This is a genomic window from Enterobacter cloacae complex sp. P17RS (assembly GCF_014895885.1).
GTDB classification, from domain to species: domain Bacteria; phylum Pseudomonadota; class Gammaproteobacteria; order Enterobacterales; family Enterobacteriaceae; genus Enterobacter; species Enterobacter bugandensis.
On sequence record NZ_JADBQK010000006.1, the window covers coordinates 257,634 to 315,028 of the forward strand.

The window sequence follows — 57,395 nt, forward strand, 5'->3', positions numbered from 1 at the left end:
GGGAGAGGGAGAAAACACTAAAAACGACAACAGCGTTATCGTCAGACAGAAAAATTCGTTTTACTGCCGCTTTCTCAGCCAGGCATTAACCATAATAAGTATTTATGTTTTTATTAAGCATTATTTATTGAGTAGATAATGGTTAATATCAGGTCATTATCAATTACAAAACACCGTATATTATCGGCGTAATATTTCCTTATTGCTGCATTTCGTTAATAAGGATTATTTATGTCATGGAATAAGCATGAAGCTGTGTCGTATGCCCGCAGCCACGCACATCATAAAAGTACCGGTTACTGCGCCCGCGCCGTTGATGCAGCTATCCGCGCCGGAGGACTGAAGATTGATGGCGCTGATGCAAAAAACTTCTGGCGTTCTCTTGAGAAGGCGGGATTCAGTAAAGTGTATGGCACCCCTATTGAGGGTGATGTTGCAGTCATTGACGCATTACCTGGAGCGCATCAGAACGGGCATGCTTGTATCTACGACGGATCGGGTACCTGGTATTCAGACTTTAAACAGAATAGCCTTTATCCCGGCCAGACATATCGGAAGATACAGCCCAAAATCACCCTTTACAGGCACTATTGATATGAAAAATATCTTACTGCTTCTCTTCATTTTCTCTTTTTCTGCAATGGCTGGCCATTCTGATCCGATTGAGCGTGCTGTAAAATTTAACAGCTGGTACGTAAATCAAATCAACAAAGACGTATTTCCCATCACTGATGGAAACGAAATAGATAAATATGTCACAGCATCAACAATGAAAAAACTCCGACACGCGCAGGATCCTCGCTATGCAGACGAAGACTTTTACGAGGCTGATATTTTTTTAAAAGCGCAATACGTCGGCGATGACTGGCCGCAGAATGTAACAGCCATAGCCGGGGATACCGATCCAGTCTGTGTCAACGTATACATTGCATTCGGTAAAAAGCAGGACCACGTAGTCATAGACTGCATGGTTAAAGAAAACAACTTATGGAAGGTGCAGTCGGTTTCTGCTGTTGAATTTTCAAGAAACCTGACTATACCGAACTGAGCCAAACAACGTACTGACATGATATTAGATCGGTGCGATCTTCCTGCCGGGTGACACAGCGCTTACCCTGCCTACAAAACCCGTAGGCCCGTGCAAGCGAAGCGCCGCTGGGCAAACCGGCTCCCCTTCATTGATTTTTCACCCCGAAAAAGGTACGTTTTCGCCTTCATTCCAGCGTGGACACGCCAGCATTATGCCGATTATTCAGTCTGTTGAACGTGCGTTGCAGATCCTCGACCTGTTCAACGAGCAGGCCACCGAGCTTAAGATCACCGACATCAGCAAACTGATGGGGTTGAGCAAGAGCACCCTCCACTCGCTGCTGAAAACCCTGCAGCTTCACGGCTATATCGATCAGAACCCGGAGAACGGAAAATATCGCCTCGGCATGAAGCTGGTCGAGCGCGGCCATTTTGTCGTGGGCTCCATCGATATTCGGCAGAAGGCGAAAGGCTGGCTGACAGAGCTGTCACAGCGGACCGGACAGACCACCCATCTGGGGATCCTGGACGGGCGTGAAGGGGTCTATATCGAGAAGATTGAAGGCAAGCTCGCCGCCATCGCCTATTCGCGCATCGGCCGCCGCCTGCCGGTTCACGCCACCGCCATCGGCAAGGTGTTGATTGCCTGGCTGGGCGAGGCCGAGCTGAACGCCCTGCTGGAGGGCTATCACTACACCACCTTTACTCCCGCGACCCTCGCCTCCCGCGAAGCGTTAATGACCGCCCTGGCGCAGACCCGCGAGCAGGGCTATGCCCTGGACAGCGAAGAGAACGAGCAGGGCGTGCGCTGCGTGGCGGTGCCGGTGTGGAACCACGAATCCCGCGTGATTGCCGCCCTGAGCCTGTCGACGCTCACCTCCCGCGTGGACGACGCCGAGCTGGCCCGCTTCCGCGAGGAGCTTCAGCAGGCCGGGCTCGAGCTCTCACGCGCGCTGGGCTATACCGGCTCGTAGGTGAAGTAGTCGAAGTCCGCATGACAGCCGTCACCGCTGATGTCCTCGCAGTGCAGTCCCACAAACGCGCCGGTAAAGAAGCCGCGCCCTCCGATGTAATCGTCTGACAGCTTCCACGCCTCATACGTGACCGGCACGGCGTGCCACGTCTCGCCGTCGAAGGAGTAGCTGTAGCGGTAGACCAGCGTATCCACGTCCACCCGCAGCCAGACGCTCTCCGCATGTTCCGGCACCGAAATGGGCTGCTCGTGCAGCGGCCACGACGGCACGTTGTGGTCGAGCTGAATCACCTTGATGGTCCTCCCCTGCCCCTCCTCGAAATCCACAAAGCAGTAGCTCCAGTTTTTGCTGTTGTAGTAGCAGGTCAGCCCCGCGCTCTGCTGGAAGTGAACCGGCGAGAACTGCATCCGCGTCTCGGCCCGGAAGGTGAAGTGCTGCCAGCGGCGCGCCACGGTCGACTGGGTGAAGGTCGAGTTGAGCGAGTCGTTGCCGTAGAGCCGTAAGTAGCCCGGGCGCGCGGTGAGCGAGCCGAGGGTGTCATCGAACGGAATGCGCAGGGTCTGTAGCTGCGGGTCAAGCGTACTGCCATCGAAGTCATCCCGCCAGTTACTCTGAGCGGCTGCGGGCTGTTCCACCACCTGCGGGCCTTTCACCGTCAGCTGCGCGTGCTTGCCGCCTTCCACGTACGGCCAGCCGTCGCGCCACTCAATGCGGGCGATGCCGGTCTCGCGCCCCAGCGGGCAGTAGCCGCGCCCGCCGGAGGCCAGCAGCGGCACGCCGGGCAGACGCAGCGGGCGGCTGGTGAGGTAGGCCATGTACCACTCTCCGGTGTGGGTCTGCAGCAGCGAGCCGTGGCCGCTCTTTTGCAGCGGGTTCTCCGGCAGGTGCCAGCTGGTCATCATCGTCACGTCCGGGTGCAGCTCGTAGGGCCCGTCGATATTTTTGGAACGCAGCACCACGACGGCGTGCTCGTAGCTGGTGCCGCCCTCGGCAACCATCAGGTAGTAACAACCCGCGTGGTGATAAAGATGCGCCCCTTCGGTGTAGCAAAGTGGCGTGCCGGTAAACAGCGTTTTGCGCTCGGGCGAGAGCGTGCCGGTCTGCGGGTCAAACTCCTGCATCACAATGGTGTTGTGCGGGTTGCTGTGGTGGCGCGGCCCCCACGGACGGTAGAGGTAGTATTTGCGGCCATCGTCGTCGTGGAACAGGGACGGATCGAACCCACCGTTGCCCATCGGGATCGGCTCGCTCCACGGCCCCTCAATCGACGGCGCGGTGACGAGGAAGTTGCGGCCATTTTTCCACGGCGAGTCGACAATCTTCACGTCGGTATAGAGCAGCCAGAACTTGCCGTCGGCGTAGCTCAGGCAAGGCGCCCAGATGCCGCCGGAGTCCGGATTGCCCTTCATGTCCAGCATCGACACGCGGTCCAGCGGCGTGCTGACCAGCGACCAGTTTTTCAGGTCGCGGGAGTGGTAGATGCGCACGCCCGGGAACCACTCAAAGGTCGAGGTGGCGATGTAGTAGTCCTCGCCCTGACGGCAGAGAGACGGGTCCGGGTTGAAGCCGGTCAGGATCGGGTTAGTAATTTCCATGTTGCCTCCGGTTAATGGGATGCGGCTGTCGCGGCGTCGGGTACGGCCTCGCCCTGCGCCGCGCGGTGTTTGATCAGCTGCTGGCTGATGGCCTCCACGCGGTCGTCGGTGAGCTTGTAGAACGACAGCATGATGAACATGCCCGCGTAGAGCACCACCGGCACCACGCAGAACAGAATTTTGATGGTGGTGAGCACCTCAACCGGCTGCACGCTGCTGCTGGCGGAGTAGTTCACCCAGGCCAGGATCCAACCCACCACCGCCCCGCCAATCGCCAGGCCAATCTTCAGGCTGAACAGATAGGTGGAGAACACCAGCCCGTCGAGGCGACGCCCGCTGCGGCTCTCCTCGTAATCCACCACGTCGGAGGCCATCAGCCACTGTAGCGGCGTGGTGGTGTTAAAGACGAACAGGAACAGGATGTTGAGGGCGAAAATCAGGGCAATATGCTCTGCTGGCGTAAAGAAAATCAGCAGGCTGATGAGCGAGTAGGCGACGATGATCCACTTGAAGGCGGTGACGCGGTCGAAGCGGCCCAGCAGTCGGGACGAGCAGAGCGAGCCGAACATGGTGGCGAGGCTGCCGTAGAGTAAAAACTGGGTCGCCATCTCCGGGTGATCCATCACGTATTTCACGAAGTAGAGCGTCGCCCCGCCGCGCACCACGTTGGAGCAGGTCGCCATCATCTTGAACGCGCACATGATGCGCCACTGGCCGTTGCCGAGCAGCAGCCTGAGATCTTTCGCCACCGACGAGCCCGGCTGCACCTCAAAGGTGTAGCGCTCTTTGGTGGTAAAGAAGCAGACGTAGAGCAGCACCACGCCGGTCAGCCCGAGCACGCACATGGCGCCGAAATAGCCCACCTGCTCGTCCCCCTTGCCGATGATGCTGACCAGCGGCAGCGCGATGCCGCTGATGGCGAGCGAGCCCGCCGCGGCGAGGAAGAAGCGCCAGGACTGCAGGGCGTGACGCTCTTTGGGGTCGGCGGTGATGACGCCGGGCATGGCGCAGTAGGGCACGTTAACGAAGGTGTAGACCAGGGTCAGGAGAATGTAGGTCGCGCAGGCGTAGATGATTTTGCCCTGCGCGGAGAAGTCCGGCGTGTAGAAGGTCAGCATGCAGACGATGCCAAACGGGATGGCGCCCCACAGCAGGAACGGGCGGAACTGGCCGTGCCGCGTGCGGGTGCGGTCTACCAGCAGCCCCATCAGCGGGTCGGTCACGGCGTCGAGCACGCGGGAGACTAAAAACAGCGTGCCCATAATGCCCGCAGAGAGACCAAACACGTCGGTGTAGAAATAGGCCAGCAGGAACATCGTGGCCTGCCAGACAAAGCCGCAGGCGGTGTCACCCAGCCCGTAGCCAATTTTGTCTTTCATGGTTAATTGCGTCATCAGAATTACACCCTTTGGTAGTGTGCTGAATTACAACATCGTGTTAATGGAGTGTAATGAGCTGTTCAATTAACCAGCAATGGTCATATCTTATTTCTGAATTACGTTATTTTGCTTTTGTGACGCCAGCGATATATCGCAACGTATTGTTTAAATTAATAAATTACAGATGCGTAAAAGCCGCCCACGGAATATATTCCGTAGACGACAATCGCGTGAAAAATAATTAAATGCCGAGCGCTTTTTTACCGGCGTTAATTACCTCAATAATTTTATCGGTGTCATAAATACAGCCTTTCCAGGTGCCGCCGCTTACGGACTGCAATGCCGCCCACAGCCGGGTATCGTCCGGCAAAAAGTCGTGGGCGTGCAGGTCCGGGTGCGTCTGCCGCCGAGCCAGCTCGCGCGCGCCCTCCTCCGGCGTCAGCGGGTTGTCCGCCGTGCCGATAAAGTTCACGCTGCCCGTGAGGGTCAGTCGGTCCACGGCAATCTCGATGATGTCGTTGTCGCGCAGCTTGCCAATCGGTCCGCCCGCCAGCGCCTCCGGCGACACGTGCCCGAAGCAGGCGCCCGTCGACACGCCCGAGAAGCGCGCATCGGTGATTAACGACACCGTCTTGCCCCACGAGATATGCTTCAGCGCGGAGGTGAGCTGGTAGGTCTCTTCCATACCGGTGCCGGACGGCCCGCCGCCGATCACCACCATGATATCCCCCTGCGCAATCTCTTCCCGCTTGATGGCCTTGATCGCCTGCGCTTCCGAGACAAACACCCGCACCCGGCCAGTGTGGCGGTAAACGCCATCGTCATCCACCACCGACGGGTCGATCGCCGTGGCCTTGATCACCGAACCTTCCGGCGCGATGTTGCCCGTCGGGAAGCAGACCGTCGAGGTCAGCCCTTTCGCTTTGGCTTTCTCCGGCGGCAGGATCACGTCATCCGGCTCCACGCCGTCCTGCTCGCGCAGGCACTGGCGGAAGCGCTTACGGCGCTCGGACGTCTGCCACCAGTCGAGGTTCTCGCCTACCGTCTGGCCGGTGACGGTCATGGCGTCCAGGTGCAGCAGGCCGAGATCGCGCAGGTGGAGCATCACCTCCGGCACGCCGCCCGCGAGGAACGCGCGCACGGTCGGGTGATAGTCCGGGCCGTTGGGCAGCACGCTCACCAGGCGCGGCACCCTGCGGTTGACGCGCGTCCAGTGCTCTACGTCCGGAATAGTGCAGCCCGCCGCGTGGGCAATGGCCGGGATGTGCAGCAGTAAGTTCGTTGAACCGCCGAACGCCGCGTGGATCACCATGGCGTTTTCGATGGCTTTATCGGTGAGGATATCGCGCGTGGTGATGCCGCGGTTATCCAGCTCGCTCACCGCCCGCGCCGACTGGCGGGCAATCTCCAGCCACACCGCCTGCCCGGACGGCGCCAGCGCGGAGTGCGGCAGCGCCAGCCCCAGCGCTTCCGCCACCACCTGCGAGGTGCCCGCCGTGCCGAGGAACTGGCAGCCGCCGCCCGGCGACGCGCAGGCGCGACAGCCGAGCTCGGCGGCCTCCTGCAAGGAGAGCTCGTGGTTGGCAAAGCGCGCGCCGATGGTCTGCACCTTGCCCGCATCTTCCCCCACGGTCGGCGGCAGCGTCGCCCCGCCCGGCACCAGAATGGTCGGCAGGTCGTGCATGGAGGCCAGCGCGATCATGGTGGCGGGTAGCCCTTTATCGCAGGTGGCCACGCCGATCACCGCCCGGCGCGTGGGCAGAGAGCGGATCAGACGGCGAAACACGATCGCCGCGTCGTTACGATACGGCAGGGAGTCGAACATGCCGTGCGTGCCCTGCGAGCGCCCGTCGCACGGATCGCTGACGAAGGCCGCAAACGGGATCCCGCCGTTGCGGGTGATCTCCTTCGCCGCCGCCTGCATCTGCATGCCGATTTCCCAGTGCCCGGTGTGGTAGCCCAGCGCAACCGGGCGTCCATCTCCGGCGCGAATACCGCCCTGGGTGCCGATGATCAGCACCTCTTTGCCGGTCAGCTTGTTGGCGTCCCAGCCCATCCCGGCGTTCTGCGTCATGCCGAACAGGTTGCCGCTGGGGGATTCCATCAGCATCTGCGGGGTCAGCGGCAGCGCGCCCTGCGGCCCCGCCGCGTGGGTGATCACCGCATAAAACGCATCGTCCTGTGGGGTGAAAATTTTCTCAATGGTCATCGTTATCGTCCGGCTCAGCAGAGCTTGAGCTGTTGCAGCAGGGTTTTCAGCTGCGCCTTACGCGGCTCGTCCAGCGGCGTGGCGGGCGGCAGCACGTGCGTGGAGACAGGACGACCACAAAGCACGATCGCCTCTTTAATGACGTTCACAAACGGCGTATCCAGCTGATACATCTGCGGGATTTGCAGCAGGGTCTGATGATACTCAGCCGCTTTCGCCACGTCTTTATCCCGCCAGGCTTTCAGAAGATTCACCGACACCTGCGGGGCAAAGTTGCCGCTGGCCGAAATCGCCCCGTCGCCGCCGAGCAGCAGGGTATTAAACAGATGATCGTCGTAGCCGCACAGCACGGTGAAGTGCGGATGAGCGGCTTTAACGGTGAGGATCATGCTGCGCAGGTGGGCGACGGAGTCGATGGTGTCTTTGATGCCGATAATATTGCTGCGCGAATCGGCAAGGGTTTTCACCAGCGCCGGAGTCAGATCCTGCCCGGTCAGCGCCGGGAAGTTATAGAGCATCACCGGCAGGGTGACGCTGTCGGCTACCTGCTCGAAATAGCGGATCAGGTTTGCTTCCGACACCTTCCAGTAGTAGGGGTTGATCACCACGATGCCGTCCGCGCCCGCCTGCTGCGCGTGCTGGCTGAGTTCAATGGTTTCCCGGGCGTTGGTGCCGCCGGTGCCGATCAGGACCGGCACCCGACGATCGACATGATCGATAGCAAAGCGGGCAATGGTCTTACGCTCTTCGGCGCTGAGCTGGGAGAACTCGCCGCCGCTGCCCAGGAAGAACAGGCCGTCAACGCCTGCTTTGATGAGATCGTCGATCAGCGCGGCGGTGCCCTGCTCATCAAGCTGGCCGTCGGCGGTAAAAATGGTGGAGACAGGGGGAATGATTCCCGTGAACAACGCGGACTGCGGCATGAGATCTCCTTGTTGAATCATTTTGTTCTACATTATAGAACAGCGTTCATTAATTTAACGATCATACTATGACGCAGAAAAAGGGGAGGTAAATGGGAGATGAGGAGGGAGTGCGGGAAGTTTAAGCTGGATCACATTATGCGTGGGTGCAGTCTGGTGCCCTCTCCCACAGGGAGAGGGTTAGGGTGAGGGGAAATTACTCCACCAGCATTTTAACAACCACTTTTCTGACCTTAGCAGGCTCCCCCACCGCGCACAGCGGCTTATGCACTTCACTCGGCCAGAACACCACAAAATCCCCTTCGCTCAGCACCACGGTTTTCTCCTGCTCGCCTTCCGGCAGGAACGCGATGTCTTTATCCGCCAGCCAGTCGGTGTCCGGCGTGCCGTGCGGCAGGGTGCTGAACGTCATCCCTTCCTGGCCCTTCAGCACAATCTGGATATCCAGATAGCGCGCGTGGTACTCGGCGCGGCGCTCGGCGAACGGCTGGGTCATGTCTTCTGACACCAGATAAAACAGGCTGTTGCCGTTGATGTCATGCTTGCCGAGCGGCGTGGCGTCGGTGACGTGGGCTTTAACGTGCTCAATGGCCTGGCGCAGCGCGTCAGGCAGCCAGGACTGCAGATGGTGGATGTTGCCGATAATCATGGGAAACCTCTCGATGTAAAACAACGTTTCATTTTTGTCTTTTATACGAGAGTTAAGCCTGCCATACCAGCCCTTTTTCGACGAGGCTTGCGCGAGCGCATGTTTATTGGGAAAGGTGTTAACCCGCTGTTAATCCTGCCCAGGCAATTATGCAGCGGTTATGCATAACCTCATTTCGCGCACACTAAGGCTCTCAAATAACCCACTGAAATAAAGAGCTTAATAACAAAACCCGCTGCCGTATCACATTTTACGACTTTGATAATTTCCGTTATAAGCCCATAATTATTTATGGATTTTCCTTAAGTCAAAAATAGTTAATTGTCATTATTGCATAGCCATTCTTTCCATTTCATTTAATCGTTTAAAATCAAATTGATAACTAATAATTACAAAATGTGTAATTCTACAAAATAATAACAACCTCAAATAATGCCACCGGATCCTGCTTAGCTATTCAACTCCCAATAATATGAAATTAATCATTATCTGATGCGAATCATGCAAATGAAAACAAACTCGTTAATATCCATTTTCGCGTGAGCAATATCACATTACGGATTATTTAACTGCCTACTATAAATCACGAAATCAATTGAGCTTAGCCGCCATGTAATTAAACACACCACATGGCGCATGCCCTTTTTATTCTGAAAAACAGTTAAAGGAATAATTATGGAAAAGCATTACGTCGGTTCTGAAATTGGTCAATTGCGTAGCGTTATGCTGCACCGCCCTAATTTAAGTCTGAAGCGGTTAACGCCCTCAAACTGTCAGGAGCTGTTATTTGATGATGTACTGTCGGTTGAACGGGCGGGTGAGGAGCATGACATCTTTGCAAACACGTTGCGCGAGCAGGGTGTGGAAGTCCTGCTGTTGACCGACCTGCTCACGCAAACCCTTGATATCGCAGAAGCGAAAGCCTGGCTTCTTGAAACACAAATTTCCGACTATCGCCTCGGGCCAACCTTTGCCGGCGACGTGCGCGGCTGGCTGGCGGATATGCCGCACCGCGAACTGGCGCGGCGATTAAGCGGGGGATTAACCTACGGCGAAATTCCGGCAGCCATTAAAAATATGGTAGTGGATACCCACACGGCGAATGATTTTATTATGAAGCCGCTGCCGAACCATTTATTTACCCGCGATACCTCCTGCTGGATTTATAACGGCGTGTCCATTAACCCGATGGCGAAACCCGCCCGCCAGCGTGAAACCAATAATCTGCGCGCGATATATCGCTGGCATCCGGCATTTGCCGACGGCGATTTTATTAAGTATTTCGGCGACGAGAATATTAATTACGACCATGCCACCTTAGAAGGCGGCGACGTACTGGTGATTGGCCGCGGGGCGGTATTGATCGGCATGTCCGAGCGCACAACGCCGCAGGGCGTGGAGTTCCTCGCCAACAGCCTGTTTAAACACCGTCAGGCCGAACGCGTGATTGCCGTTGAGCTGCCCAAACATCGCTCCTGCATGCACCTCGACACGGTGATGACCCACATCGACGTGGACACTTTCTCCGTCTATCCGGAAGTGGTGCGCAAAGACGCCCAGTGCTGGACGCTCACGCCGGACGGACGCGGCGGCCTGCTGCGCACGCAGGAAACCGACCTGCTGCACGCCATTGAGAAAGCCCTCGGCATTAACCAGGTCCGCCTGATCACCACCGGCGGCGACGCCTTTGAAGCCGAACGCGAGCAGTGGAACGACGCCAACAACGTTCTGACCATCCGCCCGGGCGTAGTGATCGGCTACGAGCGCAACGTCTGGACCAACGAGAAGTACGACAAAGCGGGCATCACCGTGCTGCCGATCCCCGGCGACGAACTGGGACGCGGTCGCGGCGGCGCGCGCTGCATGAGCTGCCCACTGGAACGCGACGGAATTTAAGGAGCCATCATGGAACGAAAACCCACTCTGGTTGTGGCCTTGGGCGGCAACGCGCTGCTCAAGCGCGGCGAGCCGCTGGAAGCGGATATCCAGCGCCAGAACATCGAGCAGGCCGCCCGCATCATCGCCGGATTAACAGAACAGTGGCGCGTGGTGCTGGTGCACGGCAACGGGCCGCAGGTCGGGCTGCTGGCGCTGCAGAACAGCGCCTACGACAAAGTGACGCCCTACCCGCTGGACGTTCTCGGCGCGGAAAGCCAGGGGATGATCGGCTACATGCTCCAGCAGGCGCTGAAAAACAGCCTGCCACAGCGCGAGGTGAGCGTCCTGCTCACCCAGGTGGAAGTGGACGCCGCCGACCCGGCGTTCAGCAACCCGACCAAGTACATCGGTCCGGTGTACAGCGAAGCGCAGGCGAAAGCGCTGGCCGCAGAAAAAGGCTGGACGTTCAGGGCAGACGGCGCCTATTTCCGCCGCGTGGTGCCCTCTCCGCAGCCGAAGCGCATCGTGGAGAGCGATGCCATTACGGCGCTGATCCAGCGTGACCACCTGGTGATCTGCAACGGCGGCGGCGGCGTGCCGGTAGTGGAGAACGCCAACGGCTATCGCGGCGTTGAGGCGGTGATCGACAAAGACCTCTCCGCCGCCCTGCTGGCGCGCCAGATCGAGGCCGACGCCCTGCTGATCCTCACCGATGCCGACGCGGTGTACCTCGACTGGGGCAAGCCGACCCAGCGCCCGCTGGCGCAGGTGACGCCGGAATTGCTTAAAGACATGCCGTTCGACGCCGGATCGATGGGGCCGAAAGTGGCCGCCTGCCGCGAATTTGTTGAGGCCTGCAACGGCATTGCCGGGATCGGCGCGCTGGCCGACGGCGCGGAGATCCTGGCGGGCGAGAAAGGCACGCTGATTCGTAACTGAACTCTCATTTAAAAAGGATTTACCCATGACCATCAACCTGAAAAACCGCAACTTCCTCAAACTGCTGGACTACACCCCGGCGGAAATTCAGTACCTGATCGACCTCGCCATCGAGCTCAAGGCGGCCAAAAAGGCCGGGCGCGAAAAGCAGACCCTGGTCGGGAAAAACATCGCCCTGATCTTTGAAAAAACCTCCACCCGCACCCGCTGCGCCTTCGAAGTGGGCGCGTTTGACCAGGGCGCGCAGGTCACCTACCTCGGCCCAAGCGGGTCGCAGATCGGCCATAAAGAGTCGATGAAAGACACCGCCCGCGTGCTGGGCCGCATGTATGACGGCATCGAGTACCGTGGCTACGGCCAGGCCATCGTCGAGGAGCTGGGCGAGTACGCGGGTGTGCCGGTGTGGAACGGCCTGACCGACGAGTTCCACCCAACCCAAATCCTCGCCGACCTGATGACCATGCTGGAGCACTCCCCGGGCAAAACGCTGCCGGAGCTGAGCTTTGCCTACCTGGGCGATGCGCGTAACAACATGGGCAACTCCCTGATGGTCGGCGCGGCCAAGATGGGGATGGATATCCGCCTTGTGGCACCGAAATCCTTCTGGCCGGAAGCCGGGCTGGTTGAGCAGTGCCGCGCCATCGCCAAAGAAACGGGCGCGCGCATCACCCTCACCGACGATGTGGAAGAAGGTGTGCAGGGCACCGATTTCCTCTACACCGACGTGTGGGTCTCCATGGGCGAGCCGAAGGAGGCGTGGGCCGAGCGCGTCAGCCTGATGAAGCCGTATCAAATCAACGCGGACGTGATGAAGGCCACCGGCAACCCGAACGTCAAGTTCATGCACTGCCTGCCCGCGTTCCACAACGAGCACACTAAAGTGGGCCGCGAGATCGAGATGGCGTACGGCCTGAAGGGGCTGGAGGTGACGGAAGAGGTCTTTGAATCACCGAACTCCATCGTCTTTGACGAAGCAGAAAACCGCATGCACACCATTAAGGCGGTCATGGTGGCGACACTCGGCGACTAATCACCACCCGGCGCGCCGCGGGGTGCGCCGGGATTCAGGAGAACATCATGGGCAAGTTCAAGTTTCCCTCCGCTTACACCATTCTCTTTTTTCTGATTGCCGTGGTTGCCGTGCTGACGTGGATTGTTCCGGCCGGGCAGTACCATATGGCGATGAACGAGGCGCTCGGCAAAGAGGTGCCGGTTGCCGGCACCTATGCGCACGTGGCATCGCATCCGCAGGGGCTGGTGTCGGTGCTGATGGCCCCGATTGCCGGGCTGTACGATCCGGAGTCCGGCCAGGCCGGGGCGATCGACGTTGCGTTGTTTATCCTGATCATCGGGGGATTTCTCGGGATCGTCACCAAAACCGGAGCGATTGACGCCGGGATCGAGCGCGTCACCACTAAGCTGCGCGGGCGCGAAGAGTGGATGATCCCGATCCTGATGGCGCTGTTTGCCGCAGGCGGCACGATTTACGGCATGGCCGAAGAGTCGCTGCCCTTCTATACCTTACTGGTGCCGGTGATGCTGGCGGCGCGGTTCGATCCGGTGGTTGCCGCGTCCACCGTACTGCTCGGGGCGGGGATCGGCACGCTCGGGTCCACCATTAACCCGTTCGCGACGGTGATCGCCGCCAACGCCGCCGGGATCCCCTTCACCAATGGGATCATGCTACGCATCGCGCTGCTGGTCATCGGCTGGATCATCTGCGTGGCGTGGGTGATGCGCTATGCCCGTAAGGTGCGCAAAGATCCGTCGCTGTCGATCGTGGCGGATAAACAGGAGGAGAACCTCGCCCACTTCCTCGGCAACAAGGGCGAGCAGTCGCTGGAATTTACCCCGGTGCGCAAACTCATCCTGGTGATTTTCGCCCTCGCTTTCGCGGTGATGATCTACGGCGTGGCGGTGCTGGGCTGGTGGATGGCGGAGATCTCGGCGGTGTTCCTCGCCAGCGCCATTATCGTTGGGCTTATTGCCCGCATGAGCGAAGAGGAGCTGACGTCGACGTTTATCAACGGCGCGCGAGATTTGCTGGGCGTCGCGCTGATTATCGGCATCGCGCGCGGTATCGTAGTGATTATGGATAAGGGCATGATTACCCACACCATTTTGCACAGCGCCGAGGGGATGGTCACCGGATTGTCGACGGTGGCGTTCATTAACGTGATGTACTGGCTGGAGGTGGTGCTGTCGTTTCTTGTGCCTTCTTCGTCCGGCCTGGCCGTTCTGACGATGCCGATCATGGCGCCCCTTGCCGATTTCGCTAACGTCAACCGCGACCTGGTGGTTACGGCTTACCAGTCGGCGTCCGGCATCGTTAACCTTATCACCCCCACCTCTGCCGTCGTGATGGGCGGGCTGGCTATCGCCCGCGTGCCCTACGTGCGTTATCTGAAATGGGTCGCGCCGCTGCTGGGGATTTTGACGGTGGTGATTATGGTGGCGTTAAGCCTGGGCGCGTTGTTGTGATTTGCCGGATGGCGCTGCGCTCATCCGGCCTACGGATCGGTGCGGTGCCACCGGTTATTTCGGGAACTGATATGGGAACTATGATGGATTACGAAGAGTACTCTCCCAAAGAGCAACTACAGCTAACGGTCTGCCAGCGTCTGATCGCGGAAAAGAGCTATCTCTCTCAGGAAGAGATCCGCCGCGACTTGCAGGAGCGGGGTTTTGAGACCATCAGCCAGTCCACCGTTTCACGTCTGCTCAAGCTGCTTGGCGTCATAAAAATTCGCAATGCCAAAGGGTTAAAGATTTATTCGCTGAATCCCCAGCTGCGCCCTGCCCCCGACGCCGCGCGTACCGTCTCCGAAATGGTGGTGAGCGTGGAGCACAATAGCGAATTTATCCTTATTCATACCGTTGCCGGATATGGCCGCGCGGTGGCGCGTATTCTGGATTATCACCAGTTACCGGAAATTTTAGGCGTGGTGGCGGGAAGCAGTATTGTCTGGGTCGCGCCCCGGGTGGTGAAGCGTACCGCGCTGGTGCATAAGCAAATTAATTATTTACTCAGAATGCATTAATATTCATAAAGAACCGTTTGCATTGAGTAAAGCGTGCATTAAATCGCTTGATCCCAAAAACGAGCTGCGTATAATGCCCGACAATTTGCCGGGAGGAAGCATGGTCAAGCGTGTACGACATAACGTCTTACCGCGTCTGAAATCAGACGCTGGCCTGCCGTTTTTCTTCCCGTTGCTAAACCTATTCCCAGAGCCCCTCATTTGAGGGGCTTTTTTTTGCCCGGCGTCAGGAGATAAACATGAATCCGCTTTATCAAAAACACATCATTTCCATAAACGACCTCAGCCGCGAAGAGCTGGAACTGGTTCTGGAAACCGCGGCAAAACTGAAGGCCAATCCGCAGCCGGAGCTGCTGAAGCACAAGGTGATCGCGAGCTGTTTCTTTGAAGCCTCGACGCGCACCCGCCTCTCCTTTGAAACCTCCATGCACCGCCTGGGCGCGAGCGTGGTGGGCTTCTCGGACAGCAGCAACACGTCGCTGGGCAAAAAAGGCGAAACCCTGGCGGATACCATTTCAGTGATCAGCACCTACGTGGACGCGATTGTGATGCGTCATCCGCAGGAGGGCGCGGCGCGTCTGGCGACCGAGTTTTCTGGCGGCATTCCGGTGCTGAACGCCGGTGACGGCGCCAACCAGCATCCGACGCAGACCCTGCTGGACCTGTTCACCATTCAGGAGACCCAGGGCACGCTTGAAAATCTGAACATCGCCATGGTCGGTGACCTGAAGTACGGCCGCACCGTCCACTCCCTGACCCAGGCGCTGGCGAAATTTAGCGGCAACCGCTTCTTCTTCATCGCCCCGGACGCGCTGGCGATGCCGCAGTACATCCTCGACATGCTGGACGAGAAAGGCATTACGTGGAGCCTGCACGCCAGCATCGAAGAGGTGGTGAGCAACGTGGATATTCTCTATATGACCCGCGTGCAGAAAGAGCGTCTGGATCCGTCCGAATACGCCAACGTGAAGGCGCAGTTCGTGCTGCGCGCCAGCGACCTCGACGGCGCGCGCGACAACATGAAGGTGCTGCACCCGCTGCCGCGCATCGATGAGATTGCCACCGACGTGGATAAAACGCCGCACGCCTGGTACTTCCAGCAGGCCGGGAACGGCATCTTCGCTCGCCAGGCGTTACTGGCACTGGTTCTGAATCGCGAATTAGCTCTGTAAGGGGAGACGACCATGACACACGATAACAAACTCCAGGTTGAAGCCATCAAGCGTGGCACCGTGATTGACCACATCCCTGCGCAGGTGGGCTTTAAGCTGCTGACGCTGTTCAAACTGACCGAAACCGACCAGCGCATCACCATCGGGCTGAACCTGCCGTCCGGCGAAATGGGCCGTAAAGATCTGATCAAGATCGAGAACACCTTCCTGACCGACGAGCAGGTCAACCAGCTGTCGCTGTACGCGCCGGACGCCACGGTTAACCGCATCGACGATTACGACGTGGTGGGCAAATCCCGCCCGAGCCTGCCGGAGCGCATCGAAAGCGTGCTGGTCTGCCCGAACAGCAACTGCATCAGCCACGCCGAGCCGGTTTCCTCCAGCTTTGCAGTGAAAAAGCGCGCCAATGACATCGCACTCAAATGCAAATACTGCGAAAAAGAGTTTTCCCATTATGTGGTGCTGGCCAACTAATTGAGGTTGGTAATGAAATCCCGGCTGTTATAATGGCCGGGAACATTCTTAACGCTGTAATTCTGGAGAAAAAATGAGCAAAGTACTCGCGACGGAAAATGCACCAGCGGCTATCGGCCCGTACGTTCAGGGCGTTGATCTGGGCAGCATGATCATCACCTCAGGCCAGATCCCGGTAAACCCGAAAACCGGTGAAGTACCGGCCGACGTGGCGGCTCAGGCGCGTCAGTCGCTGGAAAACGTGCAGGCTATCGTTGAATCTGCGGGCCTGAAAGTGGGTGATATCGTCAAAACGACGGTGTTCGTGAAAGATCTGAACGACTTCGCCACCGTTAACGCTACGTATGAAGCGTTCTTCACCGAGCACAACGCCACCTTCCCGGCGCGCTCCTGCGTGGAAGTGGCGCGTCTGCCAAAAGACGTGAAAATTGAAATTGAAGCGATCGCCGTACGTCGTTAATACATTTCAATAAACAGAAGGCAGCTCGGGCTGCCTTTTTTATTTCGGTTATTTTTACTCTCCGGGTAAAATGACACAGAGCCAGATCCATTATTAGACTCTCCCTCGCCTAGTAATATTCTCTAATAATGGATGAGTAATGAAACTTTCAAAAATTGCACTTGCCCTCGCAACAGTGACCGTTGCATCTTCGGCATTTGCTCACGGATATATTGAATCTCCTGCCAGCCGCGCCTATATGTGTAAGCTGGGTCAAAATATTGATTGCGGCTCCGTGCAGTATGAACCGCAGAGCGTAGAGAAAACCTCCGGCTTCCCGACCGGGGCAGAGCCAGCAGACGGACACCTCGCCAGCGCGGGTATCTCTCAATATTCACAGCTGGATAAGCAGAGCCTGAATGCGTGGACTAAAAACCCGATGACCGCGGGCCCGCATGAATTTGTCTGGCACCATACTGCGCCGCACAAAACCACCAACTGGCGTTATTACATTACCAAACAAAACTGGGACCCAAATAAGCCGCTAACTCGCGATCAGTTTGAATTAACCCCGTTCTGTACAATTAACGGAAATAGCCAGGCGCCAGCCGTAACTAAATCCATGACCTGTAATGTTCCTGAACGCACAGGCTATCAGGTAATTTACGGCGTATGGGAAATTGCAGATACCACAAACAGCTTCTATCAGGCTATCGACGTTGATTTCGGGAATGGCGGCAACGTTACCCCGGACGAAACGCCTGCGGTTGTGTCCGAGTGGAGCAAAACCCTGAGCGGCCAGATTGCCGGTAATAACCTGAACGTGGGCGATAAAGTTATCGCACGCTTCTTCGACGCCCACGGCGAAGTGACCGCCATGCGCACCGAGATGACCATCGGCTCTGCTGAACAAGGCGACGCTAACCAGTGGTCCTACGATCTGGCGCAGAAGATCAACACCGCGCAGCACGACGTGCGCGTCGGTGTGAAGGATGAAGCCGGTGACATCAGCCCGGTTCACGGCGCCAACAGCGTATTCGTGAAAGACGGCAGCACGCTGCAGTCCGTTGCTATCTCTTATGAAGAGCAGAAAGCGCAGGTGAGCGAAACCATCGCCGTTACCGATCTGCAATACAGCAAAATCGAACATGGCAACGCGACCGTGACCTTCCACGTGAATACGCAGGGTGACGTGAATTTTGAAGCACACGTGATGAACCACCACGGTGCGGAAAAAGGCTACCTGAAGCAGGACATGAACAACAGCAATCAGGACATCACCATGACCCTGACCGACGTGACCGCCGGCCACCACATGCTGAAATACTACGCGACCAATAAAGACGGCACCCTGTTCGCGCAGGACGTCCTGAACCTGATGCTGGAAGGCGATGCCGCTGCGGATAGCACCGGCCACCACGACTTTACCTTCCCGGACAATATCGCGTCGTACAAGGCAGGTACCGTGGTGCTTCAGCCTAAAGACGGTAAGACCTACGAATGTAAGCCTTTCCCGTACAGCGGCTTCTGCGTGCAGTACAGCCCAACCGCAAACCAGTATGAGCCAGGCGTTGGCGCACACTGGAAAGAGGCGTGGGTTCTGAAGAACTGAGTGGCCTTTATGCCCGGCGGCACTTCGTTTGCCGGGCCTACACCACGTAGGCCCGGTAAGCGCAGCGCCACCGGGCATGTGTGTTACTGATTTCGCGTGGCGCGTAGCAGCGTCTCCAGCGGATAGACCGCCGCAATCACCACCTCATCCTGCACCTTCGCCGCGCTGTCCAGCTCGCTCTGGATCGACGCGATCTCTTTGTCGTCCAGCGTCCCCTGACGCGCCACCAGATCCGTCAGCCTCAGGCCAATCGAGGCCAGCTTATCCACCTCCAGAATGACCGGCTTAATGGCCTTCAGCTGATAGCTGTTTTCGCTCAAGGCCAGCACGTCGCTGGTGTTGTTCTGCCAGCGGTTAAAGACGTGGCGCAGCGCCTCGGCGCTCTCCGTGTCTTCCGCGTCGCTCACCAGGCGGTCCGCCCACTTGTGCATCTGACGCACGGTGGCGCTTTCGGCGTTCAACGCATCTGCAAGTCTGTTAAGCGGCTCAAACTGATGGTAGTTTCCGGCCTGGAACTTCAGGTGCTGGCGGGTGTAATACTGGGCCGGCTCGAGCGCCTGAGCGAGGATTTGCAGCGGCAGGGTGTCGGCACTGTTAGCGAGGCGCGTGAACTGCACCTGCTGCTGGGTATGCTGCTGCAGCCCGACGGACACCGTCGACCAGCTGTCCATCGCCTGCAGGCGGGTATACATGTTATCGACGTCGTTGACGTCCTGCGCGGACCACAGCCGCTCCGCCACCGCAAAGGCGCGCGGCCACAGGCGGATGTCCAGCACCGGCGCGACCACGTTTTCCGCCCACAGCGCGGCTTCGCCGCCGAGCAGGTTGGCCTGATTCGCCACGTCCGGCACGACCGGAGGGGTACCTTTCGGCACGTCGTCCAGACGCGCGCCGCTAATCGGGTAGCGGGTGTTTCCCACCAGGAAATAGCCGGTGAGTTTGTCGTTATCAACGTTGACCACCGGGCGCGTTTCACCCATCCAGGTGTCGACGGTAAAGGTCACCTGGTTGTCGTCGCGCCACTGAATGTTATTCACCGCCCGACGCGATTTCCCGGCAAAATCAATAAAACCGCGCCAGCCGGCGTCGCCTTTCACCAGCGTAAAGCTGCCTTCCACCGGCTTGCCCTTCAGGCGCGGCATGGAGAAAGCCCAGCTCTGGACGCTGTCGGTGTCCGCTATCACGTCCACGCCATTCAGCCCCTGCGGCACGATTTCGTTGCGGTAGTGATAGGCGGTGGACTGGGGCTGGTCGAGGTAGAAGCCGGTTGAGAGAATGCCCTTATAGCCGTTCTGCGCCACCTGCCCCAGCGCGTCCTGTCCCTGCCAGGACTGGATCAGAATGCTTTTCGGCAGATCGGGATGGTAGATCTCATCCCAGCCGACCATCTGCCGGTGGTGCTTCTCAAGGATCGTCTCCAGCTTGCGGTTGAAATACGCCTGCAGCGCGTGGCTGTCCGCCAGTTTGTTGTCGCGCATAAATCTCTGGATCGCCGCGTTTGCCTTCCACTGGCTGTCGTCCACCTCATCGCCGCCGATATGCAGATACGGATCGGGGAAGATCGCCGCCAGTTCGCTGACCATCGCGTCGGCAAAGGTGTAAGTCGCCTCTTTGGTGGGATCCAGCACAGGCTTTAGTACGCCCCAGTGGCGCTCCATAGCGTACGGCCCCGGCGCGCTCATCAGTTCTGGATAGGCGACGGCAATCGCTGAGGCGTGGCCCGGCATATCGATTTCCGGCACCACGCGTATGCCGCGTTCGGCAGCGTAACGCACAATCTCGCGCATCTGCTCAGGGGTGTAGAACAGCCCGTCGCTGGCAAGCTGGGTTAATTTTGGATAACGCTTCGAGGTAAAGCGCCAGCCCTGATCGTCGGTCAGATGCCAGTGCAGGACGTTGAGCTTGGCCGCAGCCATGCCGTCGATCTGACGCTTGATATCGGGTAACGGGATGAAATGGCGCGCCGAATCGAGCAGCAGCCCGCGCCACGGGAAGCGCGGCGAATCTTCGATGGTAACCCACGGAATCGAAGTGTTTTCGGCACCGTTCTGCATCAGCTGGAGCAAGGTTTCCATTGCGCGCAATGCGCCAAAGCGGGTGTTAGCGGAGATGTTCACGCCGTTGGCATCCACAATGAGTTTGTAGCTCTCATCGCTGTCCGGCAGCGGCTGCGGCTTCACCTTTTTAGCGATGGCGATACGGATGGTCGGCTTGTCAGTTTTTTCGGCCTGTGGCTGTAGCGTCCAGCCGGTTTGCAGCGCAATGCGCTGGCGCAGGCGGTTGACCGCGTCCCCCAGATCGTCGCCGCTGACGCTCACGGAGAGTTGATTGTTAAGCACCAGCGCGCCCTGCGTCGTCGGGCGTTCAACCTTCACAGGCCAGGGCATCAGGGGAAGGTCGCCTGCCGGCGCGGCAAAAGCGGAGGCGCCGAGCATAAGCCCGGCGGTTAAGAGACTGTACCGTAACATGAATGTTCCTTATCTGACGGGCCAAATACAGGCAAAACATTCTGTTAACATGCGTACAAATTGTCGTCAAGCGAATGCGCCGACGGAGATCACAGGTTGTTGAATTTGGGAGGAAAGCCAGATGCCGGGTGGCGGCTTCGCCTTACCCGGCCTACGTTTGGATTATGGCAAAATGAGCTTACTGCCACCCATATCGACGCGCATAGAATCCTTTCACCATCTGCGTCAGCACCATATAGCCCGCGAGGATCGCCACCAGCCATGGGAAGTAGCTCAGCGGCAGCGCCTGCAGCTGCAGGTAACCTGCAAGAGGCGAGAACGGCAGCGCGATACCCAGCGCCATCACAATGCCCGTCATTACAATCAGCGGCCACGCGGCACGGCTCTGGATGAACGGAATGCGGCGCGTGCGGATCATATGCACAATCAGCGTCTGGGACAGCAGACCTACCACGAACCAGCCGGACTGGAACAGCGTCTGGTGTTCCGGGGTGTTGGCGTGGAACACAAACCACATCAGGCAGAAGGTCAGAATGTCGAAGATGGAGCTGATCGGCCCAAAGAACAGCATGAAGCGGCCCAGATCGGCGGGGTTCCAGCGCTGCGGCTTCTGGATCTGCTCGTCGTCAACGTTATCAAACGGGATCGCTACCTGAGAGACATCGTACATCAGGTTCTGGATCAGCAGGTGCAGCGGCAGCATCGGCAGGAACGGCAGAAACGCGCTCGCCACCAGCACGCTGAAGACGTTACCGAAGTTGGAGCTGGCGGTCATTTTGATGTACTTGAGCATGTTGGCGAAGGTGCGACGCCCTTCGATGACGCCCTCCTCCAGCACCATCAGGCTCTTTTCTAGCAGGATGATATCCGCCGCTTCACGGGCGATATCCACGGCGCCGTCCACGGAGATGCCAATGTCCGCCGCACGCAGCGCGGGCGCATCGTTGATGCCGTCGCCCATAAAGCCCACCACGTGCCCTTCACGACGCAGCAGCGTCACAATGCGCTCTTTGTGCATCGGCGTCAGGCGGGCAAACAGCGTCGTGCGCTGGGCAAGCTGCGCCAGTTCGTCGTCGGTGAGGTGCTCAATGTCGCTCCCCACCACCACGTCGCCCGCGTCCAGCCCCACTTCGTGGCACACTTTGGCCGCCACCAGCTCGCTGTCACCAGTGAGAATTTTGACGGTGATGCCGCTCGCCTTCAGCGCCTTCAGCGCCGGTGCGGTGGTCTCTTTCGGCGGATCGAGGAATGCGATGTAACCCTCGAGGATCAAATCGGATTCGTCGATACGCTGATAGTCCCCCTCCCGCGCGGGCAGGAATTTGCTCGCCACCGCCACCACGCGCAGCCCCTGACGGTTCAGGTTGTCGGTGACGCGCTTGATGCGGCGCAGCATGGTGTCGTCCAGCGGCACGATCTCCCCGTTGTGGCGCACCTGCGTGGAGACGTTCAGGATCTCCTGCAGCGCGCCTTTGCAGATCAGCTGGTGCACGTCCGGCTGCTCGCTCACCACCACCGACATGCGGCGGCGCTCGAAGTCGAACGGGATTTCGTCCACCTTCTGCCAGCGGCCGGAGAGCGTACGGGCGGCCTCCTCGTCCACGCCTTCCAGCACCGCCACGTCGAGCAGGTTTTTCAGCCCGGTCTGGTAGTGGCTGTTCAGCCACGCGCTGTGGAGCACGCGCTCGCTGGTTTTACCGGCGATGTCGGTGTGGTTCTCCAGCACGATTTTATCCTGCGTCAGGGTGCCGGTTTTATCGGTGCAGAGAATGTCCATCGCGCCAAAGTTCTGAATGGCGTCGAGGTGTTTGACGATCACCTTTTGTTTAGAGAGTTTGACCGCCCCGCGCGCCAGCGTGGAGGTAACGATCATCGGCAGCATTTCCGGCGTCAGGCCGACGGCCACGGAGAGCGCAAACAGCGCCGCCTCCCACCAGTCGCCTTTGGTGTAGCCGTTGATCAGCAGGACAATCGGCGTCATGACCATCATAAAGCGGATCAGCAGCATGCTGACGCGACCAATGCCTTTCTGGAAGGCGTTCGGCTCGCTCTCCTGCTCGCTGACGCGCCCGGCAAGCTGTCCAAACCAGGTATTGCCGCCGGTGGCGGTGACAATTGCCTGCGCCGTGCCGCTGACCACCGTGGTGCCCATAAAGCACAGGGTGTCGCACTCGAGCGGGTTCATCTGCTGCGGGTCGCGGCTGCGCGATACCTTCTCAACGGGCAGGGACTCCCCGGTCAGGGAGGCCTGCGCCACGAACAGATCCCGCGCCTGGATGATGCGTAAATCCGCCGGGATCATGTCTCCCGCCGCCAGCTTCACCAGATCGCCCGGCACCAGCTGGTCAATGGGCAGCTCAACCCAGGCGTTTTCGCCGAGGTCGTTAATCACGCGCGAGACGGTCGCGGTGTTGCTGACCATCGCCTTCAGGGCGTCCGCCGCTTTGGTGGAGCGGGCTTCCTGAATGAAGTTCAGCAGCGTGGAGATACCCACCATCAGGGCAATCACGCCCGCGGCAAAGAGATCTTCCGTCGCGTAAGAGATGATGCCGAGCACGGTCAGCAGCAGGTTGAACGGGTTGCGGTAGCAGAGCCACAGGTGCACCCACCACGGAGAGGGCTTCTGCGCCGGGATCTGGTTATCGCCGTGCACGGCGCGGATTTTTTCCACTTCAGACGCGTTCAGCCCTTCCGGATGGCCGCCAAAGGCGCGCCAGACTTCGTTTTCATCCATCGCCGCCACGTTCAGGCAGCGTTCGGTCAGGGACGCCGGGATCGCCGCTCCCGCCATGTTTTTGGCATTGGGCAGCGGATCGCGCTGAACAAGACGGTGTGGCAGATGGCGGCTCAGCAGCGCCTGCAGCTGCCGGGTGATATTTTTAAACATAGACATTCCTCCGCATCCGCCAGGCGGACGCAGCATTCCCTTCAGGCGTGGCAAAGCCGTACCTGTCAGGCACTCAATTATTCAAGCAGGAACGTTTGGGACGTTGCTGCCTCACATTACCGGTGAGACAGCAAAAGCTGGCTTACCGGAAAGAACAAATTCTCCCGTTCAGGAGAGGTGCGGGATCGGGATCCATAAAGCCTCCGGTAAGTAAAAAAACAGGGTGTCGCCGCGCAGTATAAAGATTTAAGCGTACCCTTTGTGACGATTCGGGCGGTATTATACGCGCCTGCAAATAAACAGTACGTAAACCAGACTTTGCCCATAGCGAAATCGCGCTATAGCATTAGGCTCAATTGACCATTTTGTCGTTGTTACAGGGAATACAGCATGCAGAACCGCCTTACGATTAAAGACATCGCGCGTTTAAGCGGCGTGGGGAAATCAACCGTCTCACGCGTGCTGAACAACGAAAGCGGCGTCAGCGAACGCACCCGCGAGCGCGTTGAGGCGGTCATGAATCAGCACGGTTTTTCCCCTTCCCGCTCCGCGCGCGCCATGCGCGGGCAGAGCGATAAAGTGGTTGCGATCATCGTTTCGCGTCTGGATTCCCTCTCCGAAAACCTCGCCGTTCAAACCATGCTGCCTGCCTTCTACGAGCAGGGCTATGATCCGATCATGATGGAGAGCCAGTTCTCGCCACAGCTGGTGGAAGAACATCTCGGCATGCTCCAGCGCCGTAACATTGACGGCGTGGTGCTGTTTGGTTTTACCGGCATTGACGAGGAGATGCTGAAACACTGGCAGCCGTCTCTGGTGCTGCTGGCGCGCGATGCCCACGGTTTTGCCTCCGTCTGTTATGACGATGAGGGGGCGATTATCACCCTGATGCAGCGCCTGTACGAAGAAGGGCACCGCCACATCAGCTATCTGGGCGTGCCGCACGCGGACGTTACCACCGGCAAGCGCCGCCACGAAGCCTATCTGGCCTTTTGCAAAAAGCACAATCTCCCTGCCGTGGCCTCCCTGCCGGGGCTGGGCATGAAGCAGGGCTACGAGCAGGTCGCCAGCGTCCTGACGCCGCAGACCACCGCGCTGGTGTGCGCCACGGACACCCTTGCGCTGGGTGCCAGCAAGTATCTGCAGGAGCAGCGCATTGATAACCTGCAGGTGGCGAGCGTCGGCAGCACGCCGCTGATGAAGTTCCTGCACCCTGAAATTATCACCGTCGATCCGGGCTACGCCGAGTCCGGCAGACAGGCCGCCGCACAGCTGATCGAGCAGATCAACGGGCGGAGCGAGCCGCGCCAGATCGTTATTCCTGCCCGTCTCTCATAACCCCCCTGAATCGTTTATTGTGATCTTCGCCCGATTTCGGGAACGTTCCCATTTTCGCCGTCACGCTGAAGGAGTAGGCTTGCGCTCAGGTCATTCCCCCCCTCAACATCTGTCATGAGGTTTCATGATGAGTAAAGTCAAACAAGCAGATATCGATCGGCTGATCGTCCTGGTCGGCGGCCGCGAAAACATCGCCACCGTCAGCCATTGCATTACCCGCCTGCGCTTCGTGCTGAACGATCCGGCCAAGGCCAACCCGAAGGCGATTGAAGAGCTTTCCATGGTGAAAGGCTGCTTCACCAACGCCGGACAGTTCCAGGTGGTGATTGGTACCGAAGTGGGCGATTACTATCAGGCTCTGCTGGCGACCACCGGACACTCTTCTGCCGATAAAGAGCAGGCGAAGAAGGCGGCGCGCCAGAATATGAAGTGGCACGAGCAGCTGATTTCCCACTTTGCAGAAATCTTCTTCCCGCTGCTGCCGGCGCTGATCAGCGGGGGCTTAATTTTGGGCTTCCGTAACGTCATCGGCGATGTGCCAATGAGCGACGGTAAAACCCTGGCGCAGATGTACCCGGCGCTGCAAAGCATCTATGACTTCCTGTGGCTGATTGGCGAAGCGATTTTCTTCTATCTGCCGGTCGGGATCTGCTGGTCCGCCGTGCGCAAGATGGGCGGTACGCCAATTCTCGGTATCGTACTGGGCGTCACGCTGGTCTCTCCGCAGTTAATGAACGCTTACTTACTTGGTCAGCAGGTGCCTGAGGTATGGAACTTCGGCCTGTTTACCATCGCCAAGGTGGGCTATCAGGCGCAGGTCATTCCGGCCCTGCTGGCGGGTCTGGCGCTGGGCTTTATTGAGACGCGTCTGAAGCGCATCGTGCCGGATTACCTCTACCTGGTGGTGGTGCCGGTCTGCTCGCTGATCCTGGCCGTCTTCCTGGCGCACGCTTTTATCGGTCCGTTTGGCCGCATGATCGGCGACGGCGTGGCCTTCGCGGTGCGTCATCTGATGACCGGCAGCTTCGCGCCAATCGGTGCCGCGCTGTTTGGCTTCCTGTATGCCCCGCTGGTGATCACCGGCGTGCACCAGACCACGCTGGCCATCGATATGCAGATGATTCAGAGCCTCGGCGGTACCCCGGTCTGGCCGATTATCGCCCTCTCTAACATCGCACAGGCCTCTGCGGTGACCGGCATCATTATCGTTAGCCGTAAGCACAACGAGCGTGAGATCTCCGTTCCGGCGGCCATCTCCGCCTATCTCGGCGTCACCGAACCGGCGATGTACGGCATCAACCTGAAGTACCGCTTCCCGATGCTCTGCGCGATGATCGGCTCTGGCCTGGCGGGCCTGCTGTGCGGCCTGAACGGCGTGATGGCGAACGGGATTGGCGTCGGCGGCCTGCCGGGGATCCTCTCCATCCAGCCTACTTTCTGGCAGGTGTTTGCCCTGGCAATGGCGGTGGCGATTATCGTCCCCATGGCGCTCACCACCGTGGTTTACCAGCGTAAGTTCCGTCAGGGCACGCTGCAGATTGTTTAACTTCATCTTTCGGGGCGCAGTTGCGCCCCTTCGCATTTGCAGGAACGCACTATGAATACCCTTCCTCACTGGTGGCAGAACGGCGTCATCTACCAGATTTACCCAAAGAGTTTTCAGGACACCACCGGCAGCGGCACCGGCGATCTGCGCGGCGTGACGCAGCGGCTGGATTACCTGAAAACCCTCGGCATCGACGCCATCTGGCTGACGCCGTTTTATATTTCCCCGCAGGTGGATAACGGCTACGACGTGGCGAATTACACCGCCATCGACCCGTCCTTTGGCACGCTGGATGACTTTGACGAGCTGGTTGCCGAAGCGCACGAACGCGGCATTCGCATCGTGCTGGATATGGTGTTTAACCATACCTCCACGCAGCACGCCTGGTTCCGCGAGTCGCTGAACAAAGAGAGCCCGTACCGCCAGTTCTACATCTGGCGCGACGGCACGCCGGAGCAGCTCCCCAACAACTGGCGCTCCAAGTTTGGCGGCAACGCCTGGCGCTGGCACGCCGAGAGCGAGCAGTATTATCTTCACCTTTTCGCGCCCGAGCAGGCAGATCTCAACTGGGAAAACCCGGCGGTGCGCGCCGAGCTGAAAAAGGTATGCGAGTTCTGGGCCGATCGCGGCGTGGACGGCTTGCGTCTGGACGTGATTAACCTCATCTCTAAAGATCAGGATTTCCCGGACGACACCATTGGCGACGGTCGCCGCTTCTACACTGACGGCCCGCGCATCCACGAATATCTCCAGGAGATGAGCCGCGACGTCTTCACCCCGCGCAACCTGATGACGGTGGGCGAGATGTCGTCAACCTCGCTGGAGAACTGCCAGCAGTACGCGTCGCTTGACGGGCGCGAGCTGTCGATGACCTTTAACTTCCACCACCTGAAGGTGGACTACCCCGGCGGCGAAAAGTGGACGAAGGCAAAGCCAGACTTCGTGGCGCTGAAAACCCTTTTCCGCCACTGGCAGCAGGGGATGCACAACAAAGCCTGGAACGCGCTGTTCTGGTGTAACCACGACCAGCCGCGCATCGTGTCGCGCTTTGGCGACGAAGGGGAACACCGCGTTCACGCTGCAAAGATGCTCGGTATGGTGCTGCACGGCATGCAGGGCACGCCGTATATCTACCAGGGTGAAGAGCTGGGCATGACCAACCCGCACTTCAGCCGCATCACCGACTACCGCGACGTGGAAAGCCTGAACATGTTCGCCGAATTGCGGGCCAATGGCCGTGAGCCGGATGAATTACTGGCGATTCTGGCGAGTAAATCCCGCGATAACGGCCGAACCCCAATGCAGTGGGACTCGTCGCACAATGCGGGCTTTACCGAGGGCGAGCCGTGGATTGGGGTCTGCGATAACTATGAAACCGTGAATGCCCGTACGGCGCTGGACGACCCGGATTCAGTGTTCTACACCTATCAGTCGCTGATTCGTCTGCGCAAAACCCTCCCGGTGCTGACGTGGGGGGATTACGACGATCTGCTGCCGGAACACCCTTCCCTGTGGTGCTATCGCCGCCAGTGGCAGGGCCAGACGCTGATGGTGGTGGCAAACCTGAGCCGAGAGCGCCAGCAGTGGCAGCCGGACCCGGTCCAGGGCGCATGGCAGGTCGCACTCAGCAACTATGAGGACGTCCCCTCTCGTCCCGATACGCTGCAACTGCGCCCGTTTGAAGCCATCTGGTGGGTGCAGGAATAAACGTCAGGAGATACAGCATGCTGTATCTCCTTTTTTATGTTTAGCGATACGCTAAATGTACGACGATAACTTTTACATCACGGCGTACCGAAAATAAAAATAGTCCTGCCAATTAAATAACCTCGGCAGGACATGATGAAAAAGACAATTATTAAAGTAACGTGTATTAGCGCATTATTATTGAGCACACAAGGATGGTGCGGAAATACGTCCGTCGACCTTCGCTTTGGCCATAATACGCGCTCTGACGTAAATGATTCTCGTATTAAGGTTATGCATCAGGCGGATAACGGTTTTTACTTCTCCGTTGAAGCCGCACAAAACCATAACGACACCTTTTTTGGTGATACCGACCGAAATAATCCCGATGACAAAGGATTAACGGAGGCGGCACAGGAGATTGAAACGCGCTGGCGCTTCAATCTGGGCAATGGCTTTGCCGTTGCGCCTGGCATGGTGACGGTTTTCACCCCCAGTAATACCCACTATCGCCCCTTCATTCAGGGCTGGAAAGCGTTTGATAACGGTCTGAACCTCTCTGCCCGTTACCGTTATAACACCATCAATGACGCGCACAGCGACAAAGAACTCGACGGCAGCGGCTATACCCGCCGTCAGTCACACCAGTTCGACATTTGGTTCGCGTACAACATTGGCAAATTCGGTATGTCCTACAACCCGCGCTTCCGCTGGCAGGATAATGTCGATCAGGGAACCGGGGATGATACCTACTGGGAGCATACCGTTGCGTTCAACTACCAGCTCGACGATGGCTGGACGCCTTACGTCGAGCTGGTGTCACTGGATAAAACCTATATCAACAATGACGGCAACCATGAAAATGATTATGCCGTACGTCTGGGGATAGTGAAGCAGCTCTGACGGCCTGACTACACCGTATCGTGCTGCAGCAGCCTGCAGCCGATACGGTCCACGGCGCTTAACAGTTCAAGCTGTCCCTCCCGCTGATACAGCGATACCGCGTTAATGTCGATCGATAACGGCCAGCATAGCGTTGAGATCGACGCCAGCGTCGCCCCCTGACGGGTAATTGCAATAATCTTTAAGCCCTTGCGCAGCGCGTTTCGCGCCATTTCTATCAGCGACTGTGTCTCCCCGGATTTGCTGATCAGCACCAGCGTCCCCTTCGATACCCGTGTCAGTTGGTGCATGTCATTCAAAATAAGATGCGGCAGGCTCGCCAGCGATAAAAAGCGCGACAGGTAGTTGAGGCTGGTAAGCGAGGCGCCGCGTGCGTACAGATAGATATGGCTGGAATGGATGAGCAGCCTGGACACCTCCGCCACAATGTCGTCCGCCTGCGGACCCGCGTCGGGCACTGCAGGCGCCGGGGTAAAATGATCGCGTAAAAAACGATACCGAAGCTCGGTATAGCTTTTATACCCCATTTTTTTACACACACGATTAACGGATGTTGTCGTTGTAAAGGTATCACGGGCAATCTCTTTTGCCGAAATATTAGAAATATTACACGCGTGATGCTGAATGTATTCAAATATCAAGCGTTCACTTCCCTGGAATGAATTCATATATTACACCCTGTTTAATCCCGGCATGATATTAACACAACAGAGAAATAGTCTCTGGAAGGCGCTTCACACATTGCATTTACGCGTATCGCGATACGTAATTAGTATTAGCAAACGTTAAAAACTGTTTTAGGTTCTCTTTATACTTTCCCTGTTTTCACATCCAGGGAATTATGACAATGACGAAACAGAAAGTTGTCGCGGTAACGGCCTGCCCAACGGGCATTGCACATACCTTTATGGCGGCGAATAAAATTATTGCATGGGCTAAAGAGCACAATATTGAGGTTAAGGTCGAAACGCAGGGCAGCGACGGCGTTAAAAACCGCTTAACGAAGCAGGATATCGCCTCCGCCACGGCCATTATTCTGGCAACCGACGTCCCCATTCAGGATGCCGAGCGCTTTGAAAACATTCCCCACCTTCAGACCCGCACGCAAGAGCTGATCAAGCATATCGATCGCTATCTGCGTCAGGCGCTTGCCATGGAAAAAAACGTCACAACTGTCGTACATGAAGACGAACTCCAGCCTTCGGCTTACCAGATTTTTATCGGCCATATCATGGCGGCCATCAGCTATATGCTGCCGGTGGTGGTCATGGGCGGGCTGATGATGGCAACGGCTAAAATTACCGGCCAGTTTATTAACATCGACCATTCGCCGTTCAGCGTGCTGGATAAAGTGGGCTTTATGACCATTAAGTTCATGTATCCGGTTTTCGCCATGTATCTGGCGTTTTCCATTGCCGGCAAACCGGCGCTGATCCCCGGACTTATCGGCGGCATCATGTCAGACGAGGTCTACAAGCGCTTCTTTGATATCGAAGGCTTTATGCCGTCCGGCTTTTTCGGCGCGATCGGCATTGGCTTTTTTGTGGGCTATCTGGTGCGCTGGCTGAATGATTCCATTCACGTCCGCCAACAGCTCACCACCATCAAGACCATGCTGGTCGTCCCGCTCATCACCGGCATTACGCTGGTGATGGTCATGGAATATTTGATTAACCCGATTTTTGGCTCGCTTAACCAGCTGATGGTGGTCTTTTTTACCTCGGCAGGTGACACCGGGCGCGGATTCTATTCCGCGATGATCGCCGCAGGCACCGCGTTCGACCTGGGCGGCCCGGTCAACAAGGCGGCAGGCTCAGTCGCGCTCGGCCTGAATGGCATGAGCGAAACGTTTGATCTCACCGCCCGCGAACTCTCCATCGTGATCCCCTCCATTGGCGTCGGCTTTGCCGCGTTCCTCAATGGCCGCTTTGGACTACCGGATGTCTTCAGCCGGGAAGAGAAAACCGTCGGGAGTACCTCGTTGCTGCTGGGCGTGATTGGGATCTCCGAAGGCGCGATCCCGTTCATCCTGAAAAACCCACGTCTGATCCCGGTGTTTATGACCGGTGCCGTCGCCGGCGCGCTGGTCGCCATTGCACTCGGCGTGAAGCAGACGCTGCCGCTGCCGGCCATCTGGGGCTGGCCGCTGGCAACCAACGTGGCGGGCTACCTGGCGAGCGTCTTTATTGGCGCACTGATTTGCGCCCTGGGCGTGCTTTACGTCAGCCCAAAGAACGCCAGCTAAGGGGAAGGTCATGAATCAGATCCACGTCATTGCCCATACGCACTGGGATCAGGAGTGGTATTTCACCCGTCAGGACAGCATGGTGCTGGCGTCATATAACTTTGCGGACGTCATCGACACGCTGGAGCAGGACCCGGCTTACAGCTGCTATCACCTTGACGGACAGATGGCGGTGGTAGAGGACTTTCTCGCCATCAATCCCGAGTATCGCACCAGGCTGGAGACGCTGGTCAGAGAGAAAAGGATTTTTGTGGGGCCGTGGTATACCCAGACGGACACCTACAACGTGCATGGCGAATCCATTATCCGCAACCTCAAATACGGCATCTTCTCTGCCCGTAAGCTGGGGCACGCCATGCAGGTTGGGTATCTTCCGGATACCTTCGGCCACAATGCGCAGATGCCCACGATTTTGCAGGGCTGCAATATCGACAACATCGTCTTCTGGCGCGGTATCGATCACGACAGACAGGCGAAAAGCAGCCAGTTCCTCTGGCGCGCGCCGTCAGGGGCGACCGTTATCGCCTGCGCGATGGCGCTCGGTTATGGCGCGGCTAAAAACATCTCTTCAGACGCGAGCCATTTGCAGGGAAAAATCTATCCGATGGTCAATCTCCTGCGCTCGCGGGCCGGAATAAATGACCTGCTGCTGCCCTGCGGTGGCGATCAGGTCAGCATCGACCCGGCGCTGCCGAAAATCCTGCAGGTCGCCAGCGCACGCTCCCCGGATGAGGACCGGTACGTCATCAGTTCGCTGGAGCGCTACGTCGACATTCTGCGCGCGCAGCGTGAGCAGTTTGAATTCTGGGAAGGAGAGCTGAAATCGCCGCGCTACACCCGCATCCATAAAACGATCGGCTCCGTGCGCTACGACATTAAAAAGAAAAATGATGCAGTTGAGCAGTTCATCCTGCGGCAGCTGGAGCCGACAATCGCCATGGCGCGTCACCAGGGGCTGCCGGTCAACCTCTCGGTGGTCGATACGCTCTGGAAGAAGCTGTTGCGAAGCCATGCTCATGACTCCATCGGCGGCTGTAACAGCGATGCCACCAACCGCGATATTTTGCATCGACTGGAGCAAACCGAACAGCTGTGCCATAGCCTGTGGAACCTGGTGGTGAAAACCCTGGCCGCCGCCTGCGCTCGGGAAGGCGATCTGCTGATTTTTAACCCGCTGGCCACGCAAACGCAGCGCGTGGTGAAAACCACTCTCTATAGCCGCGCTGAAAATATCGCCCTGATGTATCAGGGGCAGGCCATCCCCTTCGACGTCCTGGAAAGAGACGTGTTGCCCGGCGGAACGGCGATCTCCCTTAACGCCGAAGGCGAGTGTGAAACACCCCTTCCCCCTTATTACCGCTGGCACGTTGCTGTGAAAACACCGGTTCTGCCGCCGGTCGGCTATCTCAGCGTTAACGTTGAAGATGACCCGGCGCCTTTCCGGCAGCCTGAACAGACAACGGGCAGCGAGATAGAGAATGCACAGTATCGATTAACGCTGGACGACGGAACGCTAACCCTGCACGACAAACGCAGCGGCAGATGCATCCCCTCGTTCTTTACCCTTGAAGACTGTGCGGATGCCGGCGACAGCTACGATTTCTCACCGCTTGCGGGCGATACGCCGACGCGATGCGACCATTTCACGCTCGTCGGCTGCCTGAAAACGCCGCTTGTCGAAAAGCTGATCGTTGAAGCCACCCTGTTTCTTCCGCCAGATCTCGCCGGACGCCAGGATACTGCCCGAACGCCGTTATCCATTCGTCTGGAGTGCACATTACGCGAAGACGATCCGAACCTGTACGTCGAGGCTTCGCTGGAAAACAGCCACTGCGATCACCGGCTACGTTTACTGATCGGCAGCGATATTCGCACCCGTCACGCTATCGCCTCCCAGCCCTTCGCGATAATCCAGCGCGATACGGGGTGTGAGAGTGGAAACTGGCAGGAGCGCTATCGCGAGATGCCCGTGGATATCGAAACCACCGAAGGCATTATTGCTGTCGCGGAAGCGGGCAAAGCGCTGGTGGTGAATAGTCGCGGTATGAAGGAATTTCAGATTATCGGCAGCGAACCCGCGACGATTGCCCTGTCGTTATTTAAAGCGACGGGCGTGCTCGGGCGCAACGATCTCGACTGGCGACCGGGCCGGGCGTCCGGCATTAATAATACGGTGGTTGAGACCCCCGACGCCCAGTTACTGAAACCGCTGCACTTTTCATTTACCGTCGCGCTGGCCGACAGCGCCGATCATCTCACGCTTCGCCAGCTGGAAAACCAGGCTGCGGGACAGCCTTTCACCTACCAACGGCAATCGTTACACACGCTCGATCACCGCCTTGAGCGCTTTGCGTTGCGTCTGCCCGACCACAGGCTTCCGGCAGAATTCTCATTATTGAACCTGCCGGAGCCGCTTATTCTCTCTGCCTTGCCCCATGCACAGCAGTCCCACGGCACGGTCGTCCGCGTGTTTAACGCCGGTACGCAGCCGGTTCCCATCCCGGCTAGTCTGGCGGGGCTTCGTCAGATCAACTATCTGGAAGCCCCCGTGCAGCCGGTAGCGGCGATCCCCCCTTCCGCGACATGCGATTTTTTGATTGAGGCTTAATATGAACTTGCTTGCACTGACGAACCCCGATCGGGTTTTTATCAATCCGCCACACCGTACGCCTGAAGCACTGATCCGCTGGATGACCGAACCGCTCGCCAGGCAAAAAATCATCAGCGATGAAGCGGCGTTTATCCAGAGCGTTTTACAACGCGAAAGTGAAGGCCCTACCGCGCTGGGTGAGGCGCTCGCCGTTCCACACGGAAAATCCCAGGCGGTGCAGCAGGCGGCGTTTTGTCTGGCGCTCTTTGACGACCCGATACGTTGGCCGGGGCTGGAAGGTGATGAAGAGGTGAGAATGGTCTTCCTGCTCGCTATTCCGCCAGCGGAAGCAGGCAGTACGCACATGCAGCTGCTGACGACGCTGACCCGTTTATTGATGGAAGACCGGGTGCGAGAACAGCTTCTGGCGGCACGCACCCGCGAAGAGGCATTGTCGGCACTGAATACGGAAGAGCCGACGAACGAGAATGAAGCTTCCGAGAATACCTTTCTCATCCCGCTCATCCTGGGCAGCATCGCGACCGCAGCCTTTCTGCAGGCTGGATTGAGCTGGCTCTGCGGGGGGAGTTAAGCGAACAGCGCTCGGCACCCATCGTGCTGAGCGCTTGTTTTTGTTGAATAATTAATCAGATTTTTCCTTCCCGTATTTACAATCGCTGAAGCGCCCGCCGTTTGTACTCTCGTCTTTTTACTTTGTTCTGCATCAAATAAATCGCAAACATGTTTGATGCAAATCACTATATGTAGCACTTAAAATGCACGCCGACCCAACATCTTGTATTTATCGTCTACTATTCCAACAACAAGACGGCGCTTACGCTGGCCGGAATTGTGGATAACACGAGCTGGGAACGCGGGAAGTCTTTGCCCCGGCGGGAAATACGCCCGGTGAATACTTCTCCACCTCTGTGGATAACCTGTTTTTAAAAATGGAGTGATCATGACACCGCATGTGATGAAACGTGATGGCTGTAAAGTGCCGTTTAAATCAGAGCGCATCCAGGAAGCCATTCTGCGTGCAGCTAAAGCAGCGGGAGTCGATGACGCAGATTACTGCGCCACCGTCGCAGAAGTCGTTAGCAGCCAGATGAACGAACGCAGCCAGGTCGATATCAACGAGATCCAGACCGCGGTTGAGAACCAGCTGATGGCGGGGCCCTACAAGCAGCTGGCGCGCGCCTACATTGAGTACCGTCACGATCGCGACGTGCAGCGCGAGAAGCGCGGGCGTCTGAACCAGGAGATCCGTGGCCTGGTGGAGCAGACCAACTCTGCCCTGCTCAATGAAAACGCCAACAAAGACAGCAAAGTGATCCCGACCCAGCGCGATCTGCTGGCCGGTATCGTCGCCAAACACTATGCCCGCCAGCATCTGCTGCCGCGCGACGTGGTCTCGGCACACGAGCGCGGCGAGATCCACTATCACGACCTCGATTACTCGCCGTTCTTCCCGATGTTCAACTGCATGCTGATCGACCTTAAAGGCATGCTGACCCAGGGCTTTAAAATGGGTAACGCCGAGATTGAACCGCCTAAGTCGATCTCCACGGCGACAGCGGTAACGGCGCAGATCATCGCTCAGGTGGCGAGCCACATTTATGGCGGGACCACCATTAACCGCATTGACGAAGTGCTGGCCCCGTTCGTGACGGCGAGCTTCAACAAGCATCGGAAAACTGCCGAAGAGTGGCAGATCCCGGACGCGGACGGCTATGCGCACTCCCGTACCGAAAAAGAGTGCTACGACGCGTTCCAGTCGCTGGAATATGAAGTGAACACGCTGCACACCGCCAACGGACAGACGCCGTTTGTAACCTTCGGTTTTGGCCTGGGCACCAGCTGGGAATCACGCCTGATCCAGCAGTCCATTCTGCGCAACCGTATTTCCGGCCTCGGCAAGAACCGCAAAACCGCGGTGTTCCCGAAACTGGTGTTCGCCATCCGCGACGGCCTGAACCACAAGTTTGGCGATCCGAACTACGACATCAAACAGCTGGCGCTGGAGTGCGCGAGCAAGCGCATGTACCCGGACATCCTGAACTACGACCAGGTGGTAAAAGTCACCGGTTCGTTTAAAACGCCTATGGGCTGCCGCAGCTTCCTCGGGGTGTACGAGGATGAAAACGGCGAGCAGATCCACGACGGGCGTAACAACCTGGGCGTCATCAGCCTGAACCTGCCGCGCATCGCGCTGGAGGCCAAAGGCAATGAAGCTGAATTCTGGAAACTGCTGGATGAACGCCTGCAGCTGGCGCGTAAGGCGCTGATGACCCGTATCGCACGCCTTGAAGGGGTGAAAGCCCGCGTGGCGCCCATCCTCTATATGGAAGGGGCCTGCGGCGTGCGCCTGAAGGCGGACGATGACGTGTCCGAGATCTTCAAAAACGGCCGCGCGTCGATTTCGCTGGGCTATATCGGCATCCACGAAACCATCAACGCCCTGTCTGGCGACGCGCATATGTACGACAGCGTGGCCCTGCGCGAAAAAGGCATTGCGATTGTCCAGCGCCTGCGCGACGCGGTTGACCAGTGGAAAGAGGAAACTGGCTACGGGTTTAGCCTCTACAGTACGCCGAGCGAGAACCTGTGTGACCGCTTCTGCCGTCTGGACACCGCCGAGTTCGGGATTGTGGAAGGCGTGACCGACAAAGGGTACTACACCAACAGCTTCCACCTCGACGTGGAGAAAAAGGTAAACCCGTACGACAAGATCGACTTCGAAGCGGCCTATCCGCCCATCGCCAGCGGCGGGTTCATCTGCTACGGCGAGTACCCGAACATCCAGCACAACCTGAAGGCGCTGGAAGACGTGTGGGATTATAGCTATCAGCACGTGCCGTATTACGGGACCAATACGCCAATCGACGAGTGCTACGAGTGTGGCTTTACCGGTGAGTTCGAGTGTACGAGCAAAGGCTTTACCTGCCCGAAATGCGGCAACCACGATGCAGCCCGTGTCTCCGTGACCCGTCGCGTGTGCGGCTATCTCGGCAGCCCGGATGCCCGTCCGTTTAACGCCGGCAAGCAGGAAGAGGTGAAGCGCCGGGTGAAACATCTGGGGAATGGGCAGATCGGTTGAGCCACTGCCACATTTATGCCCGGTGGCGCTACGCTTACCGGGCCTACAATCCGCACTCACACTGTACCCGGCTTGGTTAACCGCTATGAACTACCATCAGTACTACCCCGTCGATATTGTCAACGGCCCCGGCACCCGCTGCACCCTGTTCGTTTCAGGTTGCGTTCACGAGTGCCCCGGCTGCTACAACAAAAGCACCTGGCGCCTGAACTCGGGTATGCCGTTTACCGCTGAAATGGAAGACCGCATCATCGACGACCTGAACGACACGCGCATCAAACGCCAGGGGATTTCGCTCTCCGGCGGCGATCCGCTCCATCCGCAAAACGTGCCGGAGATCCTGAAGCTGGTGAAACGCATTCGCCGCGAGTGCGCGGGAAAAGATATCTGGGTCTGGACGGGATATAAGCTGGATGAGCTGAATGCAGCTCAGAGGGAAGTCGTGGATTTGATTAACGTGCTGGTGGACGGCAAGTTCGTGCAGGATTTGAAAGACCCGGCCCTGATCTGGCGCGGCAGCAGCAACCAGGTGGTGCATCATTTGCGTTAAACGCTAAAGCCGTTTATTTGCTTCATGATAAACGGCTGATTTCTCTCTCTTTCCGATAGCGATAACAAATACCGTAACTACGTTATCCTGAACCTGATAAACCAAACGATAACCCAGAGATCTGAGTTTTATTTTGTAGCAATCCGGCAGGCCGTGCAGGCGGGCCGATTCAATTCTGGGGTTCACTAAGACGTCAGCAAGTTTCTTTTTAAACTGGCATTTCACCGTATCGCCCAGCTTATGCCACTCCTTTAAAGCCCTCGGGTCGAACTCCAGTTCATAAATCATCCAGACTAACCTTAATTCCCTTTTGTGGATTCGCCAGTCGCTCCCGGACTGTCTGTATCAGTTCATCTTCACTGTCACTGATGGTGACAGTTTTCACCGGCATACGCCCTGTTTCCGCAACGTACTGAAACAGTAACCGCACGGCTTCCGTTGGGGTAATATTGAGTTTTTCCAGCACGGCATACGCCTCATTTTTGAGTTTGTCATCCAGACGGACGTTAAGCGTGGCCATTATGCCTCCAGTAAAATCGAATGTGTAATGCAGTTTAGCATTACATTCGCATTACATCGAATTCTGGATAACGCCTCTCAAAACCGGCTCAAACTCTCCATCGCCTCAGCCTTAAACGCCGCAAAATCCTCGCACTGGCACAGGCGCGTCATCGCGCGTTCTCGCAGGAAAGTGACGAAGATGTCGTAAATCGCCATCGCCTCTTCGTACTCGCTTTTGCTGATGGCGAGCAGGAAGATGACGTGCGCCGTTTCATCCCCCCACTGAATACCCTGCGGAGCCAGCACCGTATAGACCACCGTTTTCTGTGCCAGCAGGCCGAGGGAGTGCGGCAGCGCGATGCCGTCGCCGAGCATGGTGCTGACGATAGCTTCACGCTCAACGACCGAATCCAGAAACTCCGCGCCAACAAAGCCTTCGCGTTCAAGCTGGTCACACAGCTCGCGGAACAGCGTTTGCTGGTCAACAGGCTTGTCGAGAATGCGAAAATGGGCCGCGTCGAAGTATTTCTCCAGCATCCACGGGCGGGTGCGGTCCACCAGCACCAGCTTGCCGATCTGTTCTAACTGATAATCGGTCGGGAACGGGGCGATCGTCACCACCGGTTTAGATTTTTCACTCACGCGGGCGGTGGAGATGACAAAGTCTTCACCGATGGCATCCGCAAGCTCGTACTCGCGCAGAGTGAGCGTGCGCGTCACCTCGATCTGCGGGTATTTGCGCTGGAGCACCGCCTCGATCATGCGCACCATCGCATTACCGGCGTCGCACACCAGCAGCACGCGCGGCTGGCGCTGGTAGCCGATGTTGTAGTGGCGCTCCAGCCCCACGCCGATGTGCAGCACCAGAAAACCAATCTCGTTCTCGCTGATCGCATACGGGGTGTATTTCCCCCAGCTCGACACCGCCGCGAGAGTCATATCCCACGCCATCGGATAGTGCTGCTTGATGTTGTCCAGCAGCGGATTGGGGATCATGATTTGATAGCGCACGCGGGTGATCATGGTTTTGATGTGCGTGAGCAGATCGGCGTGCAGCTGCGCGTCGCTGAGCAGGTTGTAGTTATAGTGGGTGTTGATGTAGCGCAGGATATAGTTGACCAGCGCTTCGTCGTCGTCGGCGTTAATCGCGCTGGGGGCAATCTCCTGAATCTGCCGCGCCGCGATGTGGACGCACAGCCAGCTCTCTTCCGATGGCGCAAGCGCCTTGCCCGCCAGCTCCTGAATGGCCACCGCGATATCCTTCGCCGCCTCGCGCACGTTCTCTTCCACGTCTTCCGCGTGGAATTCCGGCAGCGGATACCCCTCGCTGATGCGCCGCACCGACACCGCGCAGTACAGGCGCAGGAACAGTTCGCCTTCGTCGGTCAGACGAATGTGATGGCGGGTGAGCGCGTCGTGAAGCACGACCACCATCTGCTCCGGTACCCCGGCGTTGAGCGCGACCTCCGTCACCAGCGGGTTAAGGCTGTCCTGCTGCGCCAGCTCCCACAGAAGATCGGTCAGGCAGGCGCGGACCGACATCTCGCTGCCAAACAGCTTCATGCCGTGGCGCGGGCGGGTTTCCAGCGTCAGGTTATAGCGCTGGAACCACTCGCGCACTTCCACCATGTCGCTCTGCAAGGTGGCGCGGCTGACAAACCACTCGTCGGCCAGATCTTCAAGCTTAAGTGAAAACGCCGACGTCAGGAAACGCACCACCAGATAGTGCACGCGCTCCGGTCCCGTTCGGGGAATACGCAGCGCGCGCGGGTGCGATGCCTGCAGCTGCTGATAGCGCTCGGCATCGTCAATTTTAAGCTGGTAGCCGTTACCCCGGCTCAGAATAAACTGCGCGCCGTGGCTCGCCAGCAGCGCGTTCAGGGCGGTGATATCTGCGCGGACGGTTCGCGTGGAGACCGACAGCCGCTGCGCCAGCTCGTCCTGCGGCAGCGTCTCGTTTTGCAACAGATCGAAAAGTTGCGCTAAACGTTGGTTCGGAAATCTCACGTCGTTGTCCTCTTACTGCTCAGGGTGAAATGACCATCTGGGATGGGCTGCCGACCGGGGTATAGTCTGGCTCGAAGCTCAGCTTGCCGTCCTGCGCCACGCGGAAACGGGTAATGTTGTCGCTGCGCTGGTTCATGACGTACAGCCAGCGGCCCTGCTGATCGAGCGTCAGGGTGCGCGGGTAGTCGCCGCGCGTCCAGACATCCTCCTGATGCGTCAGCGTGCCCTCCGCTGTTACGGTAAAGTGCCCGATGCTGTTATGCAAACGGTTCGCCACATACAGCTGTTTACCATCGGCGCTTAGCGCCAGCCCGGCAGCAAAACTGGTGCCTTTGTAACCGTCCGGCAGGGCAGAGACCGTTTTGCCCTCTTTCAGCCTGCCGTTGCTGTCCAGCGCATAATGGGTGAGCGTAGAGGCCTCTTCGTTAATCAGCCACAGGGCATCGCCTTTCGGCGTAAAGACGAAGTGGCGCGGACCGGCACCTTTCGAAGAGGCGCTGATAAACGGCGGATCGTTCGGCGTTAGCTTTCCGGTTCGATCGTCAAAGCGGTACTGATAGATACGATCCAGCCCAAGATCGGTGGAAAAAACGTACTTCCCGCTCGGATCGGCGGCGATCATGTGCGCATGCGGGCCGTTGTGATCGCTGATGGCAAAGCTACCTTCGACAGCCGCTTCCGGCTTCGCCGCGCCCGGTTCGCCCTGGTCCTGATGTCTGTCCGTCGCGTCACCCAGGCTGCCGTCCGCGTTGACGGGCAAAACGGCAATCGATCCGCTGACGTAGTTCGCCACCAGCAGATGCTTGCCGTTTGGCGTTAGCGAAAGATACACCGGCCCGGCGCCGCCGGAGGCCACCTGATTCAGCTCGCTCAGCTCACCGTTATCGCCGACGCGCAGCGCCTGCACCACGCCCTGCTCTACTTCGCTTGCCAGATACAGCGTTTTACCGTCTTGCGAAAGGGTCAACTGCGCCGCGTTCGGCAGTTTGCTCACCAGCGTTTTATCGTCCAGCGCGCCGGTTTGCGGGTCGATGGTAAAACGGTACAGCCCTTCACCGTTCGGATTATAGGTGCCCACCCAGGCGTATTGCGTCTGGGCGACAGCGGCGGTGGCGAGCATTGAGAGTGAAGCGACAAGCAGGTTACGGGTGTGCATGGTGGCTCCTTTATATGTGTGAGTTCTACTTCACCAGCTTCTTCGTCATCGCCAGCAGCGTACGCACATCTTCGGGACGCGTATCGCCGCTGGCTTTGTCGATAATTGAACTGTAGATATGCGGGATGATTTTGCTCACGCCCGCGTCGAGGGCGATCTGCAGGATCGCCTCATAGTTTTCCAGATCGATACCCCCCGTCGGCTCCAGCCAGAAGTCGTGACGGGCGCAGGCTTCCGCCACCGCCTGGTATTCGTCACGGCACTTGAGGCCGCCCATCGGGAAGTACTTGATCGAGCTGCCGCCGAAGTCTTTCAGCAGGGCAATCGCCGTTTCAACCGGCACGATGCCGTCCGGCGCTTTGCTGCTCAGCGGGCCGGTGGAGATTTTCACCATGCCGACGGTACCGGTCGGAGAGACCAGGCCATTGACCACCGATTCATTCTGCCCCAGCAGCGCGCGGCTCGCGGCCACGCCGGTGAAGACCTGATTAACGTGCTGCGGCTGCACCTGGCGGGAGATCTCGCTCACCATCGCCGACTGGTTCGGATCGCCCGCGCCGAGGCCCACGGAGAGCGCGTTATCAATCAGCGCCGCGTATTCACGCATATCCGCGACCGCGCTCGCCACGTCCGGGTAATTTTTGGAGAGCACGCCCACCAGCACGTGACCTTCCGCCGCCTCGTAAATGGCGCTGGCGTTGGCCTTTGAGCCGGCCAGCACGTTCAGGCAGACGCGGTCACGGTAAAAATTGGGGGTCAGTTTCATGCGTTTTTCTCCTGTCCTAATACTTCGCTAATGCGGCGGTAGACGATGTTCAGCTGGTCAGCACTTACGCTGCGCACGTCCGCTTCGATAATCCCTTCGTTGGCCTTGTAGCCACGGAAATAGATGGCGTATTCGCCCTGCTTGAGCGCGTTCACCAGGTCACCCGTGCCGACGCCAGTGGTGGCTTCGTCGAACTTAATTTCGGTGCGGGCGATATCGCGACCCGCGCTGTCCCAGACCACGCGCGCGGTGACGCCGTTCAGGGTGTTGAGCGCGTCGATAAACGGTGTCATCTTCGCCACCATCTCGGCACCGCTCTCTTTGGTGGCCGTCAGGTAGTGTTCGATGGCGCAGGTCAGGCCGAGGATCCCCTCTTTACCCACCTTCATGGCGCGGCCAATGCCCGCCGTCTGGCGCTTCACCCACTCAACGTACTGGGTTTTGCCGATCACCAGGCCGCTGGTTGGCCCCTCGATCGCCTTCGCGCCGCTGTAAATCACCAGATCCGCGCCGGAGCGGTAGTACACGTGCAGATCTTCTTCCGCCGCGGCATCAACGATCAGCGGCAGGGAGTGTTTACGTGCGACGACTGCCGCCTGCTCGACGCTGAGCATGCTTTTCTGCACGCAGTGGTGCGATTTGATGTAGAGGATCGCCGCCGTGCGCGGGGTGATGGCCGCCGCCAGCTGATCGGCGGAACATTCGTTGGCGTAACCCGCTTCCACCAGCTTGCCGCCGCCCAGCGCCACCATGGTGCCGACCGGCGCGCCAAAGTTAACGTTGTGGCCTTTCGGCAGGACGATTTCATTGTTCTCGATAGGGGTGACGTGCAGGTTTTCCAGCAGCCAGTCGCTGTCTTTTACCAGCACCGCCGCCACGGACTGGGCGATGCCCGCCGACGCGCAGGAGACCACCGTCGCGCCTTCCACATCCAGCAGCTTCGCGATGTATTCCCCGGTTTTATTGACCAGATCCTTCATCTCGAAGTAATGATTCATGCCGTCCATCGCCGCCTGCACTACTTCCGGGCGCGGCGTGGAGACGCCCAGCGCCGTCATGCGGCCAGAGGTGTTGATAACCTGCTTTAAATTATACTTCTCATAAATCGAAGGCATGTTCCGTGCTCCCTTGTTCGGTCATGTAGCCCTTGCCCGCGCGGATCGCGGCAAGCGGCACCAGAATGTGTTCAGCCTGCAGGCTGTCGTTTTCAGCGTCCGTCAGCACCGTTGGCTGGCGTTTAATCGTGAACAGCGTCAGGTCGGCGTCGAGACCCGGCTGGATGCGGCCCTTGCGCGTCAGGCGCAGGCCGTCGGCGGCGTTCGAGGTCACGCAGTCAATCACCTGCGGCAATGACATGCCGATGGCGAGAAACTTCGACATCACGCTTGCCAGCGAGCCCACCGGGCCGTTGATGCGGTTGCGGCAGTAGATATCCGAGCTGATGGTGTGCGGCAGAATGCCCATCGCGATGGCGCGTTTCGCCACCTCAAAGCTGAAGCTCGCCGTGCCGTGGCCGACGTCCAGACGCACGCCGCGCTTAAGGGCGGAGGTGATGGAGGCGCGCAGCTCGCCGGACGGCGTCAGAATGCGGTTAGGCTTCCCGTTATAGCAGTGGGTAATGATGTCGCCGGAGCTTAACAGCTCGGCGATTTCGTCGAGGTTCGGCGGGTTGTTACCGATGTGCACCATCAGCGGCAAGTCGCCATTCTCTTTCTGGATCGCTTTGGCGCGCTCCAGCGGCGTGATGCCGTTTTCACCGACCACGCTGCTGCTCATGCGCGCCTTCAGGCCGACAATAAAATCAGGGTGGCGCTTCACCGCCTGCTTCACCGCATCGGCGTCAATGTTTGCCATGTTGGCCAATTCGTTCTGGGCAATCAGCCCCACGCGGGAGATATTCAGGAGGGCAAAGACGTCGGTGGAGGCTTTGCGGGTGATTTCATAAAAATCGTCCACGTCGTCGGCCCCGGTACTGCCCGCGTCCACCACGGTAGTGACGCCGGTGGCAATGCCCACGCTGTCCGGCTCGTCGTGGTAAATCGGTGAGTTCGGGTAGCAGTGAACGTGGGAGTCAATCCAGCCCGCGCTAACGTACACGTCACCGTTAAGCTCAACCGTTTTACGGGCCGGAGCGTCAATTTCGCCCGTCGCGGCGATCTTCCCGTCCTGAATGGCGATATCGGTCAGGGTATCGTCGGCGAGGCGCGCACGGCGCAGGAGTAAATCAAACATGAGGATCTCCTGATAGGGCGGGCGCAGATGCGCCCGCGGGTATTAAAGGGCGACCGGGAACAGCCAGCCCAAAATCATTGCGCCGAGGATGGCGCCACCGGTAATCGGCTTCTGCCAGATGTAGAACAGCAGCGCGCCTACCAGCGAACCGACGCCGATTGGAATGGAGGCGGTCATCGCGCTGAGGATAATCAGCGGCCCGAGGAAGCGGCCGGAGGCGTTACCCGCGCCCATCATCACGTCTGCGCCGTAGGTGGAGTTGCTCTGGTTGATGGTGAACTTACGCGCCAGGATGATGACGTAGCCAATCGCCAGACCAATCACCAGGCCGGTAATCAGCGAGGCAATGAAGTTGGTCACCGGGAACATGATCCCCGCGCCCAGCAGCAGCGCCGGTACGCCGAGGCCCACGCCGGTCTGGATCGCCCCACCGATGTCGAGAATACCCACCAGCGACCCTTCAATAATGCGGGCGAACAGGAAGCTCGCGCCGAACGCCGCCACCGCGCCGTAGACGCCGGTATCGATTCCCGCTTTCAGCATCGCCACGAAGGCCACTTCGTTAAACGCGCCGATGCCGTAGAGGTAGTACATGTGCGTCCCGGCGAAGACGCCGGAGGAGAGCAGGCCAACGAAGATCGGGAACGACCAGTCGGCATACCAAAAACCTTTATTCTGTTCCATTTAGAGGCTCCTGTTATTTACCGCTGAGCGAGTTGTGGATCATGTCGAGCCAGTTCGGCACGGTCAGATGGAAGGATTCGATCATCTTCATGTCGAAGCCGCGGAAGAAGCCGCTCAACACGAACAGCAGGACGATCGCCGCCATCATCACTTTGGTGACGTGGTTCCAGCCGCTCTCCTCAACGCCTTTACCGATCAGGATGCCGAGAACCAGACCCGGTACGGCGTTCCCCATGATCAGCTGCGCCGCGCCGCCAAAGATGGTGGCCCAGAAGCCCGATTTTTTACCCGCGTCGATGGCCGCCAGCCAGAAGATCACCGGCATCACGGTGTTAACCAGCAGGTTCGCGGCAGGCACCAGCACCTTCACGGCGGTGACCTGCAGCGCTGCCGGCACGGAGGAGGCGGTCAGGTTCAGGAAGGTGACGACGAGCATGCCAATCACGCCGCAGGCAATCGCCATTTTGCGGGGATCGTGCAGCGTTTCGCCGACGTTACGGTTTTTGATCATCAGTGCAGCAGCACCCCAGTTCGGGATGATGCGGTGGTCAACGTCCTGTGTGAAGGCACCTGCAGCCACGGAAGAGGCCCAGGCGTTAAAGAAGAAACCTAACCCAAAGGAGAAGTGGGACGCCGGATCCCCTTCACAGGAGTTCAGTTCCCCCAACGTACGAAACGCGCCCATACCCTGAGTGGTAGGCGCATGAAACATGCGTGCAGCCCCGGCTCCGACACCGACGCCAACCAGGCCGCCAATGATGAGCGATTTTATTAATATAATTAAGAACATCAGTCTGCCCTTTTATGAATAATCAGCGTTGCGTGACGAAATCCACCCGGTCAAGATTGATGGCGGTCACGTTGACGGTCACATCCAGCTCCACGCTGTAGGTGCGTCTTTCCCGGCGCAAAAAGAAGAACAGAAACGCTTCTTTACGCACCGCTTCTTGCGCCTGAACAACCTGCACATCCTGTGGCTCAATACGCAGTAAGATATGCGGTGAGGCTTTCATCACCGCGGCCTGAACGTGGTTGAGGGCATCGGCAAAGGCGCGCGCTTTGGCATCGCCCTTCCCCTTCACTCTCACCGTGGTTGTGAACTGTTCTTTCATGCTTATGCGCCGTATTTCTTCTGCCACGCCTGCACCAGACGCTCGCCCAGCTCTTCTTTATCCATAAAGCCAAAGCCCAGCACGTTGCAGCCTTCGTTGATGGCGGTCACGCCCTCTTCCACGGAACGCATGCCGTATTTGGCCTTGTAGCCATATTTGGTTTGGGCGGTGATGGCACCCGCGCCGCCGCTGCCGCAGAAGGAGATGCCGAAGGTGGCGTTTTCCGCTTTCATTACGTCCCCGAGCTTCATGTCCGCCGCCATGCCCGGCACAACCACTGCACGTCCACCTGCTTTTTCCACACCCGCAGCCACTTTCTGACCTTTACCCAGGCGATCGCCAATCACGACTGTAATCTGTTCCATGTGTTGCTCCTTAAAGGTTGTCTTTCGCGACTTCAAAGTGAACGGAGAGCAGCCAGGCCTCTTCATCAGGAAGGTTGCCAAACTGCGCCACCACTTCACGGGCAAGCTGCATTGAATCTGGTGAAATTTCGTCGAACAGCTCTGCTTCAACCTCCGGCAGCGGCTCGCCGGTCACGGACCGGTGCGCCATTGCGCGAACGTGGGAGGTGAGCATCTGCTCCTGTACCGCATTGGGGATGATGTTGTGCCGGGCCAGCAGGGCATAAACCTGCTGCAGCATGGTGTTCGCGAGCTGTTCTGTTTGCACCGCCTGTTCCCCAACGTCGTTCATTACCGCTCCGTTAATCACTCGTCTTACCCCGTTAATGGCTCTGGAATAAAACTAACGTTGGGCGTGAAGGGTTTGTAGCGAGTTGTTTTCCACTTCGAAGTGGAAAGGCGAGCCGCAGCAGTGATCTGTGCCACATAAATATGGTGAATCTGGATTAACGGCCGCATTTACGTGATGAATATCACGCTATTAAGCGGCACTAAACAGGTAAGCGGAGTGGAAAAGTTTACGAGCAGGCTCGTAGAAATGTGACGTGGATAAGGTTTTCTTATGGGGATTCGCTAGAGTGGCTGCGGGTGCTTGAGACTGACCGTCTCAGGCATGGGACGGAAAGTGGAAAGCCCCGCCTGATAGAAAATCAGGGCGGGGGCTCGAAACGACACGTCGGACCGTGGAGTTCGCTACCTCGCCCGCTTTAAAGCAAGGAGGCATCCATGAAACGCCAATCCCCAATTATCCGGGTTTCGATGATTGTTGCTTTGACAATAATCATCTTAACGCTGGTGACGAGGAAAACACTGTGCGAGATCCGTTTTCGAAACGGCTCGCTTGAAGTGACAGCGCGGATGGATTGTCGCTCCGGCCAGTAGGGAGCAAGGATGCGGGGGCGCTTAGTGCGCCTCCGCATACGGAGGAAGGACGTACAGCTCAGGCACCCAATTAACGGTATTTCTTGTGATACGTGTTGCGCGTCGCCACAAACTGGTCGGCCGCCGCCTGGGCTTCCTTCACTTTGCCTTCGTTAGCCAGCTTCAGCGCGCCGTCGATCTGACCGACCAGTACGTCAAAGCCGTGGCGATAGTCTTTCATCTCTGCGCTGTCTGCCGCTTTGCTTTCCAGCTTTGGCGGCGTCGCTTTTTGCGCGTCCAGCGCCGCTTCACGCATTTTGGTCAGTGCGCCTTTCATTTCCGCCGCATTGTCCGTTTTCTGCACTACCTTCAGGTTTTGACTGAGGATGTCCATGTTGTCTTCGAGATCGGCAGCAAACGCAGAAGAGCCAAGAACCAGCGTTGAAGCCGCGACGATCGCTAACAGGTGTTTACGCATTGCTCACTTCCTTTTTTATTATTAAAACGCCTTTACGGGTATTACTGGCCGGCGATTTTCATTTCCGGCAGTAACACAGAACCACACTGTATATTGCTACGTGTTTCAATATCGTTACCGACCGTAACGATATTGCGCCACATGTCCTTCAGGTTACCGGCGATGGTAATTTCGCTCACCGGATACTGAATTTCGCCGTTTTCGACCCAGAAGCCTGCCGCACCGCGAGAATAGTCGCCGGTGATGCCGCTTACGCCCTGGCCCATCAGTTCGGTGACCACCAGACCGGTGCCCATCTCTTTCAGCATCTGCTCGAAGTTCAGGCCCTGACCGGCAATGCGCCAGTTGTGGATCCCGCCCGCATGTCCGGTGCTTTTCAGCCCCAGCTTGCGCGCGGAGTAGTTGGTCAGCAGCCACTGGGTCAGAATGCCGTCTTTAACAATATCGCGGCGTTCCGTGCGCACGCCTTCGCTGTCGAATGGCGTGGAGGCCAGCCCTTTCAGCAGGTGCGGATGTTCTTCGATAGTCAGCCACTCCGGCAGGATCTGCTTGCCCAGCGAGTCGAGCAGGAAGGTCGATTTACGGTACACCGAGCCGCCCGCGATAGCGCCCACCAGATGACCAAACAGGCCGGTCGCCACTTCATTGGCAAAAATGACCGGGGCCTTCATGGTGGAGAGTTTACGCGGCGACAGGCGAGACAGCGTGCGTTCGGCACACTCTTTGCCCACCCACTCAGGAGACTGCAAATCCCCCAGCGCGCGGCCAATGGTGTAGGCGTAGTCACGCTCCATGTCGCCGTTCTCTTCGGCAATTACGCAGCTTGAAAGCGAGTGACGGGTGGAGCAGTAGCCCTGCAGCATGCCGTGGCTGTTGCCGAAAACTTTGATGCCGTAGTGGCTGTTGAAGCTGCCGCCTTCGGTATTTGTGATGCGCTTGTCAGCCTGCAAAGACGCCTGCTCGGCGCGCGCGGCCAGCTCAATGGCTTCGTCCGGGGTCACTTCCGCCGGATGGAACAGATCGAGATCCGGCGCGTCAAACGCCAGCAGATCTTTATCCGCCACGCCTGCGTAAGGATCCGGAGAGGTGTAACGGGCGATATCCAGCGCCGCCTGCACCGTGCGGGCGATGGCATCCGGGCTGAGATCGGTGGACGACGCGCTGCCTTTGCGGTTCTGGTGATACACCGTGATCCCAAGCGCGCCATCGCTGTTAAATTCTACATTCTCCACTTCGCCATAGCGGGTGCTCACGCTAATGCCGGTGGTTTTGCTGACCGCCACTTCGGCGCCATCTGATTTACCTGAAGCGAGCGTCAGCGCGGTGGAGACGGCTTCTTCCAGAATCTTACGCTGCGCTTCAACTTGTGAGGTTACTTTCATCGCAAATGCCATACTGTAAGAGAGAGTTAAGTGAAGTCTAACAGAGAACCGTTTTTCAGTGCGCGTCTTAACTGGTAACATTAGCCTCTTTTTTTAAGGAGCCTGACATGACTAAGCAGCCCGAAGACTGGCTCGACGACGTTCCCGGTGATGACATCGAAGACGAAGATGATGAGATCATCTGGGTCAGTAAAAGTGAAATTAAACGTGACGCCGAAGAGTTAAAACAGCTTGGCGCAGAAATGGTAGAACTGGGTAAAAACGCGCTGGATAAGATCCCGCTCGACCAGGATCTGCGTGATGCCATTGAACTGGCACAGAAAATCAAGAAAGAAGGCCGTCGTCGCCAGCTTCAGCTTATCGGTAAAATGCTGCGTCAGCGCGACGTGGATCCGATCCGTCAGGCGCTGGACAAGCTGAAAAACCGCCATAACCAGCAGGTTGCGCTGTTCCATAAGCTGGAGCAGATCCGCGATCGTCTGATTGAACAGGGTGATGATGCGGTACCGGAAGTGCTGAACCTGTGGCCGGATGCCGACCGCCAGCAGCTGCGTTCTTTGATCCGCAACGCGAAGAAAGAGAAAGAGGGGAATAAGCCGCCGAAATCCGCGCGTCTGATTTTCCAGTATCTGCGCGAGCTGTCTGAGAACGCAGAGTAAGCCCCTCACCCCAAAGGGAAGAGGGAGAAGAGATAATGTAAGCCCGGTAAGCGCTAGCGCCACCGGGCTTTTTTTTACTCTGCGGCCGCGGCTTTCTTCGCCAGACCGTCCAGCAGCTTCTGATGGATCCCACCGAACCCGCCGTTGCTCATCACCAGAATGTGGTCGCCAGGCTGTGCGGCTTTCACCACCATATCCGCTAAGACATCCACGTCCGCGCTCCAGTGCGCAGGCTGAATGCAGGCGTCGGCCACTTCAGCCACCTGCCACGGAATATGCTGCGGCTGCAGCAGGAAGACTTCGTCGGCACGTCCCAGGGACGGTGCGAGGTCGTCTTTGCAGATGCCCATTTTCATGGTGTTCGAGCGCGGTTCCAGCACCGCCAGAATGCGCGCGGTGCCGCCAACCTTGCCGCGTAACGCAGCAAGCGTCGCCAGAATGGCCGTTGGGTGGTGCGCGAAATCGTCATACACCGTCACGCCGTTCGCTTCGCCGCGCAGCTCCAGGCGGCGGCGGGCGTTGATAAACGTCCCCAGCGCATTGGCCGCATCCGCAGGCAGCACGCCCACATGGCGCGCCGCGGCGATCGCCATCAGGCCGTTGTGCATGTTGTGCTCGCCCACCAGGCCCCACTTCACCTCGCCCACTTTCTCACCGTCGAGCAGTACTTCCCACTCGGAGGCATCAGCGTTGAGTTTTTTCGCCTGCCAGTGGCCCTGCTCGCCCACCAGCTCCTGCTCGCTCCAGCAGCCCATCGCCAGGGTCTGCTTCAGGTTGATGTCGTTCTCCGGCAGGATAATGCGGCCCTGGCCCGGAACAATGCGCACCAGGTGGTGGAACTGTTTCTGAATGGCTTTCAGGTCGTCAAAGATATCCGCGTGGTCAAACTCAAGGTTGTTGAGGATCAGCGTGCGCGGGCAGTAGTGCACGAATTTGGAACGCTTGTCGAAGAATGCGCAGTCGTATTCATCCGCTTCAATCACAAAGAACGGGCTGTCGCCGAGACGCGCAGAGACGTCGAAGTTACCCGGCACGCCGCCGATCACGAAGCCCGGCTTGTAGCCGCAGGCTTCGAGGATCCAGGTCGCCATGCCGGCGGTGGTGGTTTTGCCGTGGGTACCGGCTACGGCAACCACCCAGCGGTCGCGCAGCACGAAATCATGCAGCCACTGCGGGCCGGACATGAACGGAATATTGCGTTCCAGCACCGCTTCAACGCACGGGTTACCGCGGGTCATGGCGTTGCCAATGATGACCAGATCCGGCTCGGGATCCAGCTGGCTGGCATCGTAGCCCTGAATTAAAGAGATGCCCTGTTTCTCCAGAAGCGTGCTCATCGGCGGATACACATTGGCGTCCGAACCTGTCACTTCATGGCCCAGCGAGCGCGCCAGCATTGCCAGTCCGCCCATGAAAGTGCCACAAATCCCCAATATATGAATGCGCATACGTCACTATCCTTCTTTAATGTGGCGCACATTTTACTCACATGTTAGCGGCTGTGAAACGCATTTCAGGTAAATCCGTATGTTGCTGGCGCGATTCACCTCTGCGCTACTATTTGAATATTTGTTAAGATTGTTGGGCTTTAGTCGTTTTAGTGAACATACAATCGCTCTACTCACAAAGATGCAGGGAAAGTGTTATGAAAACGTTAGGTGAATTTATTGTCGAAAAGCAGCACGAGTTCTCTCATGCTACGGGTGAACTCACTGCTTTGCTGTCGGCAATAAAGCTGGGCGCTAAGATCATCCACCGTGATATCAACAAGGCCGGTCTGGTCGATATCCTGGGTGCCAGCGGTGCCGAGAACGTTCAGGGCGAGGTTCAGCAGAAACTCGATCTGTTCGCAAATGAAAAACTGAAAGCTGCACTGCGCGCGCGCGACATCGTTGCGGGTATCGCCTCCGAAGAAGAAGATGAAATTGTTGTATTCGAAGGGTGTGAACACGCGAAATACGTCGTACTGATGGATCCGCTCGACGGCTCCTCCAACATCGACGTTAACGTTTCTGTCGGTACCATTTTCTCCATCTACCGCCGCGTCACGCCTGTTGGTACGCCGGTAACCGAAGAAGATTTTCTGCAGCCGGGCAGTAACCAGGTTGCGGCCGGTTACGTCGTTTATGGCTCGTCCACCATGCTGGTCTACACCACCGGATGCGGGGTTCACGCCTTTACCTACGATCCGTCGCTGGGCGTCTTCTGCCTGTGCCAGGAACGTATGCGCTTCCCGGAGAAAGGCAGCACTTACTCCATCAACGAAGGCAACTACATCAAGTTCCCGAACGGCGTGAAGAAGTACATCAAATTCTGCCAGGAAGAAGATAAAGCGACCCAGCGCCCTTACACGTCCCGCTACATTGGCTCTCTGGTCGCGGATTTCCACCGTAACCTGCTGAAGGGCGGTATCTACCTCTACCCAAGCACCGCCAGCCACCCGGACGGGAAGCTGCGCCTGCTGTACGAATGCAACCCGATGGCGTTCCTGGCCGAACAGGCGGGCGGCAAGGCGAGCGACGGTAAACAGCGTATTCTGGACATCGTGCCGGAAAGCCTTCACCAGCGTCGTTCGTTCTTCGTTGGCAACAACCATATGGTTGAAGACGTTGAACGTTTTATCCGTGAGTATCCGGACGCGTAATATCTCTCCCGGGGAGCCAGTCTGGCTCCCCAACACATTTATATATTTTACCGTATAAGTGTTTATAAAAATCACGCTTTAATCTTCACCCCTGCTCCTGCATTATTTCCATAACAGTTTGACATTTATTTCCTGGAGCAGAATTGCAATGAAAAATTATTCCCGGGCTAATACCGGCATTGATTTAAATCTTATCCCTGTATTTATTGAAGTCGTCCGCTGCGGCAGTATGGCAAAAGCCTCTTTGCGCCTGGAGATGTCCCGTCCTGCGGTGAGCCTGGCGTTGAAGCGTTTTAATCAACTGTTTGATGAGCCGTTATTTTTTCGCAAAGGTTTATATCTCGAGCCGACTGAAAAAGCGTTAGCGTTAACCAGCTCGCTGGAATTATTAATGGGTGATATTCACGATAATATTGCGGCGGTAAATTCCGCGAGAAATAAAGCCCCGGCACAGAACGCATCAGGGCTGGGAAATATTAAGCCGCAGTCTGAGCCGTCACTTTGAATGATGACATGGCTTCCATCAGCTGACGCGACTGCTCCTCAAGGGAGCGGGTCGCGGCGGAGGATTGCTGCACCAGCGCCGCATTCTGCTGCGCGGTTTCATCCATCTGGTTCACCGCAATATTCACCTGCTCGATGCCGCGGCTCTGCTCCTGAGACGCGGTGGCAATTTCGCGCATCAGTTTGGTCATCCGCAGCACTTCAGTGGCAATCTCATCCATCGTTTCACCCGCCTGCTGGGCCAGCTCGCTGCCCTCGTTAACGTGGGCCTGCGAATCGCCGATCAGAGAGCGAATCTCTTTCGCCGCGTCGGCGCTGCGGCTGGCAAGGTTGCGGACTTCACCCGCGACCACGGCAAACCCGCGCCCCTGCTCGCCCGCGCGCGCCGCTTCCACGGAGGCGTTAAGCGCCAGAATGTTGGTCTGGAAGGCAATACCGTCAATCACGCTCAGGATGTCGGCGATGCGCGCCGAACTGCCGGAGATATCGCGCATTTTTTCAATCACGTAGCAGACCATTTCGCTGCCGTGATCGGCGGTGTCGGAAACAGACTTCGCCAGCTGGTGCGCCTGCTCGGCGTTGTCGGCGTTAAGCTTCACCGTGGCGGTGATCTGCTCCATGCTGGCGGCGGTCTGCTCCAGCGACGTGGCGGTGGATTCGGTGCGCTCGGCAAGATCCCGGTTCCCCGCCGTCAGCTCGCGGCTGCCGGTATCAATTTGCGAGCTGGCATCGCGAACCCGCAGAACCGAGCTCATCAGCGACTGACGCATCTCCTCTATCGCCGCGTTGAGGCGGTTAAACTCCTGGCTCGCCGGGGCATTCAGCGTGTGGGTTAAATCGCCCGCCGCCACGTTCTCCAGCTGAGCAATCGACGCCGAGAGCGGCTTGAGCAGCATATGGCGCAGCGCCAGCCAGGCGAGCGCGATAATGCCCGCCGTCAGCAGCGCAGCGACAATAATCAGGATCAGCACGCGGGTTTTACTCGCCTGTACGGCACGCACTTCCGCCTGACCTCGCGCTTCGCTCCATTTCTGAAACGCCTGCACGTCGTTATCGAACTGCTTCGCCACCGGAATCAGCGTGTTCTCCAGCAGATCGTAATAGCTGTCTGCGCTCTGGTCATTCAGGGTTTTCAGCATCGGGCCGATCCCCTGCTGGTTATACGTCGCCAGGCTGGCCGCGACTTTGTCGAGGAGCTGCTGCCCCTGTTCGTCAGCCACGCCGCCGTCAATCACGCCTTTTAACGTTTTCCGGGCCAGGGCGACTTCCTGATTGATGTTTTTTACCGCTTTGGCCGCATCGTCCAGCATGCCGATTTCCATCATGCGGACGGCCTGACCCGCCTCATTGCGCGCGCGCAGGATCAGCGTATAGCCGGTGTTCAGCTGCACCATCTGCTCACCCTGAAGGTGATTAATGCGCTGCAGTGAGGAAGAACTCTGTGTGAGGGCATAAATGCCGATGCCGCTGACAATCAGCAGCAGAAGGGTCATAACGGCCAGTAAAGAGAGCAAGCCGGTACGAATCGATAGCGTTTTAAGCATGATATTATTTCCGGTAGCGAGATATTTCTGGGCATAAAAGAAGATTATCGGCCGCTACCGGAAAATGTTTAGACTTTAAGCAAATTCAGCGTGTTATCGCTCTGTTACCGATGTGTTTACGCGGGTAACAGGCGAGCTTTGACGGTTCTCCCAGAGCACCGTCAGCCCCCGCTGCAGGGCAATAAAAATAAACAGCAGAATGCCAATGGCGATCTTCGTCCACCACGAGCTGAGCGTGCCGTCAAAGTTGATATAGGTTTGTATCAGCCCCTGAATCGCGACGCCGAACAGCGTCCCCAGCACCGTCCCTACCCCGCCGCTGAGCAGCGTGCCGCCGATAACCACAGAAGCAATCGCATCCAGTTCCACGCCGACGCCTGCCAGGGCATAGCCCGCCTGGGTATACACCGAGAAGACAATACCCGCCAGCGTTGCCAGGCCGGTCGAAAGCATATAGATGCGGATGGTGGTGCTGCGGGTTGAGATCCCCATCAGGTTGGCCGACGTGGCGTTGCCGCCAATGGCGTATACCTGATTGCCGAACCGGGTGCGGTGGGCGAGGAAAATGCCAATCACCACCACGCCCAGCATCAGCAGCCCCATCGCGCTCAGGCGACCGCCGCCGGGAATTTTCCACGCCAGGCTGGAGAGCGTGTCATACACCGGATGGTTAATCGGAATCGACTCCTCAGAAACCAGATAACTTACGCCGCGCAGGAAAAACATCCCGGCCAGCGTGATGATAAAGGCCGGAATTTTCAGCGCGTCGATCAGCAGCCCCATAAAGGCGCCAAACGCGCAGCCCATCACCAGCACCAGCGGAAACGCCACCAGCGGCGAGATGCCCCAAAAGCCGATCGCCTTCGCAAGGAATACCCCCGTGAACGCGATCACCGAGCCAACTGAGAGATCGATCCCGCCGGAGAGGATCACAAAGGTCATGCCGACGGCGATAATGCCTAAAAAGGCGTTGTCCGTCAGAATGTTGCAGATCACGCGCGTTGAGGCAAAACCGGGGAACTGCGTGAGGCAGTAGAGATACCCCAGCACAAACACGCCCAGCGTGATCATTAACGGTAAATTACGTTTTATCATGGCCACGGATCCCCTTAATGATGCTGACAAAGCGCGGCGACTGGACGATCAGCACGCAGAGTACAACTACCGCTTTTACCACCTGGTTGAGTTCCGGCTGGAATCCCGAGAGCAGGATCCCGGTGTTCATGCCCTGAATGATCAGCGCGCCGATCACCGAGAGCAGCAGGTTAAAGCGCCCGCCCATCAGCGACCCGCCGCCGATCACCACCGCGAGGATCGCATCCAGCTCCAGCCAGAGCCCGGCGTTATTGGCATCGGCCCCGCGAATATCGGCGGCGACGATGACACCGGCAATGGCGGCGCAGACGCCGCTCAGCACGTAGGTCAGCATCACCATCAGGCGGGTGTTGACCCCGGCGTTGCGCGCGGCGCGAATGTTGATCCCCACCGCCTCAATAAACATCCCGAGCGCCGTTTTGCGGGTGAAGAGCCAAAAGACAATAAGCGTGACCAGGGCAATAATCACCGGCGTCGGGAAGAACAGAAGGTTGCCGCTGCCAAGCCATGCCAGGCTCGGAGAGTTGAAGGTGACAATCTGCCCCGAGGTGATCAGCTGTGCGACCCCGCGCCCGGCCACCATCAGGATCAGCGTAGCGACAAAGGGCTGAATTTTCAGCACCGCCACCAGAATGCCGTTCCATAGTCCGGCCAGCACGCCGGTGCCTAAGGCCGCCAGCAGTACCACCGGCAGGCTGTGACCGGCCACGGTCATTGAGGCTGCCGTGGCCCCGGCGATAGCCATCACCGCGCCGACGGAGAGATCTATTCCGCCGGTGGCGATCACCAGCGTCATCCCAATCGCCAGCAGCGCCACGGGCGCGGCGCGATTTAAAATATCGATCGGGCTGCCAAACAGGCGGCCATCCTGAACAATAATCTGGAAGAAATGCGGTGCGACAAGGCTATCTACCAGCAGCACCACCAGCAGCGCTGCAATTTGCGGCGTGCCGGTTGGCCAGCTAAAGCGGCGCTTTGACTCACCGGTTTGCGAAAGCGAACGGGACATCACGATTCACTCCTTACGCCGCGATGGCATTCATGATTGCCGGAACGGACAGTTTATCCAGTGGGATCTCTGCCACCTGTTTGCGATCGCGCATGATGATGACGCGATCGGCATAGCCCACCAGCTCCTCCAGCTCGGATGAGATAACCAGCAGGGCCAGCCCGTCCGCACAGAGCGTTTCGATAAGCCGGATAATTTCGGCGTGCGCGCCCACGTCGATACCGCGCGTCGGCTCGTCAAGGATCAGGAACTGCGGTTTGGTCAGCAGCCAGCGGGAGAGCAGCACCTTCTGCTGGTTACCGCCGGAGAGAAATTCAATCGGCTGTTCCGCGCTCGGGGTGCGGATGCCGAGCTGGCGGATAAAGCGCTCGGCGATGGCGTTTTGCTCTTTACGGGGGATCGGGCGCAGCCAGCCGCGCTGGGCCTGCAGGGCCAGGATGATATTTTCCCGCACCGAGGCGGCGGCAATGATGCCGTCCGTTTTCCGGTCTTCCGGGCAGAAGCCAACGCCCAGACAGGAGGCCTGATGCGGCGATCGCAGGGTTTGCGGTTTGCCCTTGATCAGCGCGGTGCCGCTGTCGGCAGGCTTGATCCCGAAGATCACCTCGGCGGTTTCGGTTCGGCCCGAGCCCAGCAGGCCCGCCAGCCCGACAATTTCGCCGGGACGCACCTCAAGGTTAAACGGCGATATCACGCCTTTCTTGCCGTAATCGCTGAACGCGGCAACCGGT

53 protein-coding genes and 1 pseudogene (1 of these 54 only partly in view) are annotated in these 57,395 nt (G+C 58.1%); 26 read left to right on the plus strand and 28 right to left on the minus strand.

The genetic code is table 11. The features are described from left to right. Nucleotides 1-231 precede the first annotated feature (231 nt). From IM265_RS06795 to xynR, 3 genes are all read left to right on the plus strand, one after another. On the plus strand, nt 232-594 hold the full coding sequence (locus IM265_RS06795; protein ID WP_063450856.1) for a hypothetical protein: 363 nt from the start codon (nt 232-234) through the stop codon (nt 592-594). A 1-nt stretch (nt 595) separates the two neighbouring features. After that, nucleotides 596-1,048 (plus strand): DUF3828 domain-containing protein, encoded by a 453-nt coding sequence (locus IM265_RS06800; protein WP_096947262.1) that lies wholly within the window; start codon nt 596-598, stop codon nt 1,046-1,048. 193 nt (nt 1,049-1,241) lie between these two features. After that, nucleotides 1,242-2,003, plus strand: a complete 762-nt coding sequence (xynR, locus tag IM265_RS06805) for a DNA-binding transcriptional repressor XynR (protein WP_047367014.1) — start codon at nt 1,242-1,244, stop codon at nt 2,001-2,003. Here the strand turns inward: xynR and IM265_RS06810 are convergent. The 5 genes from IM265_RS06810 to IM265_RS06830 all read right to left on the minus strand — a co-directional run bounded on the left by IM265_RS06810 (nt 1,988) and on the right by IM265_RS06830 (nt 8,758). After that, a complete protein-coding gene (locus tag IM265_RS06810; protein ID WP_193030123.1) occupies nt 1,988-3,598 on the minus strand; it encodes a glycoside hydrolase family 43 protein in 1,611 nt (536 codons plus the stop codon). The genes xynR and IM265_RS06810 overlap by 16 nt on opposite strands. Before the next feature lie 11 nt (nt 3,599-3,609). After that, entirely contained in the window at nt 3,610-4,992 is a 1,383-nt protein-coding gene (locus IM265_RS06815; RefSeq protein WP_028015325.1) for an MFS transporter, read from the minus strand. A gap of 226 nt (nt 4,993-5,218) precedes the next feature. After that, nucleotides 5,219-7,186, minus strand: a complete 1,968-nt coding sequence (gene yagF / locus IM265_RS06820) for a xylonate dehydratase YagF (protein ID WP_193030121.1) — start codon at nt 7,184-7,186, stop codon at nt 5,219-5,221. 14 nt (nt 7,187-7,200) lie between these two features. Further along, nucleotides 7,201-8,109, minus strand: coding sequence for a 2-keto-3-deoxygluconate aldolase (gene yagE, locus IM265_RS06825; RefSeq protein ID WP_047367011.1), 909 nt, complete (start codon nt 8,107-8,109; stop codon nt 7,201-7,203). Nucleotides 8,110-8,305: 196 nt separating this feature from the next. Further along, on the minus strand, nt 8,306-8,758 hold the full coding sequence (locus IM265_RS06830) for a YhcH/YjgK/YiaL family protein (RefSeq protein WP_193030119.1): 453 nt from the start codon (nt 8,756-8,758) through the stop codon (nt 8,306-8,308). Nucleotides 8,759-9,433: 675 nt separating this feature from the next. Here IM265_RS06830 and arcA point away from each other — a divergent pair. From arcA to IM265_RS06855, 5 genes are all read left to right on the plus strand, one after another. Then, nucleotides 9,434-10,654 (plus strand): arginine deiminase, encoded by a 1,221-nt coding sequence (gene arcA, locus IM265_RS06835; protein WP_008501384.1) that lies wholly within the window; start codon nt 9,434-9,436, stop codon nt 10,652-10,654. 9 nt (nt 10,655-10,663) lie between these two features. Beyond that, a complete protein-coding gene (gene arcC, locus IM265_RS06840; RefSeq protein WP_193030117.1) occupies nt 10,664-11,575 on the plus strand; it encodes a carbamate kinase in 912 nt (303 codons plus the stop codon). A gap of 25 nt (nt 11,576-11,600) precedes the next feature. After that, nucleotides 11,601-12,605: an ornithine carbamoyltransferase gene (gene argF / locus IM265_RS06845; RefSeq protein WP_003863360.1), complete on the plus strand. Its 1,005-nt coding sequence runs from the start codon at nt 11,601-11,603 to the stop codon at nt 12,603-12,605. A gap of 47 nt (nt 12,606-12,652) precedes the next feature. Next, nucleotides 12,653-14,056, plus strand: coding sequence for a YfcC family protein (locus IM265_RS06850; RefSeq protein ID WP_045259604.1), 1,404 nt, complete (start codon nt 12,653-12,655; stop codon nt 14,054-14,056). Between the two features lie 80 nt (nt 14,057-14,136). After that, entirely contained in the window at nt 14,137-14,616 is a 480-nt protein-coding gene (locus IM265_RS06855; RefSeq protein WP_028015317.1) for an arginine repressor, read from the plus strand. Nucleotides 14,617-14,619: 3 nt separating this feature from the next. Here IM265_RS06855 and IM265_RS06860 read toward each other — a convergent pair. Further along, a pseudogene (locus IM265_RS06860) lies at nt 14,620-14,737 on the minus strand (hypothetical protein). Here IM265_RS06860 and IM265_RS06865 point away from each other — a divergent pair. The 5 genes from IM265_RS06865 to gbpA all read left to right on the plus strand — a co-directional run bounded on the left by IM265_RS06865 (nt 14,717) and on the right by gbpA (nt 18,313). Continuing rightward, a complete protein-coding gene (locus IM265_RS06865) occupies nt 14,717-14,821 on the plus strand; it encodes a pyrBI operon leader peptide (protein WP_022646880.1) in 105 nt (34 codons plus the stop codon). The pseudogene IM265_RS06860 and the gene IM265_RS06865 sit on opposite strands and share 21 nt — an antisense overlap. 34 nt (nt 14,822-14,855) lie before the next feature. Beyond that, nucleotides 14,856-15,788 carry an aspartate carbamoyltransferase gene (gene pyrB, locus IM265_RS06870; protein ID WP_059357794.1) on the plus strand — a complete coding sequence of 311 codons (933 nt, stop codon included), beginning with the start codon at nt 14,856-14,858 and terminating at the stop codon, nt 15,786-15,788. Between the two features lie 12 nt (nt 15,789-15,800). Continuing rightward, on the plus strand, nt 15,801-16,262 hold the full coding sequence (pyrI, locus tag IM265_RS06875; protein ID WP_010427352.1) for an aspartate carbamoyltransferase regulatory subunit: 462 nt from the start codon (nt 15,801-15,803) through the stop codon (nt 16,260-16,262). A 73-nt stretch (nt 16,263-16,335) separates the two neighbouring features. Next, nucleotides 16,336-16,722 carry a 2-iminobutanoate/2-iminopropanoate deaminase gene (gene ridA, locus IM265_RS06880; RefSeq protein WP_003863373.1) on the plus strand — a complete coding sequence of 129 codons (387 nt, stop codon included), beginning with the start codon at nt 16,336-16,338 and terminating at the stop codon, nt 16,720-16,722. A 139-nt stretch (nt 16,723-16,861) separates the two neighbouring features. After that, nucleotides 16,862-18,313: an N-acetylglucosamine-binding protein GbpA gene (gene gbpA, locus IM265_RS06885; protein ID WP_126326230.1), complete on the plus strand. Its 1,452-nt coding sequence runs from the start codon at nt 16,862-16,864 to the stop codon at nt 18,311-18,313. 83 nt (nt 18,314-18,396) lie between these two features. Here gbpA and IM265_RS06890 read toward each other — a convergent pair whose 3' ends face one another. Further along, nucleotides 18,397-20,781: a beta-N-acetylhexosaminidase gene (locus IM265_RS06890; RefSeq protein WP_193030115.1), complete on the minus strand. Its 2,385-nt coding sequence runs from the start codon at nt 20,779-20,781 to the stop codon at nt 18,397-18,399. Between the two features lie 178 nt (nt 20,782-20,959). Further along, a complete protein-coding gene (gene mgtA / locus IM265_RS06895; RefSeq protein ID WP_045259608.1) occupies nt 20,960-23,668 on the minus strand; it encodes a magnesium-translocating P-type ATPase in 2,709 nt (902 codons plus the stop codon). 390 nt (nt 23,669-24,058) lie between these two features. On the opposite strand from mgtA, the gene treR reads away from it, so the two are divergent. The 4 genes from treR (at nt 24,059) to IM265_RS06915 (ending at nt 29,141) form a co-directional block, all read left to right on the plus strand. Then, the gene (treR, locus tag IM265_RS06900; protein WP_028015312.1) at nt 24,059-25,006 is read left to right on the plus strand and encodes a trehalose operon repressor TreR; all 948 of its coding nucleotides are present in this window, start codon (nt 24,059-24,061) and stop codon (nt 25,004-25,006) included. A 127-nt stretch (nt 25,007-25,133) separates the two neighbouring features. Next, on the plus strand, nt 25,134-26,552 hold the full coding sequence (gene treB, locus IM265_RS06905) for a PTS trehalose transporter subunit IIBC (protein ID WP_045259643.1): 1,419 nt from the start codon (nt 25,134-25,136) through the stop codon (nt 26,550-26,552). Nucleotides 26,553-26,603: 51 nt separating this feature from the next. Continuing rightward, nucleotides 26,604-28,259, plus strand: a complete 1,656-nt coding sequence (gene treC, locus IM265_RS06910; protein ID WP_088204679.1) for an alpha,alpha-phosphotrehalase — start codon at nt 26,604-26,606, stop codon at nt 28,257-28,259. 135 nt (nt 28,260-28,394) lie between these two features. Beyond that, nucleotides 28,395-29,141: an oligogalacturonate-specific porin KdgM family protein gene (locus IM265_RS06915; protein ID WP_028015309.1), complete on the plus strand. Its 747-nt coding sequence runs from the start codon at nt 28,395-28,397 to the stop codon at nt 29,139-29,141. Between the two features lie 8 nt (nt 29,142-29,149). Here the strand turns inward: IM265_RS06915 and IM265_RS06920 are convergent, their stop codons facing one another. Beyond that, complete coding sequence (locus IM265_RS06920) at nt 29,150-29,809, minus strand: MurR/RpiR family transcriptional regulator (RefSeq protein WP_041911449.1); 660 nt, start codon at nt 29,807-29,809, stop codon at nt 29,150-29,152. A 179-nt stretch (nt 29,810-29,988) separates the two neighbouring features. Between IM265_RS06920 and IM265_RS06925 the strand changes: the two genes are divergently transcribed. The 5 genes from IM265_RS06925 (at nt 29,989) to nrdG (ending at nt 37,626) form a co-directional block, all read left to right on the plus strand. Then, entirely contained in the window at nt 29,989-31,386 is a 1,398-nt protein-coding gene (locus IM265_RS06925) for a PTS fructose transporter subunit IIC (RefSeq protein WP_193030113.1), read from the plus strand. Between the two features lie 10 nt (nt 31,387-31,396). After that, nucleotides 31,397-33,994, plus strand: coding sequence for a glycoside hydrolase family 38 C-terminal domain-containing protein (locus IM265_RS06930; RefSeq protein WP_193030111.1), 2,598 nt, complete (start codon nt 31,397-31,399; stop codon nt 33,992-33,994). A 1-nt stretch (nt 33,995) separates the two neighbouring features. Next, nucleotides 33,996-34,568: a fructose PTS transporter subunit IIA gene (locus tag IM265_RS06935; protein ID WP_193030109.1), complete on the plus strand. Its 573-nt coding sequence runs from the start codon at nt 33,996-33,998 to the stop codon at nt 34,566-34,568. A gap of 369 nt (nt 34,569-34,937) precedes the next feature. Then, on the plus strand, nt 34,938-37,076 hold the full coding sequence (gene nrdD / locus IM265_RS06940) for an anaerobic ribonucleoside-triphosphate reductase (RefSeq protein ID WP_193030107.1): 2,139 nt from the start codon (nt 34,938-34,940) through the stop codon (nt 37,074-37,076). An 85-nt stretch (nt 37,077-37,161) separates the two neighbouring features. Next, the gene (gene nrdG / locus IM265_RS06945) at nt 37,162-37,626 is read left to right on the plus strand and encodes an anaerobic ribonucleoside-triphosphate reductase-activating protein (protein ID WP_193030104.1); all 465 of its coding nucleotides are present in this window, start codon (nt 37,162-37,164) and stop codon (nt 37,624-37,626) included. 3 nt (nt 37,627-37,629) lie between these two features. Here nrdG and IM265_RS06950 read toward each other — a convergent pair whose 3' ends face one another. The 12 genes from IM265_RS06950 to IM265_RS07005 form a co-directional block, all read right to left on the minus strand. Beyond that, the gene (locus IM265_RS06950) at nt 37,630-37,914 is read right to left on the minus strand and encodes a type II toxin-antitoxin system RelE/ParE family toxin (protein ID WP_041911453.1); all 285 of its coding nucleotides are present in this window, start codon (nt 37,912-37,914) and stop codon (nt 37,630-37,632) included. Beyond that, nucleotides 37,904-38,146: a type II toxin-antitoxin system RelB/DinJ family antitoxin gene (locus IM265_RS06955; RefSeq protein ID WP_023331889.1), complete on the minus strand. Its 243-nt coding sequence runs from the start codon at nt 38,144-38,146 to the stop codon at nt 37,904-37,906. The genes IM265_RS06950 and IM265_RS06955 overlap by 11 nt, the downstream gene beginning before the upstream one ends. 77 nt (nt 38,147-38,223) lie before the next feature. Next, nucleotides 38,224-40,134 (minus strand): transcription antiterminator, encoded by a 1,911-nt coding sequence (locus tag IM265_RS06960; protein WP_045631250.1) that lies wholly within the window; start codon nt 40,132-40,134, stop codon nt 38,224-38,226. 19 nt (nt 40,135-40,153) lie between these two features. Beyond that, nucleotides 40,154-41,290, minus strand: coding sequence for a lactonase family protein (locus tag IM265_RS06965; RefSeq protein WP_150144662.1), 1,137 nt, complete (start codon nt 41,288-41,290; stop codon nt 40,154-40,156). A 25-nt stretch (nt 41,291-41,315) separates the two neighbouring features. Beyond that, nucleotides 41,316-42,056: a KDGP aldolase family protein gene (locus tag IM265_RS06970; protein ID WP_041911457.1), complete on the minus strand. Its 741-nt coding sequence runs from the start codon at nt 42,054-42,056 to the stop codon at nt 41,316-41,318. Continuing rightward, nucleotides 42,053-43,171, minus strand: coding sequence for a DgaE family pyridoxal phosphate-dependent ammonia lyase (locus tag IM265_RS06975; protein WP_028015299.1), 1,119 nt, complete (start codon nt 43,169-43,171; stop codon nt 42,053-42,055). Before IM265_RS06975 ends, IM265_RS06970 begins: the two co-directional genes overlap by 4 nt. Further along, a complete protein-coding gene (locus IM265_RS06980; RefSeq protein ID WP_028015298.1) occupies nt 43,155-44,288 on the minus strand; it encodes an amidohydrolase/deacetylase family metallohydrolase in 1,134 nt (377 codons plus the stop codon). The genes IM265_RS06975 and IM265_RS06980 overlap by 17 nt, the downstream gene beginning before the upstream one ends. A 42-nt stretch (nt 44,289-44,330) precedes the next feature. Continuing rightward, a complete protein-coding gene (locus IM265_RS06985) occupies nt 44,331-44,972 on the minus strand; it encodes a DUF4310 family protein (RefSeq protein WP_003856081.1) in 642 nt (213 codons plus the stop codon). 13 nt (nt 44,973-44,985) lie between these two features. Then, on the minus strand, nt 44,986-45,762 hold the full coding sequence (locus tag IM265_RS06990; RefSeq protein WP_023310182.1) for a DUF4311 domain-containing protein: 777 nt from the start codon (nt 45,760-45,762) through the stop codon (nt 44,986-44,988). A gap of 22 nt (nt 45,763-45,784) precedes the next feature. Continuing rightward, nucleotides 45,785-46,084, minus strand: a complete 300-nt coding sequence (locus IM265_RS06995; protein ID WP_008501409.1) for a DUF4312 family protein — start codon at nt 46,082-46,084, stop codon at nt 45,785-45,787. Between the two features lie 2 nt (nt 46,085-46,086). Then, complete coding sequence (locus IM265_RS07000; RefSeq protein ID WP_023293430.1) at nt 46,087-46,449, minus strand: SFCGS family glycine-rich protein; 363 nt, start codon at nt 46,447-46,449, stop codon at nt 46,087-46,089. Between the two features lie 10 nt (nt 46,450-46,459). Beyond that, nucleotides 46,460-46,798 (minus strand): PRD domain-containing protein, encoded by a 339-nt coding sequence (locus tag IM265_RS07005; RefSeq protein WP_026080657.1) that lies wholly within the window; start codon nt 46,796-46,798, stop codon nt 46,460-46,462. A 449-nt stretch (nt 46,799-47,247) separates the two neighbouring features. On the opposite strand from IM265_RS07005, the gene IM265_RS07010 reads away from it, so the two are divergent. Further along, nucleotides 47,248-47,370: a Hok/Gef family protein gene (locus IM265_RS07010; RefSeq protein ID WP_223825222.1), complete on the plus strand. Its 123-nt coding sequence runs from the start codon at nt 47,248-47,250 to the stop codon at nt 47,368-47,370. A gap of 70 nt (nt 47,371-47,440) precedes the next feature. On the opposite strand, the gene cybC is transcribed toward IM265_RS07010, so the two are convergent. After that, nucleotides 47,441-47,827, minus strand: a complete 387-nt coding sequence (gene cybC, locus IM265_RS07015; protein WP_028015297.1) for a cytochrome b562 — start codon at nt 47,825-47,827, stop codon at nt 47,441-47,443. Between the two features lie 41 nt (nt 47,828-47,868). Continuing rightward, a complete protein-coding gene (gene pmbA / locus IM265_RS07020; RefSeq protein ID WP_032644960.1) occupies nt 47,869-49,221 on the minus strand; it encodes a metalloprotease PmbA in 1,353 nt (450 codons plus the stop codon). 95 nt (nt 49,222-49,316) lie between these two features. On the opposite strand from pmbA, the gene yjgA reads away from it, so the two are divergent. Continuing rightward, nucleotides 49,317-49,868 (plus strand): ribosome biogenesis factor YjgA, encoded by a 552-nt coding sequence (gene yjgA, locus IM265_RS07025; RefSeq protein ID WP_028015295.1) that lies wholly within the window; start codon nt 49,317-49,319, stop codon nt 49,866-49,868. Between the two features lie 74 nt (nt 49,869-49,942). Here yjgA and mpl read toward each other — a convergent pair whose 3' ends face one another. Next, entirely contained in the window at nt 49,943-51,316 is a 1,374-nt protein-coding gene (mpl, locus tag IM265_RS07030; RefSeq protein ID WP_048999482.1) for a UDP-N-acetylmuramate:L-alanyl-gamma-D-glutamyl-meso-diaminopimelate ligase, read from the minus strand. Between the two features lie 197 nt (nt 51,317-51,513). Here mpl and fbp point away from each other — a divergent pair, with 197 nt between their 5' ends. Both fbp and IM265_RS07040 read left to right on the plus strand, forming a co-directional pair. Further along, entirely contained in the window at nt 51,514-52,512 is a 999-nt protein-coding gene (fbp, locus tag IM265_RS07035; RefSeq protein WP_028015293.1) for a class 1 fructose-bisphosphatase, read from the plus strand. A gap of 148 nt (nt 52,513-52,660) precedes the next feature. Next, the gene (locus tag IM265_RS07040) at nt 52,661-53,017 is read left to right on the plus strand and encodes a LysR family transcriptional regulator (protein WP_049138563.1); all 357 of its coding nucleotides are present in this window, start codon (nt 52,661-52,663) and stop codon (nt 53,015-53,017) included. Here IM265_RS07040 and IM265_RS07045 read toward each other — a convergent pair. The 4 genes from IM265_RS07045 to ytfR all read right to left on the minus strand — a co-directional run. Further along, nucleotides 52,989-54,560, minus strand: coding sequence for a methyl-accepting chemotaxis protein (locus IM265_RS07045; protein WP_193030102.1), 1,572 nt, complete (start codon nt 54,558-54,560; stop codon nt 52,989-52,991). The two genes, IM265_RS07040 and IM265_RS07045, sit on opposite strands and share 29 nt — an antisense overlap. Before the next feature lie 93 nt (nt 54,561-54,653). Continuing rightward, nucleotides 54,654-55,655 carry a galactofuranose ABC transporter, permease protein YjfF gene (gene yjfF / locus IM265_RS07050; protein WP_021240694.1) on the minus strand — a complete coding sequence of 334 codons (1,002 nt, stop codon included), beginning with the start codon at nt 55,653-55,655 and terminating at the stop codon, nt 54,654-54,656. Then, nucleotides 55,642-56,667 carry a galactofuranose ABC transporter, ATP-binding protein YtfT gene (gene ytfT / locus IM265_RS07055; RefSeq protein WP_162268710.1) on the minus strand — a complete coding sequence of 342 codons (1,026 nt, stop codon included), beginning with the start codon at nt 56,665-56,667 and terminating at the stop codon, nt 55,642-55,644. The genes yjfF and ytfT overlap by 14 nt, the downstream gene beginning before the upstream one ends. 10 nt (nt 56,668-56,677) lie before the next feature. After that, on the minus strand, nt 56,678-57,395 hold the end of the coding sequence (gene ytfR, locus IM265_RS07060) for a galactofuranose ABC transporter, ATP-binding protein YtfR (RefSeq protein ID WP_193030100.1). Its footprint extends 785 nt past the window's final position; the window shows 718 of its 1,503 coding nt (coding positions 786-1,503); its start codon lies beyond the right edge, outside the window; it ends in the stop codon at nt 56,678-56,680.

Coding starts and splice junctions, on each gene's coding strand:
- IM265_RS06795 (WP_063450856.1), top strand. CDS start 232: ATGTCATGGAATAAGCATGAAGCTGTGTCGTATGCCCGCAGCCACGCA.
- IM265_RS06800 (WP_096947262.1), top strand. CDS start 596: ATGAAAAATATCTTACTGCTTCTCTTCATTTTCTCTTTTTCTGCAATG.
- xynR (WP_047367014.1), top strand. CDS start 1,242: ATGCCGATTATTCAGTCTGTTGAACGTGCGTTGCAGATCCTCGACCTG.
- IM265_RS06810 (WP_193030123.1), bottom strand. CDS start 3,598: ATGGAAATTACTAACCCGATCCTGACCGGCTTCAACCCGGACCCGTCT.
- IM265_RS06815 (WP_028015325.1), bottom strand. CDS start 4,992: ATGACGCAATTAACCATGAAAGACAAAATTGGCTACGGGCTGGGTGAC.
- yagF (WP_193030121.1), bottom strand. CDS start 7,186: ATGACCATTGAGAAAATTTTCACCCCACAGGACGATGCGTTTTATGCG.
- yagE (WP_047367011.1), bottom strand. CDS start 8,109: ATGCCGCAGTCCGCGTTGTTCACGGGAATCATTCCCCCTGTCTCCACC.
- IM265_RS06830 (WP_193030119.1), bottom strand. CDS start 8,758: ATGATTATCGGCAACATCCACCATCTGCAGTCCTGGCTGCCTGACGCG.
- arcA (WP_008501384.1), top strand. CDS start 9,434: ATGGAAAAGCATTACGTCGGTTCTGAAATTGGTCAATTGCGTAGCGTT.
- arcC (WP_193030117.1), top strand. CDS start 10,664: ATGGAACGAAAACCCACTCTGGTTGTGGCCTTGGGCGGCAACGCGCTG.
- argF (WP_003863360.1), top strand. CDS start 11,601: ATGACCATCAACCTGAAAAACCGCAACTTCCTCAAACTGCTGGACTAC.
- IM265_RS06850 (WP_045259604.1), top strand. CDS start 12,653: ATGGGCAAGTTCAAGTTTCCCTCCGCTTACACCATTCTCTTTTTTCTG.
- IM265_RS06855 (WP_028015317.1), top strand. CDS start 14,137: ATGATGGATTACGAAGAGTACTCTCCCAAAGAGCAACTACAGCTAACG.
- IM265_RS06865 (WP_022646880.1), top strand. CDS start 14,717: ATGGTCAAGCGTGTACGACATAACGTCTTACCGCGTCTGAAATCAGAC.
- pyrB (WP_059357794.1), top strand. CDS start 14,856: ATGAATCCGCTTTATCAAAAACACATCATTTCCATAAACGACCTCAGC.
- pyrI (WP_010427352.1), top strand. CDS start 15,801: ATGACACACGATAACAAACTCCAGGTTGAAGCCATCAAGCGTGGCACC.
- ridA (WP_003863373.1), top strand. CDS start 16,336: ATGAGCAAAGTACTCGCGACGGAAAATGCACCAGCGGCTATCGGCCCG.
- gbpA (WP_126326230.1), top strand. CDS start 16,862: ATGAAACTTTCAAAAATTGCACTTGCCCTCGCAACAGTGACCGTTGCA.
- IM265_RS06890 (WP_193030115.1), bottom strand. CDS start 20,781: ATGTTACGGTACAGTCTCTTAACCGCCGGGCTTATGCTCGGCGCCTCC.
- mgtA (WP_045259608.1), bottom strand. CDS start 23,668: ATGTTTAAAAATATCACCCGGCAGCTGCAGGCGCTGCTGAGCCGCCAT.
- treR (WP_028015312.1), top strand. CDS start 24,059: ATGCAGAACCGCCTTACGATTAAAGACATCGCGCGTTTAAGCGGCGTG.
- treB (WP_045259643.1), top strand. CDS start 25,134: ATGAGTAAAGTCAAACAAGCAGATATCGATCGGCTGATCGTCCTGGTC.
- treC (WP_088204679.1), top strand. CDS start 26,604: ATGAATACCCTTCCTCACTGGTGGCAGAACGGCGTCATCTACCAGATT.
- IM265_RS06915 (WP_028015309.1), top strand. CDS start 28,395: ATGAAAAAGACAATTATTAAAGTAACGTGTATTAGCGCATTATTATTG.
- IM265_RS06920 (WP_041911449.1), bottom strand. CDS start 29,809: ATGAATTCATTCCAGGGAAGTGAACGCTTGATATTTGAATACATTCAG.
- IM265_RS06925 (WP_193030113.1), top strand. CDS start 29,989: ATGACGAAACAGAAAGTTGTCGCGGTAACGGCCTGCCCAACGGGCATT.
- IM265_RS06930 (WP_193030111.1), top strand. CDS start 31,397: ATGAATCAGATCCACGTCATTGCCCATACGCACTGGGATCAGGAGTGG.
- IM265_RS06935 (WP_193030109.1), top strand. CDS start 33,996: ATGAACTTGCTTGCACTGACGAACCCCGATCGGGTTTTTATCAATCCG.
- nrdD (WP_193030107.1), top strand. CDS start 34,938: ATGACACCGCATGTGATGAAACGTGATGGCTGTAAAGTGCCGTTTAAA.
- nrdG (WP_193030104.1), top strand. CDS start 37,162: ATGAACTACCATCAGTACTACCCCGTCGATATTGTCAACGGCCCCGGC.
- IM265_RS06950 (WP_041911453.1), bottom strand. CDS start 37,914: ATGATTTATGAACTGGAGTTCGACCCGAGGGCTTTAAAGGAGTGGCAT.
- IM265_RS06955 (WP_023331889.1), bottom strand. CDS start 38,146: ATGGCCACGCTTAACGTCCGTCTGGATGACAAACTCAAAAATGAGGCG.
- IM265_RS06965 (WP_150144662.1), bottom strand. CDS start 41,290: ATGCACACCCGTAACCTGCTTGTCGCTTCACTCTCAATGCTCGCCACC.
- IM265_RS06970 (WP_041911457.1), bottom strand. CDS start 42,056: ATGAAACTGACCCCCAATTTTTACCGTGACCGCGTCTGCCTGAACGTG.
- IM265_RS06975 (WP_028015299.1), bottom strand. CDS start 43,171: ATGCCTTCGATTTATGAGAAGTATAATTTAAAGCAGGTTATCAACACC.
- IM265_RS06980 (WP_028015298.1), bottom strand. CDS start 44,288: ATGTTTGATTTACTCCTGCGCCGTGCGCGCCTCGCCGACGATACCCTG.
- IM265_RS06985 (WP_003856081.1), bottom strand. CDS start 44,972: ATGGAACAGAATAAAGGTTTTTGGTATGCCGACTGGTCGTTCCCGATC.
- IM265_RS06990 (WP_023310182.1), bottom strand. CDS start 45,762: ATGTTCTTAATTATATTAATAAAATCGCTCATCATTGGCGGCCTGGTT.
- IM265_RS06995 (WP_008501409.1), bottom strand. CDS start 46,084: ATGAAAGAACAGTTCACAACCACGGTGAGAGTGAAGGGGAAGGGCGAT.
- IM265_RS07000 (WP_023293430.1), bottom strand. CDS start 46,449: ATGGAACAGATTACAGTCGTGATTGGCGATCGCCTGGGTAAAGGTCAG.
- IM265_RS07010 (WP_223825222.1), top strand. CDS start 47,248: ATGATTGTTGCTTTGACAATAATCATCTTAACGCTGGTGACGAGGAAA.
- cybC (WP_028015297.1), bottom strand. CDS start 47,827: ATGCGTAAACACCTGTTAGCGATCGTCGCGGCTTCAACGCTGGTTCTT.
- pmbA (WP_032644960.1), bottom strand. CDS start 49,221: ATGGCATTTGCGATGAAAGTAACCTCACAAGTTGAAGCGCAGCGTAAG.
- yjgA (WP_028015295.1), top strand. CDS start 49,317: ATGACTAAGCAGCCCGAAGACTGGCTCGACGACGTTCCCGGTGATGAC.
- mpl (WP_048999482.1), bottom strand. CDS start 51,316: ATGCGCATTCATATATTGGGGATTTGTGGCACTTTCATGGGCGGACTG.
- fbp (WP_028015293.1), top strand. CDS start 51,514: ATGAAAACGTTAGGTGAATTTATTGTCGAAAAGCAGCACGAGTTCTCT.
- IM265_RS07040 (WP_049138563.1), top strand. CDS start 52,661: ATGAAAAATTATTCCCGGGCTAATACCGGCATTGATTTAAATCTTATC.
- IM265_RS07045 (WP_193030102.1), bottom strand. CDS start 54,560: ATGCTTAAAACGCTATCGATTCGTACCGGCTTGCTCTCTTTACTGGCC.
- yjfF (WP_021240694.1), bottom strand. CDS start 55,655: ATGATAAAACGTAATTTACCGTTAATGATCACGCTGGGCGTGTTTGTG.